Source organism: Bifidobacterium sp. B4081, assembly GCF_026537335.1.
In the GTDB taxonomy this organism is placed as follows: Bacteria; Actinomycetota; Actinomycetes; order Actinomycetales; family Bifidobacteriaceae; genus Bombiscardovia.
In genome coordinates this window covers 403,700-460,918 of sequence record NZ_JAFNMM010000001.1, presented here as the reverse complement: position 1 = coordinate 460,918, position 57,219 = coordinate 403,700, and the positions used below count along the sequence as shown (strand labels likewise).

53 protein-coding genes, 4 tRNA genes and 1 pseudogene (2 of these 58 only partly in view) are annotated in these 57,219 nt (G+C 59.1%); 26 read left to right on the top strand and 32 right to left on the bottom strand.

The window, feature by feature from the left end:
- Together J3T92_RS01990 and trmB are read right to left on the bottom strand one after the other, a co-directional pair.
- A protein-coding gene (locus J3T92_RS01990) for an elongation factor G (RefSeq protein ID WP_267399460.1) crosses the window boundary here: on the bottom strand, window positions 1-1,386 show its 5' portion. Its footprint begins 579 nt before the window's first position; 1,386 of the gene's 1,965 nt are visible here — the first part of the coding sequence; it begins with the start codon at window positions 1,384-1,386; its stop codon lies off the left edge, out of view.
- A 128-nt stretch (window positions 1,387-1,514) separates the two neighbouring features.
- Entirely contained in the window at window positions 1,515-2,336 is an 822-nt protein-coding gene (gene trmB, locus J3T92_RS01985) for a tRNA (guanine(46)-N(7))-methyltransferase TrmB (RefSeq protein WP_267399458.1), read from the bottom strand.
- Window positions 2,337-2,481: 145 nt separating this feature from the next.
- On the opposite strand from trmB, the gene galE reads away from it, so the two are divergent.
- The 4 genes from galE (at window position 2,482) to J3T92_RS01965 (ending at window position 5,112) form a co-directional block, all read left to right on the top strand.
- Window positions 2,482-3,492 (top strand): UDP-glucose 4-epimerase GalE, encoded by a 1,011-nt coding sequence (galE, locus tag J3T92_RS01980; RefSeq protein ID WP_267399457.1) that lies wholly within the window; start codon window positions 2,482-2,484, stop codon window positions 3,490-3,492.
- A gap of 72 nt (window positions 3,493-3,564) precedes the next feature.
- Window positions 3,565-3,638: transfer RNA gene (locus J3T92_RS01975), tRNA-Asp, on the top strand.
- 47 nt (window positions 3,639-3,685) lie between these two features.
- A tRNA-Phe gene (locus J3T92_RS01970) sits at window positions 3,686-3,761 on the top strand.
- Window positions 3,762-3,948: 187 nt separating this feature from the next.
- Window positions 3,949-5,112 (top strand): IS1249 family transposase, encoded by a 1,164-nt coding sequence (locus tag J3T92_RS01965; RefSeq protein WP_267399456.1) that lies wholly within the window; start codon window positions 3,949-3,951, stop codon window positions 5,110-5,112.
- 79 nt (window positions 5,113-5,191) lie between these two features.
- On the opposite strand, the gene J3T92_RS01960 is transcribed toward J3T92_RS01965, so the two are convergent.
- The 3 genes from J3T92_RS01960 to J3T92_RS01950 all read right to left on the bottom strand — a co-directional run bounded on the left by J3T92_RS01960 (window position 5,192) and on the right by J3T92_RS01950 (window position 7,364).
- The gene (locus J3T92_RS01960; RefSeq protein WP_045924760.1) at window positions 5,192-5,731 is read right to left on the bottom strand and encodes a low molecular weight protein-tyrosine-phosphatase; all 540 of its coding nucleotides are present in this window, start codon (window positions 5,729-5,731) and stop codon (window positions 5,192-5,194) included.
- Window positions 5,731-6,399, bottom strand: a complete 669-nt coding sequence (locus tag J3T92_RS01955) for a dihydrofolate reductase (protein ID WP_198182837.1) — start codon at window positions 6,397-6,399, stop codon at window positions 5,731-5,733. The genes J3T92_RS01960 and J3T92_RS01955 overlap by 1 nt, the downstream gene beginning before the upstream one ends.
- A gap of 89 nt (window positions 6,400-6,488) precedes the next feature.
- Window positions 6,489-7,364, bottom strand: a complete 876-nt coding sequence (locus J3T92_RS01950; RefSeq protein WP_045935665.1) for a thymidylate synthase — start codon at window positions 7,362-7,364, stop codon at window positions 6,489-6,491.
- A 143-nt stretch (window positions 7,365-7,507) separates the two neighbouring features.
- Between J3T92_RS01950 and J3T92_RS01945 the strand changes: the two genes are divergently transcribed.
- Complete coding sequence (locus J3T92_RS01945) at window positions 7,508-7,921, top strand: OsmC family protein (RefSeq protein WP_267399454.1); 414 nt, start codon at window positions 7,508-7,510, stop codon at window positions 7,919-7,921.
- A 92-nt stretch (window positions 7,922-8,013) separates the two neighbouring features.
- Here the strand turns inward: J3T92_RS01945 and J3T92_RS01940 are convergent, their stop codons facing one another.
- The 4 genes from J3T92_RS01940 to manA all read right to left on the bottom strand — a co-directional run bounded on the left by J3T92_RS01940 (window position 8,014) and on the right by manA (window position 12,604).
- Entirely contained in the window at window positions 8,014-9,060 is a 1,047-nt protein-coding gene (locus tag J3T92_RS01940; protein ID WP_267399453.1) for a universal stress protein, read from the bottom strand.
- A gap of 171 nt (window positions 9,061-9,231) precedes the next feature.
- Complete coding sequence (locus J3T92_RS01935; protein ID WP_267399452.1) at window positions 9,232-9,945, bottom strand: C40 family peptidase; 714 nt, start codon at window positions 9,943-9,945, stop codon at window positions 9,232-9,234.
- A gap of 69 nt (window positions 9,946-10,014) precedes the next feature.
- Complete coding sequence (locus tag J3T92_RS01930; RefSeq protein ID WP_267399451.1) at window positions 10,015-10,926, bottom strand: CHAP domain-containing protein; 912 nt, start codon at window positions 10,924-10,926, stop codon at window positions 10,015-10,017.
- 292 nt (window positions 10,927-11,218) lie between these two features.
- Window positions 11,219-12,604 carry a mannose-6-phosphate isomerase, class I gene (gene manA / locus J3T92_RS01925; RefSeq protein WP_267399450.1) on the bottom strand — a complete coding sequence of 462 codons (1,386 nt, stop codon included), beginning with the start codon at window positions 12,602-12,604 and terminating at the stop codon, window positions 11,219-11,221.
- A 139-nt stretch (window positions 12,605-12,743) separates the two neighbouring features.
- Between manA and J3T92_RS01920 the strand changes: the two genes are divergently transcribed.
- Window positions 12,744-13,031 (top strand): DUF2530 domain-containing protein, encoded by a 288-nt coding sequence (locus J3T92_RS01920; protein WP_267399449.1) that lies wholly within the window; start codon window positions 12,744-12,746, stop codon window positions 13,029-13,031.
- A 37-nt stretch (window positions 13,032-13,068) separates the two neighbouring features.
- On the opposite strand, the pseudogene J3T92_RS01915 reads toward J3T92_RS01920, so the two are convergent.
- Window positions 13,069-13,359: pseudogene (locus J3T92_RS01915) on the bottom strand (sensor histidine kinase); the annotation flags it as partial.
- A 1,056-nt stretch (window positions 13,360-14,415) separates the two neighbouring features.
- On the opposite strand from J3T92_RS01915, the gene phoU reads away from it, so the two are divergent.
- Window positions 14,416-15,093, top strand: a complete 678-nt coding sequence (gene phoU / locus J3T92_RS01910) for a phosphate signaling complex protein PhoU (protein WP_267399448.1) — start codon at window positions 14,416-14,418, stop codon at window positions 15,091-15,093.
- A gap of 97 nt (window positions 15,094-15,190) precedes the next feature.
- On the opposite strand, the gene J3T92_RS01905 is transcribed toward phoU, so the two are convergent.
- The 3 genes from J3T92_RS01905 to J3T92_RS01895 all read right to left on the bottom strand — a co-directional run bounded on the left by J3T92_RS01905 (window position 15,191) and on the right by J3T92_RS01895 (window position 18,284).
- Entirely contained in the window at window positions 15,191-16,045 is an 855-nt protein-coding gene (locus J3T92_RS01905) for a carbohydrate ABC transporter permease (RefSeq protein WP_416378895.1), read from the bottom strand.
- A gap of 53 nt (window positions 16,046-16,098) precedes the next feature.
- Entirely contained in the window at window positions 16,099-16,872 is a 774-nt protein-coding gene (locus J3T92_RS01900; protein WP_267399446.1) for a carbohydrate ABC transporter permease, read from the bottom strand.
- 137 nt (window positions 16,873-17,009) lie between these two features.
- A complete protein-coding gene (locus J3T92_RS01895) occupies window positions 17,010-18,284 on the bottom strand; it encodes an ABC transporter substrate-binding protein (protein ID WP_267399445.1) in 1,275 nt (424 codons plus the stop codon).
- A 334-nt stretch (window positions 18,285-18,618) separates the two neighbouring features.
- Here J3T92_RS01895 and J3T92_RS01890 point away from each other — a divergent pair, with 334 nt between their 5' ends.
- Window positions 18,619-19,632 (top strand): LacI family DNA-binding transcriptional regulator, encoded by a 1,014-nt coding sequence (locus J3T92_RS01890; RefSeq protein WP_267399444.1) that lies wholly within the window; start codon window positions 18,619-18,621, stop codon window positions 19,630-19,632.
- Between the two features lie 189 nt (window positions 19,633-19,821).
- Here the strand turns inward: J3T92_RS01890 and J3T92_RS01885 are convergent, their stop codons facing one another.
- Window positions 19,822-20,229, bottom strand: coding sequence for a hypothetical protein (locus J3T92_RS01885; protein ID WP_267399443.1), 408 nt, complete (start codon window positions 20,227-20,229; stop codon window positions 19,822-19,824).
- A gap of 519 nt (window positions 20,230-20,748) precedes the next feature.
- On the opposite strand from J3T92_RS01885, the gene J3T92_RS01880 reads away from it, so the two are divergent.
- Complete coding sequence (locus J3T92_RS01880; protein WP_267399441.1) at window positions 20,749-22,101, top strand: hypothetical protein; 1,353 nt, start codon at window positions 20,749-20,751, stop codon at window positions 22,099-22,101.
- Window positions 22,102-22,274: 173 nt separating this feature from the next.
- Here the strand turns inward: J3T92_RS01880 and J3T92_RS01875 are convergent, their stop codons facing one another.
- From J3T92_RS01875 to lysS, 4 genes are all read right to left on the bottom strand, one after another.
- On the bottom strand, window positions 22,275-23,015 hold the full coding sequence (locus J3T92_RS01875; protein WP_267399439.1) for a phosphoglyceromutase: 741 nt from the start codon (window positions 23,013-23,015) through the stop codon (window positions 22,275-22,277).
- 66 nt (window positions 23,016-23,081) lie between these two features.
- Window positions 23,082-24,029 (bottom strand): 1,4-dihydroxy-2-naphthoate octaprenyltransferase, encoded by a 948-nt coding sequence (gene menA / locus J3T92_RS01870; protein WP_267399438.1) that lies wholly within the window; start codon window positions 24,027-24,029, stop codon window positions 23,082-23,084.
- A 65-nt stretch (window positions 24,030-24,094) separates the two neighbouring features.
- Window positions 24,095-25,075 (bottom strand): 1,4-dihydroxy-2-naphthoate octaprenyltransferase, encoded by a 981-nt coding sequence (gene menA / locus J3T92_RS01865; protein ID WP_267399437.1) that lies wholly within the window; start codon window positions 25,073-25,075, stop codon window positions 24,095-24,097.
- 34 nt (window positions 25,076-25,109) lie between these two features.
- Window positions 25,110-26,738: a lysine--tRNA ligase gene (gene lysS, locus J3T92_RS01860; protein WP_267399436.1), complete on the bottom strand. Its 1,629-nt coding sequence runs from the start codon at window positions 26,736-26,738 to the stop codon at window positions 25,110-25,112.
- A 127-nt stretch (window positions 26,739-26,865) separates the two neighbouring features.
- Here lysS and J3T92_RS01855 point away from each other — a divergent pair.
- From J3T92_RS01855 to J3T92_RS01830, 6 genes are all read left to right on the top strand, one after another.
- Window positions 26,866-26,939 (top strand) — tRNA-Pro (locus J3T92_RS01855).
- A gap of 279 nt (window positions 26,940-27,218) precedes the next feature.
- Window positions 27,219-28,427: an AAA family ATPase gene (locus tag J3T92_RS01850; RefSeq protein WP_267399435.1), complete on the top strand. Its 1,209-nt coding sequence runs from the start codon at window positions 27,219-27,221 to the stop codon at window positions 28,425-28,427.
- Window positions 28,420-29,001, top strand: a complete 582-nt coding sequence (locus J3T92_RS01845) for a hypothetical protein (protein ID WP_267399434.1) — start codon at window positions 28,420-28,422, stop codon at window positions 28,999-29,001. Before J3T92_RS01850 ends, J3T92_RS01845 begins: the two co-directional genes overlap by 8 nt.
- 188 nt (window positions 29,002-29,189) lie before the next feature.
- The gene (locus J3T92_RS01840) at window positions 29,190-31,148 is read left to right on the top strand and encodes a DUF4037 domain-containing protein (protein ID WP_267400222.1); all 1,959 of its coding nucleotides are present in this window, start codon (window positions 29,190-29,192) and stop codon (window positions 31,146-31,148) included.
- Window positions 31,149-31,160: 12 nt separating this feature from the next.
- Window positions 31,161-31,817, top strand: coding sequence for a DUF4125 family protein (locus J3T92_RS01835; protein WP_267399433.1), 657 nt, complete (start codon window positions 31,161-31,163; stop codon window positions 31,815-31,817).
- 44 nt (window positions 31,818-31,861) lie between these two features.
- Window positions 31,862-33,418: an alpha/beta hydrolase family protein gene (locus J3T92_RS01830; protein WP_267399431.1), complete on the top strand. Its 1,557-nt coding sequence runs from the start codon at window positions 31,862-31,864 to the stop codon at window positions 33,416-33,418.
- On the opposite strand, the gene J3T92_RS01825 is transcribed toward J3T92_RS01830, so the two are convergent.
- Both J3T92_RS01825 and J3T92_RS01820 read right to left on the bottom strand, forming a co-directional pair.
- Complete coding sequence (locus J3T92_RS01825; RefSeq protein WP_267399430.1) at window positions 33,368-33,802, bottom strand: hypothetical protein; 435 nt, start codon at window positions 33,800-33,802, stop codon at window positions 33,368-33,370. The genes J3T92_RS01830 and J3T92_RS01825 overlap by 51 nt on opposite strands.
- Window positions 33,795-35,699: a PspC domain-containing protein gene (locus J3T92_RS01820; RefSeq protein ID WP_267399429.1), complete on the bottom strand. Its 1,905-nt coding sequence runs from the start codon at window positions 35,697-35,699 to the stop codon at window positions 33,795-33,797. The genes J3T92_RS01825 and J3T92_RS01820 overlap by 8 nt, the downstream gene beginning before the upstream one ends.
- Before the next feature lie 176 nt (window positions 35,700-35,875).
- Here J3T92_RS01820 and J3T92_RS01815 point away from each other — a divergent pair, with 176 nt between their 5' ends.
- Window positions 35,876-37,126 (top strand): ATP-binding protein, encoded by a 1,251-nt coding sequence (locus J3T92_RS01815; protein ID WP_258561470.1) that lies wholly within the window; start codon window positions 35,876-35,878, stop codon window positions 37,124-37,126.
- Between the two features lie 98 nt (window positions 37,127-37,224).
- Window positions 37,225-37,926: a LuxR C-terminal-related transcriptional regulator gene (locus J3T92_RS01810; protein ID WP_220236221.1), complete on the top strand. Its 702-nt coding sequence runs from the start codon at window positions 37,225-37,227 to the stop codon at window positions 37,924-37,926.
- Window positions 37,927-37,934: 8 nt separating this feature from the next.
- Here J3T92_RS01810 and J3T92_RS01805 read toward each other — a convergent pair whose 3' ends face one another.
- A complete protein-coding gene (locus J3T92_RS01805; protein ID WP_267399428.1) occupies window positions 37,935-38,654 on the bottom strand; it encodes a hypothetical protein in 720 nt (239 codons plus the stop codon).
- Window positions 38,655-38,826: 172 nt separating this feature from the next.
- Here J3T92_RS01805 and J3T92_RS01800 point away from each other — a divergent pair, with 172 nt between their 5' ends.
- A complete protein-coding gene (locus J3T92_RS01800) occupies window positions 38,827-39,438 on the top strand; it encodes a Type 1 glutamine amidotransferase-like domain-containing protein (RefSeq protein ID WP_267399427.1) in 612 nt (203 codons plus the stop codon).
- Window positions 39,439-39,450: 12 nt separating this feature from the next.
- Here J3T92_RS01800 and J3T92_RS01795 read toward each other — a convergent pair whose 3' ends face one another.
- From J3T92_RS01795 to J3T92_RS01765, 7 genes are all read right to left on the bottom strand, one after another.
- On the bottom strand, window positions 39,451-40,983 hold the full coding sequence (locus J3T92_RS01795; RefSeq protein WP_416378896.1) for a ClC family H(+)/Cl(-) exchange transporter: 1,533 nt from the start codon (window positions 40,981-40,983) through the stop codon (window positions 39,451-39,453).
- Window positions 40,984-41,124: 141 nt separating this feature from the next.
- On the bottom strand, window positions 41,125-41,568 hold the full coding sequence (locus tag J3T92_RS01790) for a YbaK/EbsC family protein (RefSeq protein ID WP_267399425.1): 444 nt from the start codon (window positions 41,566-41,568) through the stop codon (window positions 41,125-41,127).
- 148 nt (window positions 41,569-41,716) lie between these two features.
- On the bottom strand, window positions 41,717-42,139 hold the full coding sequence (locus tag J3T92_RS01785) for a hypothetical protein (protein ID WP_267399424.1): 423 nt from the start codon (window positions 42,137-42,139) through the stop codon (window positions 41,717-41,719).
- Window positions 42,140-42,406: 267 nt separating this feature from the next.
- Window positions 42,407-42,491, bottom strand: a tRNA-Ser gene (locus tag J3T92_RS01780).
- Between the two features lie 92 nt (window positions 42,492-42,583).
- Window positions 42,584-43,870, bottom strand: coding sequence for a serine--tRNA ligase (serS, locus tag J3T92_RS01775; protein ID WP_267399423.1), 1,287 nt, complete (start codon window positions 43,868-43,870; stop codon window positions 42,584-42,586).
- A 162-nt stretch (window positions 43,871-44,032) separates the two neighbouring features.
- Complete coding sequence (gene sdaAA / locus J3T92_RS01770; RefSeq protein ID WP_267399422.1) at window positions 44,033-44,908, bottom strand: L-serine ammonia-lyase, iron-sulfur-dependent, subunit alpha; 876 nt, start codon at window positions 44,906-44,908, stop codon at window positions 44,033-44,035.
- 12 nt (window positions 44,909-44,920) lie between these two features.
- Window positions 44,921-45,598, bottom strand: coding sequence for a serine dehydratase beta chain (locus J3T92_RS01765; protein WP_267399420.1), 678 nt, complete (start codon window positions 45,596-45,598; stop codon window positions 44,921-44,923).
- Window positions 45,599-45,818: 220 nt separating this feature from the next.
- Here J3T92_RS01765 and J3T92_RS01760 point away from each other — a divergent pair, with 220 nt between their 5' ends.
- From J3T92_RS01760 to rpiA, 4 genes are all read left to right on the top strand, one after another.
- Window positions 45,819-46,913, top strand: a complete 1,095-nt coding sequence (locus tag J3T92_RS01760; RefSeq protein WP_267399419.1) for a diacylglycerol/lipid kinase family protein — start codon at window positions 45,819-45,821, stop codon at window positions 46,911-46,913.
- Between the two features lie 62 nt (window positions 46,914-46,975).
- Window positions 46,976-48,649, top strand: a complete 1,674-nt coding sequence (pgm, locus tag J3T92_RS01755) for a phosphoglucomutase (alpha-D-glucose-1,6-bisphosphate-dependent) (protein ID WP_267399418.1) — start codon at window positions 46,976-46,978, stop codon at window positions 48,647-48,649.
- An 82-nt stretch (window positions 48,650-48,731) separates the two neighbouring features.
- Window positions 48,732-49,751, top strand: coding sequence for a ribonuclease H family protein (locus J3T92_RS01750; protein WP_267399417.1), 1,020 nt, complete (start codon window positions 48,732-48,734; stop codon window positions 49,749-49,751).
- Between the two features lie 106 nt (window positions 49,752-49,857).
- Window positions 49,858-50,556 (top strand): ribose-5-phosphate isomerase RpiA, encoded by a 699-nt coding sequence (rpiA, locus tag J3T92_RS01745; protein ID WP_267399416.1) that lies wholly within the window; start codon window positions 49,858-49,860, stop codon window positions 50,554-50,556.
- 133 nt (window positions 50,557-50,689) lie between these two features.
- On the opposite strand, the gene J3T92_RS01740 is transcribed toward rpiA, so the two are convergent.
- Both J3T92_RS01740 and J3T92_RS01735 read right to left on the bottom strand, forming a co-directional pair.
- Window positions 50,690-50,779 carry a 30S ribosomal protein bS22 gene (locus J3T92_RS01740; protein WP_004268639.1) on the bottom strand — a complete coding sequence of 30 codons (90 nt, stop codon included), beginning with the start codon at window positions 50,777-50,779 and terminating at the stop codon, window positions 50,690-50,692.
- 67 nt (window positions 50,780-50,846) lie between these two features.
- Window positions 50,847-51,500: a hypothetical protein gene (locus tag J3T92_RS01735; protein WP_267399415.1), complete on the bottom strand. Its 654-nt coding sequence runs from the start codon at window positions 51,498-51,500 to the stop codon at window positions 50,847-50,849.
- Window positions 51,501-51,590: 90 nt separating this feature from the next.
- Between J3T92_RS01735 and radA the strand changes: the two genes are divergently transcribed.
- From radA to J3T92_RS01715, 4 genes are all read left to right on the top strand, one after another.
- Window positions 51,591-53,000 (top strand): DNA repair protein RadA, encoded by a 1,410-nt coding sequence (gene radA / locus J3T92_RS01730; protein WP_267399414.1) that lies wholly within the window; start codon window positions 51,591-51,593, stop codon window positions 52,998-53,000.
- Between the two features lie 120 nt (window positions 53,001-53,120).
- Entirely contained in the window at window positions 53,121-53,984 is an 864-nt protein-coding gene (locus J3T92_RS01725) for an ABC transporter substrate-binding protein (RefSeq protein WP_416378893.1), read from the top strand.
- 25 nt (window positions 53,985-54,009) lie between these two features.
- On the top strand, window positions 54,010-54,867 hold the full coding sequence (locus J3T92_RS01720) for an amino acid ABC transporter permease (RefSeq protein WP_220236237.1): 858 nt from the start codon (window positions 54,010-54,012) through the stop codon (window positions 54,865-54,867).
- Window positions 54,864-55,631: an amino acid ABC transporter ATP-binding protein gene (locus J3T92_RS01715; protein ID WP_220236238.1), complete on the top strand. Its 768-nt coding sequence runs from the start codon at window positions 54,864-54,866 to the stop codon at window positions 55,629-55,631. The genes J3T92_RS01720 and J3T92_RS01715 overlap by 4 nt, the downstream gene beginning before the upstream one ends.
- A 21-nt stretch (window positions 55,632-55,652) precedes the next feature.
- On the opposite strand, the gene ribF is transcribed toward J3T92_RS01715, so the two are convergent.
- Together ribF and truB are read right to left on the bottom strand one after the other, a co-directional pair.
- Complete coding sequence (ribF, locus tag J3T92_RS01710) at window positions 55,653-56,786, bottom strand: bifunctional riboflavin kinase/FMN adenylyltransferase (RefSeq protein ID WP_220236239.1); 1,134 nt, start codon at window positions 56,784-56,786, stop codon at window positions 55,653-55,655.
- A 119-nt stretch (window positions 56,787-56,905) separates the two neighbouring features.
- Window positions 56,906-57,219 carry the end of a tRNA pseudouridine(55) synthase TruB gene (gene truB, locus J3T92_RS01705; RefSeq protein WP_267400220.1) on the bottom strand. Its footprint extends 715 nt past the window's final position, so only the last 314 of its 1,029 coding nucleotides appear in the window; the start codon falls outside the window, past its right edge; its stop codon occupies window positions 56,906-56,908.

Sequence of the window (57,219 nt, the reverse complement as noted above, 5' to 3'; positions counted from 1 at the left end):
CTGCCAGTTTCCGTCAAGCCGATCACGACTGCATGAGCTTGCGAAGCTCAGGCCGGAGCCCAATTCAGTAGGTTCCAGCAGCAGGTGGACCTCAGCATAGTGACGGAGGGGCTCAAAATGCCCTACCCCCTCCACAGGAGCCTGGATGGTCTCCCTGTAGAGGATCTCGCCCTGATTAAAGTCCACTTCCAGTCCAAAACGACGACGGAGCTCCTCACGGATCACCTCCAGCTCGACCGGACCCATGATCTGTAACTGGATCTGCTGCAACTGCGGCACCCAGGACACATGCAGCATAGGTTCCTCATCCTGCAAAAGCTTCAGGGCCTCCAGAATCCTGTGCAAGTTCTGATTCTGGGACCTTACAGCGTAAGTAAGCACAGGCTCCAAGGCCGGCCTGCCCAAGTCCGGCTCTACACCCAGACCCTCCCCAGGATAGGTCATCTCCAGCCCGGTTGCGGCTACAATATCTCCTGCATGCGCCATGTTCGTCAGCAGATAGCCCTCGCCCGAATAAAGACGCAGCTGATCAATACGTCCACCATTACCATCCGTCTTTCCCGCGGCTTTTTGATAATTGAGCAAGTCATCCATCGGGGTTTTGACTGGAAGATTGCCTCCTGTCACTTTCAGCCAGGTTAGCCGACTATGACTGCGGTCATGAGAAACACGATAGACACGAGCGCCAAATTGCTTGTTGTATTTCGGTGTTCTAGTCAAGGTTTCCAAACCATCAAGCAGGGCGTCAATTCCTTCAAGATGCAAGGCTGAGCCCCGGAATGCCGGAAAGAGCAGTCGCCGGGCCACGAGGCTCTTCAAGGTCTGCTTGCTCAGATAGCCTGCCTCCAGATACTCGTCCATGGCGCCCTCATCCAACAGTGCCAGGTCCTCCGGATCAGCTGCCTCTGGCCCATCTCCGAACTCTAGGCAACCAGGCGACCAGTGCTGTCGGCAGGCCTCTAAAAGAGCCCCCGGATCGGCGCCTGGTGCATCCGTCTTGTTAACAAAGAGAAAGGTCGGTATGCCATGGGCATCCAAGAGTCGCCAGAGAGTGTCGGTATAACCTTCCGGACCCATTCGTGCATCCATTACTAGAATCACATAGTCCAGCACTGACAGGGCCCGTTCCATACCAGCAGCGAAATCCACATGCCCAGGAGTGTCCAAGATGGTCAAATCCAGATCCCGATATCGAAGTCTTGCTGGCTTGACCATAATGGTGATCCCTCGGTGGCGTTCGGTCTCGTCAGTGTCCAGAAAGGCGTCCCCATGATCCACTCTGCCAAGCCGCCTGATATTTCCTGCGCGGTAAAGCATGGCTTCGGACAATGTGGTCTTGCCAGCGTCTACATGAGCCAGCAACCCAACCACAAGCCTCTTAGCCATACCCAACTCCTCTCCGATCAGTTGCTCGGTCCGGTTTTACCTTACTCGTCAGGATCCATGCGCCCGATTAGATCCTATTGCTGATTCGGCAACGGGTTGAAGGCCAGCGCCCGGTGATCTTCCAGTGGTCATCCCACTGCCACCGCCTGGTAGGTTAAGTCGTGGATGGTTCTGCCGGCCTGCATACCTTTGCGCTCGAAATTGGTGACGATACGACCCTCGAACCGCTTCGACTCGACAAAGTCCCCATGAGGCATATCTTCAGCCATGGCGGCCGTCCCTTTGCCCACATGGCCCAGAGGCAGCCTAACTGTTCTATTGCCCAAATTGCGCAGACCCGGATGGTTATCCAGCACCTCGTGTATATGCAGGGCATAGTCCTCAATGTCTGTGGCTATTCGCCAGAGCCCTCCCACTTGCAGGCATGACACCACCGCATCGGCCAGGGCAGGTTGGATCAACCGACGTTTGTGATGCTTGGTTTTAGGCCAGGGATCGGGAAAGAAAGTCCAGAGCTCGTCGACCAGGTTCACAGCCAAATGCTCTAACAGATCCGGGGCATTTACCTGGGCCAACCTCAGGTTGGTCAACCCCTCCTTGCCGGCCATAAGCATAGTGTGGGCCAGACCGGGACGGTAAACTTCCAAAGCCAAGTAGTTACGCTCAGGATGCCTACGGGCGGCGGCCACGACGTTCTCGCCCTGGCCGGATCCGATTTCCACGGTCAGCGGCGCTCGTCGTCCCCAAATTCGATCAGCCGCCTCCTGATCCAGTTGCAAATTCTGAGCCACCGACAAGGGGGATCCTTCCCCCCTCGGCAGGTCCAACATGTAAATGCCGGAATAGCGCCTCCAGGCAGCTTCCAGACGGGAACTGAGCCTGCCGGAACGCAAGACGTATGAGACAATGGTCCTTCGATTGGATTTCTGTGGTTGCTCAGTATTTTTCACCCTTCATGTATATCCTAAATTCGGCTGTCTTATGGACTGTGACGTGTTCGTCTCCGTGATATACTTAAATTGAAACAAAATAGAACATTTTTACTCAAAATTGAACATGACCGCATCTGCGGTTTTGGATAGGAAAGGCATGCAGATGTCAGTTTTGGTTACAGGCGGCTGCGGATACATCGGCGCCCATGTGGTTCACGCCCTGCAAGAGGCCGGCAAGGAGGTCGTCGTGGTCGACGACCTCAGCTATGGCAGGCCCGATCGGATCGGGAATGCCCGTCTTTACGGCGCTGACGTGGCCGCGCCGGGAGCCGACCAGCGTCTGGCCGATATCATCAATGAGAACGGGGTCGACTCGGTCATCCATTTCGCTGCCCGCAAGCAGGTGGGCGAGTCCGTGGAGAAGCCCATCTGGTACTACCGGCAGAACCTGAACGGCATGATCAACGTCCTGTCCGCCATGGCAAAGACCGAAGCCAAGAAGTTGGTCTTCTCCAGCTCGGCCGCAACCTATGGAGAGCCTCCGGTCGACGTGGTTCCCGAGGATGTGCAGCCCATGGTCCCCATCAACCCCTACGGCCAGACCAAGCTGGTCGGCGAGTGGATGGCCCGGGCCTGCGAGCAGCCTTACGGCATCCGCTTCTGCGCCCTGCGCTACTTCAACGTGGCCGGCTGCGGACCGGTCAGTCTGGAGGACCCGGCTGTCCTCAACCTGATTCCCATGCTCTTCGACAGGCTGCGGCAGGGCAAGGCACCCGCCATCTTCGGCGACGACTACCCCACCCCCGACGGCACCTGCGTGCGCGACTACATCCACGTCTCCGACCTGGCCGACGCCCACATCGCCGCCCTGGACTACCTGGACCGCGACCAGCGCCGCTATGACGCCTTCAACGTGGGCACCGGCCAGGGCACATCCGTTCGCCAAATCGTGGAAGAAGTCAAGAAAGTGACAGGTCTGCCCTTCACCGAGGCCATCAAGCCCCGCCGTGCCGGCGACCCGCCGCACCTGATCGGCGACCCCACCCGGATCAACACCGAGATGGGCTGGCATGCCAAGTACGGCGTCGAAGAGATTGTCGAATCGGCCTGGAAGGCCTGGCAGGCCAACCCTGCCCACCACATCGACACCGATGGCTGGCAGCAGCAGGACTAGGCAGCGACGCGCCGGGGCTTGCATTCCCCCGGCGCTCATGTAAACTTTCCTCTTGGCTGTTCAAGCAGCCTCGGCTCCGTAGCTCAGTTGGTTAGAGCGCCGCCCTGTCACGGCGGAGGTCACCGGTTCAAGTCCGGCCGGAGTCGCTGGGAACGGTCTGACCCGGTTTTTCCGGGTCTTTTCGACTGTTCATGGCTCTGTAGCTCAGTTGGTAGAGCGAGCGACTGAAAATCGCTAGGTCAACGGTTCGATCCCGCTCGGAGCCACCAGCCATTAAGCCCCTGAGATTCTTAAGGAATCTAGGGGCTTAATTGATATTTCATGGGCTATAGGAACTAAACGCGTTGTTTATGTTGGGGGTTTGGCCTTGTGGCTGTAAGCGTGTTGGGTGGTTGTTAATAGGTCGGGTTGTTAATAGGGGTCTTGCAGGGGTGCCCGTTCCTGTTCGATTGGGGAATGAGAACCAGATCGAAGAGGGCCAGGCATTGCCCCATATGCCATGGGCGGATGCGCAAGCATGGGCGCAACAGATCAGGCACGCAGCGCTGGATGTGTCCGTCCTGCTCGATCACGTCCACCGCGCGCAGGCAGGACCGGGCCCGCGCCGCGCAGTTGAGGGAGTTCCTGGACTGGCTGCTGACGGGCAGGACCCAGGAACAGATGGGGGCCATGGGCGCCAGGGCCTGGCGTAAACGGGTCGGCTGGTGCTGGAACATCAAGCCGGCAATCACACCGGACGGGGTGGTCCATCACACGCTCATGGCCGACGGCACGTGTATGGCACACGGCTGGTGCCTCCTGATAGCGATCGACGGGCAGACGGGCCAGGTCATCGACTGGCAGTGGTGCCATCAGGAGAACACGGCGGCCTACACGGCCCTGTTCTCCCGCATCCCCGGGCCCGACGTGCTCATCACCGACGGCCTTCGCGGCGTGCAGAAAGCCTGCCATGCCTGCTGGCCGGGCACGCGCATCCAACGCTGCCTGGTGCACGTGCAACGCAACACCAAAACCGACCCGACACTCAAACCACGACTTCAGGCCGGCAAGGAACTCAAGCGACTCTCCGACCAGCTCACCCGGGTCCATACCATCGAGGAAGCGGTGCGTTGGGGTGAGGCCTTGAACGCCTGGCACGAAAGATGGAAAACCCTCATCGACGAACGCACCATGGCCAAGGACGACCCAGCCAACCCCAAAGCCAGCCACCAATCCTGGTGGTGGACCCACCAGGAACTCCGCCGCTGCTACCGCAGGCTCGAACACCTCTTCCAAGACAGGCAGCTCTTCGCCTTCCTGGAACCCGAACTCACCGCCGGCGGGCCAGTGGAACGCACCACCAACCGGCTGGAAGGAGGAGTCAACTCACCCATCAAACGCACCCTCCTGCAACACCACGGCCTACCCGAGAGCCACATGAGACGCGCCTGCGAATGGCACTGCTACATGAAAACCGACAACCCCGACCCCGCCAGCCTGATCAGGGACGAACACCACCAGCCACAACCAGCACCCAAACGGGAAACCAGACAGGAACAGGACGAGCCCGAACACTACGGCACCGCCATCAACTGGAACGAGTTCCACACACCAGTCAGATACCCCAACACCACACTCTGACCAACACACAACCAAACCCACACACAGAACCTAAAACAACGCGTTTAGTTCCTATAGGCCTATTTCATGCATCTATCGTTCAGGACAACTGTCTGGCCACCCAGTCGACGATGTAGGGCGCCGTGTGCTCGATCTGATCGATGGCCACCTCGAACTCATGGGGGCCGCCATACCAAGGGTCCACCAGATCGATTTGACTCTCCCGTCCCGGTGCCGGCTTGGGCAGGTCCGGGTCGAAGCTGCGGTACAGGTGAACAGCGGATCGCTTGCCGGAGGGCAGCAGACGGAGAAGGGCTCGCATATGGTCGGCCGTCATGGGCAGCAGCAGGTCGGCATCTTCGGCCTCCTCCCGGGTGATCCGGTGGGCGAAGTGGTCAGCCGGCACCTCATAGCCCCGCTCGCGCAGAACTTTCTGAGCACGTCGATCTATGGGGTTGCCGAACTCCTCGTCACTGACTCCGCTGGATTCCACCCTGACCTGATCCTCATCCAGTCCGCGATCTTGGAAGAACTTGCGCAGGATGACCTCAGCCATGGGCGACCGGCAGATGTTGCCGGTGCAGACGGTCATGACGTTGTAGGGACCCCGTGAGGCCTTTCCTTCAGAATCCTGACCCATCAACGCACCTTCCCATAGGTGACGTACCGGAACCGCGGGATGGCAGCCGCCTGGTCTGGTTTGGCCGGGGTCATCCACCGGGTCTTATCACGCACATGCCAGAACCGCTTGTTGACCAGCTCCTCCATATCGGGCACAAAGACGTCGGCCGGGGTCTGCAGGTCCAGGTCGGTCACGTAGGCCGCATCCGCCAACGGAAAGAAGGTGCTGAAGACCCCTGCCCCGCCGATGACCCATATTTCACTGCGATCCATCCCATCGTCGGGAATGGCTTCCTGCCTGGCCAGCTCCAGAGCATCGTCGGCCGCAGATACCACGGTAGCGCCGGGTGCATGGAACCCTGGATCGCTGGACAGGATGATGTTGTCCCTCTTGGGCAGGGGCCGCTCCCCCATGGACACCCAGGTCCGCCGCCCCATGATGACAGGATGGGATACGGTCAGCTCCTTGAAGTGCCGCATGTCCTCGCTCAAATGCCAAGGCAGGGCATTGTGGTAACCGATGGCGCCGCGCCGGCCGTCAGTGGCCCGCGCCTGCGCCCAGATCATATTGACCGATGAGCGGCGGCCTATCTCTTCTTCCTGATGCCGCCATTCCTCATCGCCTAGAAGCCCGGCCTGACCGGGCTCGGGTTCGTGATAGCCGCTGCGACTATTGTCATGCTCCATCTGTTGTGTTCACTCCTCATGGTGAGTAGATATACGAGTACATTCTAATCTTCGGATTCGACGGTGCCCGTATTCGGCCCAGCGCACCATCAGACCGCCACCGGGGCCTTGATGGCGGGATGGCACTGATAGTCCACCACCTCGAAGTCTTCGTACTGGTAGGAGAAGATGGAGTCGGCCTTGCGGATGCGCATGGTCGGGTAAGGATAAGGTTTGCGCGACAGCTGCTCCAGAACCTGCTCCACATGGTTGTCGTAGATGTGGCAGTCGCCGCCGGTCCAGACGAACTCCCCAGGCTCAAGATCGGCCTGCTGGGCCATCATCAGGGTCAGCAGGGCGTAGGAGGCGATGTTGAAAGGCACCCCCAGGAACATGTCGCAGGAGCGCTGATAGAGCTGGCAACTCAGCCTGCCGTCGGCCACATAGAACTGGAAGAGCGCATGGCAGGGCGGCAGGGCCATGCTGTCAATCTGGGCCGGATTCCAAGCGGTGACGATCATTCGACGGGAGTCCGGGTGGGTGCGGATCAAATCCAGCACCTTGGCGATCTGGTCGATGGTGTGATGGGGGTCCTCAGGGGTCGGAGCGGGCCAGCTGCGCCACTGGACCCCATAGACCGGACCCAGATCCCCGGTTTCCGGGTCCGCCCACTCGTCCCAGATATGCACACGGTTCTCCTGCAGCCAGCGCACGTTCTGCGACCCCTTCAGGAACCAAAGCAGCTCATAGGCGATGCCACGGAAGTAGACCTTCTTGGTGGTGATCAGCGGGAAGGAACGCGACAGATCGAATCGCATCTGCCGCCCGAACAGGGATATGGTCCCGGTGCCCGTCCTGTCGGACTTCAGGGTGCCCTCGCGCAGGATGGTGCGCACCAGGTCCTCATAAGGAGTGGGAATGTCCGAGTCGGGACGCTCGGGGATACGTGTACGGATGCGCTGCAGTTCTTCGGAAGTCAAGGCCATGCGGCCATACTATCAAGTCCTCGGTCAGCTGAGCGCGCCCCGGTGACGAAACACACAGTCTGGGTTAGATTGGAGGAGCAGGTCCGGCCACAGGCTCGGATCAGGATGACGCACCCGGCCGGGTGCCGGACAAGGAGGAACAGATGGGCAAAAGACTTTGGGTCGAACGCGACAAGGACGGCACCTGGAACGCCTATGGCGACAATGGGGCCCACATCACCTTCGGCAAGGGCGAAGGCCAATTCAACCCGGGCGACCTGATGAAGATCGCTCTGGCCGCCTGCGGAGCCCTTTCCAGCCAATTTGCTGTGGAGAGCGCCCTGGGCAAGGACAAGGGGGCGAAAATCGTGGTGGACGGCACCTATGACGCCGACGATGACGCCTACCTGAGCTTCGACGAGCAGGTGGACGTCGATGCCACTTCGGCCAGGCTGGCCCAGGATGATGCGGACAAGCTGGAGGAGCGAGTCCGCCGCCATATTGCCAAGTCCTGCACGGTGGCGCACACCTATCAGCGGGAGACCCCGGTCAGGATCTCCGTCAAGGTTCGCCACTGACCTGATAGCGGCAAAGGGGCGGGGGCTCCCAGGTTCACGGAACTTTGGAGATTCCCGCCCTTTGTCATCGCTTTTTTCGGATTGACTTGCCTCTACTCCTCGTGTTCGGGATCGATGGTCGACTCCAGGTCAGCCAGCTGCTCAGGCTTGGCTGAATCCACAGAGACCCGCTCCACGCCGGTGATCTCAGCAACATCGGTGGTTTCGGCAGCGTCAGCTGCAGCCTTGAGCCCGGACTCCTCGGCCTCTACGTACTTGCGCGGTACTACGTAGACGGGGCTTACGGCATGCTGCAAGAGCCCCTGGCTGGTCGATCCCAACAGAAGTCCGGTGAAGCCGCCGCGGCCACGTGAGCCGACTACGACCACGTCATGGGTTTTGCTAGCCTGGGTCAGAGCCTCCACAGCCGACCCTGGCACCACAGTCTTGTTGATGCGCAAATCCGGATAAGTCTTCATGAGCGGGGCGATTCGGGTATTGAGGTCATCCAGGTAAGAATCCATGACGCTGCGCTCCTCAGCCGAACCTGTGCCAGTCAGTCCGGAAATATTGGGTACTGCCGACATGACATCCAGTTCAGCATTCCAGCTATCGGCGAAGGCGGCGGCGATCTGCAAGGCCTTAAGACCCCACTTGGACTCGTCGGAGCCCACAGCAACCCGCTTGATGTCGTTGCTCAAATGCATCAGATTGCCGTCGTCATCGGTATAGGGGACGACCACAATAGGACAGTAAGCATAGGCTGGCAGGCTGGAGCTGGTGGTTCCCAGTAGACGCTCAGCCAGGCCGCCCTTGCCCCGGTTGCCTATGACAATCAGCCGGTAATTGCGGCTCAGCTCCACGAAGACCGATGAGGGATCCCCCGTCACGATTAGCGTGGCTGCACTGACACCCTGCTCGTCAGCGATGGCCTTAGCCTTGGAGAGAATCTCCTGTGCATCGTTGTGAGCCGCCACGTCGTCTCCCATGGTGGTGTATGTCGCGTCGAAAGAGACAGCCGCATACGAGGGAAGGGAATAGGCGCAGACGATTTGCAGGGTCAACCCTGCATGCTTAGCGTAGTTGGCAGCCCACCACGCCGCTTTGTAGCTGGCGTCCGAGCCATCAACGCCTACCAGAACAGCCTTGTCGTTGCTCATCCGACGACCTCCTTTAAACTAGACGATGACAAACCGACATCGCTCCTTCTGTCAGAATATCGCATGCAGACCAGATCAATAAGTTCGCAAAGGCCAACACGCGAGGAATCTCGACTCTGAATATGCAAAACGCCCCACAAGGGGGCGTTATTACTGCATTAAAACTATGCCTCAGACCAGACGTCGATAGTTGAAAGTCTGGTAGACCTCCTGAACCATAACGCTCTGGCCGGGAGCCGGGGCATGAATCATGCGTCCACCACCGACATAGATCCCGACATGGCTACCGTCAGGAGCCACCATCAGATCGCCAGGCGCCGGATCTGTGACCGGCACGCCCATTGAACCCTGATCGGCAGCTATGCGAGGCAGACCGATGCCAAAGTGGGCAAACACATACTGGGTGAATCCTGAGCAATCGAAGCCTCTGACAGGATCGGTCCCCCCGTACACATAGGGAACCCCTTGGAATTGAAGAGCATAGTTGACCACATTCGCACCCGTACCGGTGGCCGGAACGTCAGAGATCCGATCAGCAGCACCGCCACGAGCAGCTGAACGACTGACTTGCGTAGCCTGACGCTGGCTGGCCGCCACCTGGGCCTGCTGGGCTTTGGCTTCAGCATCCTTCTCAGCCTGTGATTTGGTGGTGGGAACGTTTAATGACTCAACGCCACCCCAATGGCTATCCTTTTCGACAATAGTGGCAGTCGACTCGGTAAGCAGGTCGGCACGCACTTTGCTGCCGGGGGTGAATGAACGCGACGAAGTGACTGCGGCTTCACTGCCGTCGCTCGCCTGAGCTGCGGCGGGCATACCGATGAAGAGCGTGCCACAGATAGTAACCGCTGCCATCATGCTCACATACTTGCGTGTATTTTTCATCGTGCACTACTCTATCACGTGTTGGGAACAGGGATTAACTTTGGGGAGCACAATCCGCGCAACCAAGGATCAGTAATGGATATAGAGCAGAGCGTGCACGTTGGTCAGGGTGCGTGAGTAAGTCTTCCCATTCATCACGGCGCCGCACTCGGAGGTGACAATGGAGCCATCGGGATTGATCTTCTCAACAATAGCCACATGGCCGTAGGTGGAATCGGAACCCTCCTGGCTAGCCTGGAAGACCACGATATCGCCGACGTTGCGCGGCGTGTCGTCCACCCAGTAGCCTAGGACACGGGCAGAACCCGACCAATCCTTGGCATTGCCCATGTGAGAACCTACCGGCAGACCCAGCTGATGACGACGGACATAGGCCCACCAAGTGCATTGGCTGAACTCATAGGCATTGCCCACATCGCCAGTGGCGTGATTTGGATTAAACCCTGTCGGCAGGACCGATCGGTTGGCATCTATCAGCGCCGCCACGACCGGGTTGTTTGCCGAGGATTTGGACATCTGCTCAGTATCGAGCGCAGACTCACCCAGGTCCCAACTGCCCTCGTTGCGTTGTGAGGCCGTCGACAGGGGCTGACGGTAGTCGGAACGAGAGACCCTTGCACCACCATTTACGCTGGAGGAGCCATCGGAGGATGTGGGAGTGACCAAATTGATGGCGACGCTGTCTGCCAAAGACAGGGACCAGTCACTCCGAGCCTGGCTAACGGCCATTGAGGAAGCAGCTGCACCGACCAAAACTGTCAGGGCCGAACCAGTCATGATATGGGAGCGACGGGCTGAGGCCTTAGCCGCCAGACGAATGGAGCGACGGGTTCGAGGGGCTACTTCGTTGAGCTTAGCCGCCAAGGCATCATCAATGCCCTGAATGCCGGCCTCCTGGGTTACGTTCACCGATCGACTGGTCGGCGAACTGCCGACACCTGCGCCTCGCCTGGCCGAAGCCCTGTGCGCAGCATGCTTCATCTAGAATCACTCCCGTTTATGTTCCGACGCGACTTTCGTGCCGTATCACGAACCATCACAAGGCAACACCATAACGCAAAGAGGACCCCAGACCAAATTACCTGAATTGTCCACACCGTCTACTCAAGCACGGCTTCAGTGGTCACTCATCTCCGATAACCACAAAATACGTTAAGGTTATACGGTCACGCGGCGGACATGAGCAGACCCGCATGCGTGCCGTCCGCCACGGCGTGTCTATCGGTTCTGAACTCTGCCTGGTCCACCCTGAGCGAACCAGGCCCATAGGAGGTCAGACCGGGGTCGACGCCAGAAAGAAGGACCCGTCAGCATCGTTGGAATCCTCAGGCATGGTGATGTCGACACGGCCATCTTCGGAGGGAATGAAGAGGGCCTGTCCCTGGTCCAGCACGCGGGATTGGTCAGCGGCTACACAACGGATCTGCCCGTCAGTACAGACGATGATGCGGGGTCCCCTGCGGGGAATCATCAGGCGGCGCGGCCCCAGACGCTCTATCAGATCCCCGTAGCGCTGCTGAAGTCTATTGAGCAGGGGCCAAGTGGCTCCGCCTTCTTCCACGTGCCCGTAGACCAGCATGTACTCGTTGATCTTGGGCCGGTAGGTCACCATGTTGTGCATGATCAGGGTGGCAATCATGGAGCTCGATGGGTCGATGGGGGCTGAAGGCTGGCAGTCCAGGCTGTGCAGGAGGTTAGGAATGTCCCGATGCTTAGGGGTCATGCCAGCCCTTAGCACATTGTCGGAGTTGGTCATGATCTCTGCCGCAGTGCCATGGATGTATGCGTGAGGCGTCCCGGCGGGGATATAGACCGAATCACCCTCCTCCAGGTCCACAGGATTGAGCATGAGCAGACAGAGCACAGCCGGGTCCTTCGGAAAGGCCTGAGCAGCACACAGAGCATGGTTCAGCACAGCTCCCGCCCGTCTGGACCGTAGCCGCCCAGCAGCAGCCTCCAAGGCTTCCCCCAATCCTCGGGCTTCCTCTGGCTCAGCAGTCACAGCAGCGTGGAAGGCCCGGAAGATACGTCGTCGAGAGTCCGGCCAAATCATGGAGGAGACCGGCATCATTGCATCGGCCGCAGCAAAACGTGCCGGAGGAACCCCCAGATGGAAGGTACGGGCGGTCAGCGCCTGGGTCATCAGCTCGGCCAGAGGGTGATCCACGGCGCGCAAGAGGGTCAGTTGCATGGAGATAGTCGCAAAGCCTACACAGGCCTGGAAGGGCTCCAGGGCTACCACCATCTCGTTCTTGGCCAGACTGTCATGAAAGGAACGGCTGGGATCGTCGTCAGGCACCCCCAGAGCGTTCTCCCGGTTGAAACCGGCACGAGCCTCAAAATCCAAGGGATGCACCTGCAGGGACAGAGGAATGCGGGCAGAGATGATCTTGAACAGGTAGGGCAGTGTGGGGCCGAAGAGGCGGGAGTCGCGCTCCCCCAGCATGGCCATGGGATTGCGGCGAATGGCCTCGGTCAGCGGCATTAGCGAGCCATCGGGCAGGGTCAAGGGCGAGGGGGATTCGGTGTGCCCGCTGAACCACATCTCCGCCAAGGTATCCTGCTGGCGTTCGTCTGACTCGTGCAGATGAAACATGCGCTGCAGTCGGTCATGTGAGCCCCAGGCGTAGTGCTTCTTCACAGCTTGGATCGGATACACGCACTCCCCTTTCCACGGGAAATCCCTCCATGGGCCGGTGTATACGAACCCACCAATCCTCGTCATAATAAGACAATGCCCGAAGCTTGGGCAAGGCGTGGGGGTCGCCGCATGTCATTGCTAACGGTACAGTGGTGGTATGAAGCTGGCTCCCATTTTCGACCCGGCCGCCCGCAGACCATCGCCTCGGCCCGTGCAGGTGGACCTGCGACGCATCTTTCTGCTCGGAACTGGGGCATGGATTCTGGCCCTGGTTGTGGTGGGCATCCTGGCTCTGACCGGAATGACGGTTACCAAACCCCTTATTGTCTGCCTGTCCGGGGTCGGCGTGGGCATCCTGCTGATGATCTGGGAACATTCCAATCGCTGGGATTATCGCCGTCTGGCCCAGCCACCGGACCCTGAGCCAAAGGAAGCATCAGCGTAAAGGTGCTCCCCTCTCCCGGTGCACTCCAGACCATGACCGAGCCATGGTGGGTCAGAGCTACATGCTTGACGATGGCCAGCCCTAGACCGATACCTACGGCAGTCTCTTCACTCTGATTGTCGGCACGGTAGAAGCGCTCGAAGATCCTATCCTGGTCTGCCTTGGATATGCCTCGGCCGTGATCAACCACCCTGATTTTTGCGTAGTGTTCGTCATTCGAGGACTGAGCCACCAGGGAAACAGTAGAGCCTGAAGGTGAATAGGAGATAGCGTTCTCAACCAGCTTGGCCAGGGCCACTCTGATCTGTTGTCCGTCGCCGTGAATCATCAATGGTTGGTCACATCGCCATCGCAGGATCACATGTGACTGATCAGCTCCACCCTGCTCATCCTGCACCACTGCACCTATCTGCTCAGCTACGTCAAGCACGTTCCCCTTGCTGGGTTGGATCCGCTCCTGAGCCCGAATCAGCAGAAGTAGATCCTTGAGCACATGCCCCAGATAGGCGCTGTAACGCTGGACCAAGGAAGCATCCTTGGAAACTCTGTGCAAGTGGCTGCGAAGCAGGTCCGGATCATCCCCTTCCAGGCAGGAAGTGTTTTTCAGCTGTGCCGCTAGCTCCTCTAGGGCTTGGACCGGCTTGAGCATCTGCTCGGATACATTGGTCATGAAAGCATCCCTGGTCCGAACGAACCTGACCGAATCGCTCACATCATCGATAAGCACCACGACCAGGGACTTGTCGATACGCCCCACGGTAACCTTGAGCCAGTTCCTTCTGGATACTGCCTGAGCCTGAACATGGCTCGCATTCCCAGGATCCTCAACATCCTCAATATCCCAATCATCGGATTCGGGGCTCTCGGCTGCGGCATCCAGAGTAAATTCAATAGGCGTTCGCGTGGTCAGATTGAAGGTACGTCGACCGCCCGAGCGGCGTACCTGCGCAATGGCCTTGATGATCTTCGGATTCGCTATCTCATCGTTGCTGACGATTCCCAGCCTGTAGGCATCCGGGCTGGAGCGAACAACGTCGTCATCGCCATTGACCACAACCGTGGCGGCGGGAATGAGCGCCAGCAGTGCTTGTGTCGAACCCTCCAATGCCTCACCATCAGCCTGTTCACCATCCTTGCTCCAGTTGCCCATAAGACTGCGAAGGCGGTCCATGAACCGTCTCATAAGGACTTCCTTCCAGTCCGGTGCCGATCCCGGACGCTGCGACATCAACCAAGTCTCATCTGCAGTTCCGGATTTATTCTCGCATATCCGACATTGATTGTCGCTCCCATGGTCCGACATTCTTCGAAACTAGCTTTTTCTTGCCACCTTGCTCACATAGACTGGAGTTATATCGTTGACCGAGGCCGAAAGGGAAGAACAATGCGCGTGATTTTCAACGAAGAGCTAGGGCTGGTGGCCGACGATCTCGATCGGATGGCCGCCAAGGTCCGCGATGCCATCAAAAAAGCCGGGCGTTCCCTGATGGACAGCGACGTAGAGACGGCCCAGCAAGTCATCGACGGGGATGCCGATATAGACAACCTCCAGTCCAGCATCATCGATCAATGCATCAGGCTCCTGGCCAAGCAGAGCCCAGTGGCCACTGATCTGCGGGTGGTGGTCTCCACACTGAGCCTGTCTGCCACCTTTGAACGCATGGGAGACCTGGCCAGGCACATCGCCGAGACGGCAAGGCGCTCCTACCCTGAACCGACCCTGCCCGACGAGGTCATCCCCCTGTTCAAGCAGATGCAGGACTTTCTGGACGTCATGGCCGACCGTCTGGTCGAGATGCTCTCCGACAGAGACACGACCATAGCCGAGCAGATCATCGTCAGCGATGACCAGATGGACAAGCTCCACCAGCAGACATTCGGCTATGCCCTCTCAGACGACTGGAAGGGGACCAGGCAGCAGCTGATCGACCTGGTCCTGGTGGCACGGTTTATGGAGCGTCTGGGAGATCATGGCGTCTCGGCGGCCCGGCGCGTGGTCTACATCGTCTCAGGTTTCGACCCCTCCAAGGACCCCAAGGACCTCGACCTCGATCTGGACTGAATGAACGACAAAGGAACGACCTACTACTTGACAGTTAATCGATTGGGTGGCGGGCCGTTCCTCTTTTATGCTCGAGTGGTGTTGAACCCAGAGTCGCCTATTTTACAGAGCCGCGCACCACTCCGGAGATGACCCACCGCTGAGAGAATATATAAACGATCAGCAAGGGAGCCATAGCCATCAGGTAGGAAGCGAAGGCTACCGTGTAATTGGTGTTGTATTGCCCCTGAAATACATACTGAGCTAATGGCAGGGTCCTGGCACCAGGGTCCGTAAGTACCACCAACGGCATGATGAAGTCGTTCCATGCCCATACGCAGGTCAGAATTCCTACGGTTGCATTCATCGGCATGAGAAGCGGGAAAATAATCTGCCAGAACACCCTCCAAGTCGATGCCCCATCAACCCGAGCAGCCTCTTCCAACTCCATGGGAATGGAATGCAGGTAAGTCGTATACAGAAAGATGTTCATCGAGAACCCGTACAGCGTATACAGCACAATCAGCCCTGCTTGGTTATCAAGACCGAGCAATCCTGTTTCTTTGACAACCGGGAGCATCACGATAGGGAACGGGATGAACATGGCTGCCAAGAAGTAGTAGTAAGCGATCTTAAAAAAGGGCCTGTGCATATTCCGGGCTAGTGCGTAGGCCAAGACTGAGCTGGTCAGCAGAGTCAGCACAACTGAACACACCGTGATCATGGCCGTGTTCATAAGCGCCCTGGGGAAATTGGTTCGGACCCAGGCCTGCGCAAAATTGCCCCAATGCACTGGATTGGGCCATTCAAAGCCTGTCCCCTTAGCCAGCTGTTCAGGGCTCTTAAGCGCGACCGCCACTGCAAAATACAGCGGTACAAGAACAGTCAATGAGCATACCGCCACCAGGGCTGTCAACCACCAATTGACCCCATGGAAATGCCTTCCATGACCGTTTTGTGTATGTGAATTCATGCCTGAAGACTTTGCCGGAATGGCATTCATAACTTGACTGGAGGTCATGGCGCTTAATCCTCCTTTGGATTAAGGTAACGAAGCTGTATGAGTGAAAGAAAAGTGATGATCAGGAAGAGAATGGCTGCATCAGCGGACTGGTAGGCAAATTCGCCGCCCGTGAATCCACCCTGATAAATCTGCAGAGTCACCGATTCAGTAGCCATACCTGGCCCACCATCGGTCAAGGCCACTATCTGATCGAATGCCTGCATGAAGTTCTTGATATTGAGCACCACGTTTATGGTTACGTAGCCCATGATCAGCGGCAATGTAATGGACCTGAAGGCCTTAAACCCTGTGGCTCCATCAAGCGAAGCCGCCTCATAGATATCGACAGGAATAGTCTGCAGGCCAGCCAGGTAGATGATGATCGCAAAAGCGCAAGCCTGCCATACCGTCACGATAACGATAGGCACCCAGGCCCAGTGCTCATTGGTCAGGACGTTATCCCTGAGCAGAGGAACTGCTGAGAAAATCTTCGGTACTGACTTGGAGAAGAAGAATTGGAAGACATATCCGATGATTAGCATGGACAGTACGTAGGGAATGAAAAAGATGCCCCTGAACAGGTTCCTAGCCTTGATCCGGGCATTCAGGGCCAACGCGATCGCCAAGGAAATGACATTGGTCAGGATTGTAGCCACCAGTGAAAAGAAAATTGTGAACAAATATGAGTGGAGAACCCTGTCATCCCCAAATAGATTGACGTAGTTCGAAAAACCTACCATGTGCCATTTTCCGTAACCGGCATAGTTGGTGAAGCTGAAGAAGATGCCGGCCAGCATGGGGATGGTGTGGAAGATGGCGAAAAGGATGATAAAAGGCCATACCATCCAGTAATAAGTGGTCTCAGCAAATCGACGATTCCGGTGAGTGCCTGTGGCCACTCTCGTCTGTGTCATAGTCATGCGTTTGTCTCCGATCACTCGATGGTTCTGGCCGCAACCTTGCCCCACTCTTTGTCGAGTGTGGTGAGGGCCGAGTCCAGGTCGCCGTCCAGCATGGCTTTATTCAATATCGGGTTGTAGCTGATGCTGGAGGGGATCTGGTGATCCGCGTATCCCTGGATCCTGCCAGAATCAATCCAATATTTGGCCGGCTTCATGGCCGGATTCTCGTCCACGGGAATAGACGAGAGCGAAGGAATAAGCTGTTGTGATTTGACGAAACGACGCTGAACTTCGTCCGAGTACAGATAGTTGATAAAGGCCATGGATTCCTTCTCATGCTTGGGATGTGCACCCATGGTGATCGCTACATCTCCGCCAGAGACGAGAATGGCTTTATCGGCTTTGTCCGTGGGATAGGGGAAGAAGCCTACGTGCATCTTCGGATTGATCTGCAGGACCGGCGCCATCGACCAGTTCCCTGCCAGGAGCATGGCTCCCTTACCACGAGCGAAGGCGGAAGTTCCGTCCTCGTATGTCATGGTTCTCACGTCTTTGGTCGAATGTTGGTAAATCCAATAGAGCCGTTTCATCAAAGGTTTAAAGTTTTTCTGGAAGGAAACGGGCGAATCCGGCCCTACCTTTTTACCTTCGGCACGCATTTTGTCCCAGAACCCATCGTTGTCGTAGTAAGGAGCCAGACCGTCGAAAGGCGTTGAAACACGATTGGGGTCGCCCAATGTGCCAATGAAAGGGGCAACGCCGTCGGCTTCCAGAATGGCAACTGCCTGCTCAAGATCCTTCCAGGTCTTGGGCACCTTGATGCCATGCTGCTTGAACAAATCGATGTTATAAGTGATGCCGCATACGTTACCGGCATAAGGCACAATATTTATCTGCCTGCCATCTCGTCCCAACCCATTGATCACAGATTGCATGACCGGGCGGATCCTGTGCCTTATAGGCGTGTCGCTAAAATCATAAAATACCCCTGCCTTGGCCATCTTTCCCATGCTTCCGTTGGGATTCAACGCTATGACATCAGGCGTGCGATCCTTGACCAGAAGAGCTCTCAAGGCTGTGTCGGCTGAAGAGACCTGATTCTGTACCACTTTGATATCCGGATGCAGTCTCTCGAAGTCCGCAATAATCCTGGAGTAGTCTTCCACCGCCTCTGGTTTGGTCTGAAAGAAGCTGAGCGTCGTCACACTGACGCCTCCGGATCCACCGCATGCCGACAGAGGTGCCAGAGCCACGGCAGTAAGAACTGTCGCAAGCATGCGCACAAATGTGTTTCTCGTCATCTTCATTGACGTTTCTCCTCTGCCCCGTTCAAGCCGTCACGCTGCAATAAGACGGCTCGACCTGTGGTTAAACCAGTCGAAATGGGATAAACAGAAATCATCATTGACATTCCGGCCAGTTGATGTAAACGTTAGCACGCAAGTTATCCCCCTGCAAGTTCTTTAATAGCCCAGCCATTCAGCTAGTTTTCTTTCTATTAGGTTTAAACCTAGCTTTGTAGACCTGGTACAAAACAAGTCTCTCTTGAAAAAATGAATAGTTAATGTATACGTATCCATCATTTGAGCAGCTATGATAAGATCTTGCAGGCAAAAGCCCTAGCGAAAACAGGAGGGCACTGTGAGCGCATCCATTCAAGACGTAGCAGATCGTGCCGGGGTTTCAATAGCAACGGTATCCCGTACTTTCACCCTCCCCGACAAGGTTCTCCCACAAACAAGGGAAAAAGTCCTCAAAGTCGCACAGGACCTGGACTACACCATTTCACGATCTGCTTCAGCATTGAAATCAGGCAAGTCGGCACGAATCGCCTTCCTGACTGGCGGAGAATTGGACTCCTGGTATGATTCGCATGTTTTGGCTGGCCTCAATTCCGTCCTTCATGACGCAGGGTATGATATCGCTCTATACGCCGTTTCGGATGAGCAGGAACGCCATGCATTCTTTTCGGATATGTCTATCAAACGCAATGCTGATGCTGTGCTTGTGGTCTCTTTCCAAATACCATGCACAGAGGCCGACAAATTAGCCACGACAGGCATCCCGCTTATTGGGATCAACACTGAGCCAATTCCTGAATTTTCGGCAACCATAGGCTTAGATGAGACCAGCTGCATAAAACTGGTCATCAACCATCTGGTCAACCTTGGGCATCGCAAAATCGCCTATGTCTGTCTGGATCCAGAGACTGAACATTTCAAATGGAACGGTCAGGCACGTCTGCAGGCATTCCGCTCTATATGCTCCGAGCTAGGAGATCGGGTGAACCCCACAGTCGTGTATGCTCCCAAGGACGATACCAGAGCGGACTTCGCCTTATCCCAGCTGTCCAGATTGGACCAGTGCCCAACAGCCATAATCTGCATGAATGACGAATACGCCCTTCCTCTGCTTTTCTGCATGCAGCGTTCGGGATGCGCAATCCCCCGAGATGTTTCGATTGCAGGTTTCGACGATTCGGCTTACGCCCATGAGATCGGGTTGACCACTATCCATCAGGATCCCTATGAGATGGGAAAAACATCCGCTCACACGCTTCTCAAATTGCTAGAGGGCGAGAACCCTGACACGTGCGTACAAATTCAGCCATCCTTCCTGGCCGTTCGCAGCACAACCGCCCCTCCGGAGCGCTGACTCTCAGCCGCCATATCAAGAGCTGACTTTTCATAGGCCCAGTCCTCACATTCCAAGCCATTCGAAGCACATGTGCGGCAGCAGGCTCATAAGGTCTTTGGCCTTTGCTGATGTATACGTTATCATGTGCTTGGAAGCATGGATGTAACCATATGGACTCCATGACCATGGATGGGCCCTCGAGCATGCTTATGAAGCGATACCCGCGTCCCGCAAACTTGCTGAAAGGAGCAGTTGATGCCGTTGCCAACCTCGGATCAACAAGAAACCAAAACAGAGAAAACCTTGATGGGATTCAATGCAAAGGGCGCCGCTGGCAACCGTGCAAGCTTCTTTGCCGCCGCAGGCCTCGAATGGCCTGACGATACAGTCATGGAGTACGACCTGGGCAGATACACTGATTATCCTTTCAGCGTCGACATCTCCAACAATCGCCTTCTGGCTGCCCTGGACAGGACTGGACAGGTGCGACGCGCGGTTGTTGCAGTAGGGCGCCAGGATATGCGAGGCAAGACCATTCCCGGTGTCTATGTGTACAAAAAGCTGGCCTTCTGCGAAGGGCACATTGGAATGCAGATCAGATGCCTGAACCGTCAATGTCTATCACCGGCGCTTAGCTTCATAGACGACCTAGTACCAGTCTTCGATGCATCAATAAGCGATTTGCACAGCCAGACTATCGTCTTCGTGCCCCAGAAAGGCGCCAGCAGACCTTTGTGCCTGATTCAGCTTTGTCGACTCATCAATAGGGGAACGACGTCTTTAGACGTAAACGTATTTAATCTGTCGTCAACGCGGGGCAAGGATGGCACAGAACTTTTACCCTTGAAATCCAATCTTCTGGGCGAATCAGACAGTCCTATCGCGCGCGACACATGCAAGGCCACGCTCCGACTTGCTCCAGGAGAAAGTCGGAGCGTGGCCAGTGTCTTCGATTTTTCGGAGCGAGAGGATAACCTTCAGATATTTAACTCTATCCAGGAATGCCGGAAAGCTCTGAACGTTACCTTGAAAGCCCGTAAGGGCAGCTTAGGCAAGGTGCAGATTCTGGAAGACCCATGGTATGGTGAGCTCATCACCCGGTCGGCGGAACTAGCCCGACAAAGCCTCCTCCTCTTGGCAGACGGCAAGGCGGCTGGCTCATTCTGGGGATCCAACGCCAACCCACTCCCCGACGTATGGACCAGAGACTTCGGTTACTGCGCCATGGGTCTGGTCGACAGCGACCCTGACCTGGCCAATCCCATGATTGAATTCCTTGCGCAGTATGGCATACCCGACCATGCTTGGGAACGCGAGTCCAGAATGCACCCCGAGGCCAGCGGATTCGAACACTCCTTGGGCAATTCCTGCCTCGCTGCAGTTCTGGCTTCCATGTTGGTTCATCGTCATGGCCGCAAGACATTCACCGTGGACCAAAGTACATTCACCCAATACGTTCGTGGGCTGGCCGCTGATCTTATCGCCGAACGACCTGAGCAAGGACAGCTTTATGAGACTCTTTACATTTCGGACGGGCCGTCACGCGGCGACTACCATACTGGGTCCAACATACTGGCCTGGAAGGCAGCCACGGTCATGGCCGAGGACTTCCCGGATCTTCTGGATGCCGATCAGACAAGACAGCTGAAACAGATAGCCGAAGAACTTCGCCAGTCGCTTGACCAGAAATGCGTCTGCAGCATTGATGGCCGGCCCATGTATGTGGAAGGAGCCGATAGGGACGGGAGCATCATCGGCGTCCATGACGGAGAGGAAAGCGACTTGACTCTTGCCTCAGTTTATGGATTCACCAGCCGTGACGACGAGCGCATACGCAACCACGCCAGATGGGCCCACAGCATCAGAGACCCGTATTATGCCCCGATTACGGGCGGCATCGACTTCTGGGACTTTGACGACAGCAACGGAATTACCTATCCCGGCCAGATCCATGGCCTCTGCAGGGCGAATACTCGAGAAGAACTCAGAGATGCCTTGCTTGAGCTGCGCAGAACCACCGATCTGGAGGGGTCCTTCTGGTGGTGGCCCTTCGAGCATGCTGAGCAAGAACCTACCAAGGTGAAACGTGGCCTGGGCAAGTGCGGCTGGTGTGCGGGTGAATTCGTCAGTTTCTTCCTGCACGACATCATGGGAGTCGAACGCGACCAGAACGCCCGCAGCATCAGAATCGCTCCTTACACGCCCTGGCGCCGCTTTAGCTGGAAGGACCTGGCCTTCTGCGGCGGCCAGGTCGATTTCGAGCAAGAAGACGACACGCTTCGTTTCACGAACAGAACCGATGAACCCCTGCATGCCTATTTGCAAATTGCCATGCAACCGAACACCATGCTGGAAGATGTCACGCTCAACGGCCAGAGCAGACGATACCAAGCCAGCGTCATCCATCTTCACGATGGCTCCGCAGTCGGCGTGGAGGAGCAAGTCGAACCTGGGCAAAGTATCGCCTTGGCCATAAAGACCAGATAGGCACCCGCACGCAGGAACGAGAGCATTGTTCCCGCCCTTTCCCGTCTGAAAAAGTATTAGGAATACGAAAAGGTGGCGCCCTCCACAAAAGGAGACGACGCCACCTGAATAACTTTGGATGCTCTGCATTCAAAGTCCGACTCACATCATCGGATAAATCTATCTAAAAGATCTCACTTCTGGCCCTGGGCCGCCACAGCAGCAGCACCGGCGGCGGCGGCCTCCGGATCCAGGTACTCGCCGCGAGGCTTGATGGGCTTGAAGTTCTCGTCCAGCTCGTAGACCAGGGGGATGGCCGTGGGGATGTTGACCTTGGCGATCTCGTCCTCAGTCAGGTTGTCGAGCATCTTGACGATGGCCCTCAGGGAATTGCCGTGGGCAGCGATCAGGACGGTCTTGCCGGTCTTGAGTTCCGGGACAATGTCACTCTCCCAGTAGGGGGTGACGCGCTTGACCACGTTGGCCAGCGCCTCGGCGCGAGGCACAGGTGCTCCAGCATACCGCGGGTCATGGGCCTGCGAGTATTCGTCGTCAGGGTCGATCTCGGGCGGCGGGGTGGCATAGGAGCGACGCCAGAGCATGAACTTCTCGTCGCCGTACTTCTCGCGGATCTCGGTCTTGTTCTTGCCCTGCAATGCTCCGTAGTGACGCTCGTTCAGCCTCCAGTCGCGCTTGACGGGGATCCAAAGGCGGTCTGCCTCGTCCAAGGCGATGTTGGCGGTGTTGATGGCGCGGCGCAGCAGTGAGGTGAAGACGATGTCGGGCAGAACACCCTTATCCTTGAGCAGCTTACCGCCCTTACGAGCCTCCTGCTCGCCCTGCTCGGTCAGCGGGACGTCCACCCAGCCGGTGAATTGATTGGTGTTGTTCCATGCGCTCTGGCCATGCCTGAGCAATACTAGTTTGTAGGTCATACTAAGAATTCTAAGACCTGAGAGGGACTGTTTGGAGACCTACAGCTCCCCTTACAGAGCGGTCACTTAAAGCAGGCAGACACCCAGCCAGCAGAACCCTGTCAGCAGATCCGTATAGCCCGACAGCGCGAACGCCCTGCTGAAGCGGTTCCGGCAGCTGGCCACTGTGGTGGCAATGGCCAGGATCAGGATAGGCAGCAGGCAGAGCAGGCGGGGCCAGGCCTCCGCAAGGGGGCCGTCAGACAGGGACCATGACTCGAACACACCCAGGATCACAGCCAGGGCATAGCAGGACCCCATCAGAATCAGCGTGCCTTTGGCTCCGATGAATGAAGACAGCGTGTACTTGCCGGCCAGAGGGTCCGCGTCAATGTCCCGATAGTTGTTGATCTCCAGAACGGGGATGCAGACAAGACCGCCAACCAAGGCACCGATGAACCCGTGAAGGTCGATGCCGCCGGTCTCCAGGTATTGGGTGGCCAGCACGCCCACCAGGCCGAAGAAGATCATGATGCTCAGTTCGCCCATGGCCCTATAGCCGTAGGGGTGTTTGCCTCCCGTGTAAAACCAGGCTCCCAGCAGACAGAAGATGCCGACCAGGATCATCCACCAGTGGCCAGTCACCCAGCAGAGAATCAGACCGGACAGGCAGGCCATAAGGATGTTGAGGTAGGCAGACAGCAGGACCTTGCGAGGCTCCACGCCACCAGCCACCCCTCTTCTGGGCAGATCGGGCACCGAGCCGTCAGCGCCTGCGGCCGAAAGGCTGCTCCGGCCCTCGTCAGTACCTCTGATGCCGTCGAAATAGTCATTGGCCAGATTGCAGGTGCTATGAATGAATACAGCAGTAAGACAGCATAAGAGGACGATCAGCCAGAAGCGCGCATCCGGCACCAGCCCTTCGTTGAACAGCTGCCGCAGGGCCACCGCCGTACCGATCAGAACCGGCGTGGGTGAGCAGAGCAATGCCGAGGGCCGCAGTGCGTCCTTGTATTCATGAAGTGTGATAAACATGATTGCCTGATTATGCACGTAATCGCTCGAAAGCCGGGCTACTCTCCTACGAGAGGGCCAAGATTTCACAGCTGCAGGAGCAGTCCCGCCGACCAGCATAGGGCTGAGACCAGGGTACCCTTGCCTGCCATGCCGAAGGCCTTGGGCACCTGGCCACGGGCAAAGGCTCGGCAGATCAGCAGGAAGACAGCGGCCACTGGCAGGAGGACCAGCGCAAGAGGAAAGCCGGGCAGACCACGTCGCATGACAGCCGGAACGAACTGGATTAGGCCCAGAACCAAGCTCAGGATGTAGACCAAGTAAATGGAAACAGCCGCTGCGCGCGCTCCCACCAGAACCGCGTATGTGCGCTTGCCGGCACGACGGTCGTCATCCAGGTCCCGGTAATTGTTGAGCATGAGCAGGCTCACGGCATTGAGTCCGCAGGCGCAGGCGCCCAGGATGCCAGCGACATCAACCCTATTTATGAGAAAGTACTCAGTGCCCAGGGTGGCCACCAGACCGAAGAAGATGAAGACGCTGACCTCACCCAGCCCGTGGTAGCCGTATGGATGCGGGCCGCCCACGTAACACCAGCCGGCGACCAGGCAGCAGATCCCAACCAGGATCATCCACCAGTGACCGGTCAGCGCCATGACTGCCAGACCCATCAGACAGGTGAAGGCCGCCGAGATCATGGTGGCGTAAAGCACCTTCCTGGGCGGCACGCCGGCAGCCACCAGACGCCTCGGTCTGCCGGAGACGACCTCTTCGCCGCCACGACCGGAATCAGTGCCGCGAACACCATCGGCATAATCATTGGCAAAGTTGGCTGCAATCTGCATAGACAGGGCGAGCAGGACCAACAAGATAACGATCAAGGCCAACCGTCCCGGTGTGGCCGCATTCAGGGCGGGGTCGACAGGTGTGGGCGAGCATGAGCTGGTGCACTGTTCCAGAAGCTGTGACCGCTCCAAGAGTGCAGCCGAAGCGCCCACGCAGACAGGCGCCACCGAGGCAGGCAGCGTTCTGGGACGCATACCATCCACCCACAGCCTGATATTCATGACCGTCCCTCTCCTGCTATCATCTCAGGCTGGCTCAGATCAGCGGCTTGACCAGGGGGAAGGTGATGGTCTCGCGGATGGATGCGCCGGTAAGGGCGATCAGCAGACGATCGATGCCCATGCCCATGCCACCAGCGGGAGGCATACCTACACCCAGGGCCTCCAGGAAGTCCTCGTCAATGTCCATGGCCTCGACATCGCCGCGGCTGGCCATCTTGGCCTGCTCGACGAACCGCTGCCGCTGGACCACCGGATCGTTCAGCTCGGAGTAGCCCGTTGCTAGCTCGAACCCGCGAACATAAAGGTCCCACTTCTCAACGACACCCCGCTTGGTGCGGTGGGCCTTGACCAGGGGCGAGGTCTCGACAGGAAAATCACGCACGAAGGTCGGCTCGTACAGCTTGTCCTGCCAGAAGTGCTCCCAGAGGTGTTCGACAAGCTTGCCGTGGTTTTCAGCCGGCTCCTCCTCCAGGCCCAGTCTGTCAGCGATGGTCCGCAGATGGTCCACGCTGGTCTGCGGGGTGATCTCCTCGCCCAGGGACTCGGAAAGGGACTCATACATGCTGATCTGGCGCCAGTCCCCGCCGAAGTCGTACTGGCTGCCATCCTGCAGGGTCACCTTCAGCGATCCCGCCGTAGCCATGGCCGCCTTCTGGATCAGCTCCTTGGTCAGCTCTCCGATGGTGTCGTAGGTACCGTAGGCCTGATAAGCCTCCAACATGGTGAACTCCGGGGCATGGGTGGCATCCACGCCCTCATTGCGGAAGTCACGGTTGATCTCGAAGACCCGCTCAATGCCACCAACCAAGCAGCGCTTGAGGAAGAGTTCAGGGGCGATGCGCAGGTAGAGGTCGATGTCGAAGGCGTTCATATGGGTGGTGAATGGCCGGGCCGCAGCGCCGCCATGCACAGTCTGAAGCATGGGGGTCTCGACCTCCATGAAGTCGTGGTCCTCAAAGGTACGCCTCAGGGAGGAGACGGCCTTGGAACGGCGGCGGACCATGGCCCGCACATCCTCATCGGCGATCATGGCCAGGTAGGGCTTGCGGGTACGCTGCTCCTCGGTCAGTTCCTTGTGAAGGGCAGGCAGTGGCTGCAGTGCCTTGGCTGCAATGTTCCACTCGGTGGCAAAGACGGAGAGCTCGCCGGTCTTGGAGGCGACCACGCGGCCGCACAGGTATAGGTGATCGCCGAGGTCGACCAGCTGCTTGAACCGCTTCAGAGAATCAGCGCCAATCTCACGCTTGGAGATCATGCCCTGGATGCGGGTGCCGTCGCCCGCCGCCAGCTGAACGAAGCAGAGGCCGCCGCCGTTGCGCAGGAAGAGTACCCTGCCGGCGATGCCAACCACATCCTCGGTCTCCTGGCCTGGCTCCAGGCGGTCCTGATACTTGCGGCGCACATCCTCGATGCGGTCGGTTACATCCAGATGGACCGGGTAGGGTTCGACGCCCTCCTTGAGCATGAGCGCCCTCTTGGCCACGCGCATGCGCACCTGTTCGGGATGGCCTTCAGCACCGTCCGTCAAATTGTCGGGATCGATGGCGTCATCCAGCTGGGCGCCCTGATCGATCTTCTCCGTGATGGCCATATCCTGATCCAGCAGCACCTGAGCGCGTTCGACCGTCGTCAAACGAGGAGTTTCTTCCGATGAGTCATTCATAAGCCGCTATTTTACGCATGAGCCAGTACTTGGCCCAGGTACCGACGAAGGACAAGCGGTTGCACGGTCGCGCCGCGCAGGCAATGGCGTTTGGCCGACGGTACGTGTACTATATAGAACGTTGTCACGGGGTATAGCGCAGCTTGGTAGCGCGCTTCGTTCGGGACGAAGAGGCCGGGGGTTCAAATCCCCCTACCCCGACAATTTATTCCGGTCCTCATGGGTGGGGCCGGTATTTCTGCGTTCGTAACTTTTATATCCGGGTGTATGCACGAATATAAGCTTTGCCTATTTCTTCCTCTTTTTCAAGAAACAAAAGCGACTCTCTTTTTTGCACTTTTTATAAGTTCGTGATCACGACCCCAACAATCCTGAAAAAATCTACCGCATCAGTATTTAGCTTCATCGACGCATAAAAAAAAACCAATCATCAGCATCCAGATGTAGTATATAAACAAATATTCTGTTCAAAGGAGCATAATGCGGATCTTAGCCTTTGACCTCAAAGGACTTCGCCTATACGACAAGGGCACACTACGCATGATCCTGTTCGCTGAGGATAGGATTACCAACGGCAGCTTCACCTATCGCCTTCAAGGCACCACCTTACCGCTTGGCATCGTCACAGCCATTGGCATCTCCGGCATCAATGCCTCCGGCAAAACCACTGATCTACGCCTGCTTTCTCTAATCATCAACATTGCCAGAGGCACTTCTTTGGGAACTCAACGCTTTACCATCGATCCGCTGATGGACATTCTTGAGCCCACGATTACAGCACGCATTATCTTCGAGGAAAGCGGCGAGGCTTGGCTGCTCGATGCCACCCTCCGGCGCGCAGACCAAAACGAGACCACCGCCGACTCCCCCTTGGTTTTCGAAAGGGAACGGCTGTGCCACTATACGGGCAAGAGCCTGAGCAAGATTCGTTTGAAAAGAACAATTGATGGTAACGAGGAATCTTGGCTGACTGTAGCGACTCGAGGAGTGAATAAGTCCGGCGACGAAAAGGAGTTGGCTGATGATGTCAAGAGATTTTTACCCCCCGACCGCTCTCTGACGACCGGAATTCTGCGCACCAAGAAGACCATGGTCACCATCTGTCTGCAAAATCCGCCGCAAATGTCGATTCCTGTCACTCCCCCACCGCAAGTGGTACGTCTATTCGATCCGACCATCGAACACTTGGAAGTAAGCGATCACCAGTTCCATATCAAGTTCCGCAATGAAAAGGTTGAGCGTGACTGTGATCCCTCTCAAGCTATGGCCATGATATCGGCGGGAACATTCCGTGGAACCTCCTTAGCGCAACATGCTATCGAAACACTTGCGCAAGGAGGCTACCTACTATTCGACGAAATCGAAAACAGCATAAACAAGCAGTTGGTCTTCGCCATCATTGACTTGTTCTCCTCTCCTGCTACTAACCCAAATGGGGCGGTGCTCGTTTTTTCTACGCACTATCCTGAGTTGCTGGATCATTTCACCAGAAAGGACAACATTTGGTTTGCGGTCAGGCATGATAACACCGGATTCCAACTGGTCCGATACAACAAGTTGGTGACCCGAGGTGAACTCAAGAAGAGCGTTCAGTTCATGTCAGGGGCCCTGCAAGGAACAGCGCCTTCAGCTGCTTCCATCCGCGCCTTGCGAAGCTATGTCAGGGAAAAGGTAAGAGTTCATGGATAATCAAGCGATATTCAAGGAACCTACATTGGTTGTCTGCGAAGGAGCCGCCGAAAGTGTCATCTTTGAACTCCTACTGGCAAGAGGGAAACTGATCATACCTGCAGATTCCCTTATTGAAGATCCACAGACTGGTCGGCTTTACACTCGCTGCCGTAAAAATAGGGAGATTGAGGAACGGTTCCTTTCCGTTACCTATGATTCTCCATGTGTAAATATCATCCGTATTATTGACTCTGCAAATGAACGCTTTCAATTGTCGCCTCTGTACCAGTCTAAAGCCCGTGTATTCACGCTGACTACCCGTCCGGAGATTGAGATTTTGGCAATCATCAAAGAGGGCGCTTATAGGGATTGGGCACATGTCAATGACATGAAACCCAGTGAATTCTGCAAGGAGCGGCTGGGACTGCACAAGATCAAGCAGTACGCTTTCTTACGCCAATATTGGAATGATGCAGACGAACTCTGTCATGTCATTGACCAGTACCGAAGTTACCATCACTTCCAAAACCGTGAGCGATGTTTGGCAGAAATACTCATTGCTCATTCGAGCAGAGGCACCGATCAGGTGTGACCTAGACGACGTAACCGACCGAGGTTCACCAAAGACCATCAGTCTAGACTGGTAGGTAGAAGCAACCAGGGCGCTGGGGCTCCATGAGGAATCCGCACCTTCAGATATACTGACAGTAAGGGAGCCAAATGAGCCAGGACCAGACACCGATCACAGGCGGCAAGCAGAAAGAGCCCCAACCGTCCTACATGCAACCGGACGGCAGCTTCGACACTCAGGCCTTCCTGGACGGACTGGATGTCATCTTCAACGCCGGCAAGGCCCGCGATCAGGCCGGACCCTACCTGCAGCAGGCGCTGGTGGATGCGGAGAATGCGGGCGATGACACCGGACTGCTGACCGTGCTGAACGAAACCATGGGCTTCTACCGGTCCCAGGGTCGCCACCAGGAGAACATGTGGATAATCCAGCGCACCATCGAGCTGGCCACACGCATGCGCATCGAAGGGTCCGAGGCCTGGACGACCACCCTGATCAATGCAGCCACAGGTCTGCGGGCAGCCAAGAAGTACGACCAAGCTGAAGACCTCTACCGGCAGGCGCTTGCCTCCGCAGCCAAAACTCTTGGGCCCAGGGACCGACGGCTGGCCGCCCTGCACAACAACCTGTCCATGCTCTACAGCGAAACCAAGCGGCCCGACAAGGCCGAGCAGGAGCTGCGCCGGGCCATGGACATCCTGGAGAATTCCAGTACTGATCCTTCCCGGGATCTGGATCTGGCCTCCACCCACACCAATCTTGCCCTCCTGCTCATGCAGAGCAAGGACAATCCGCAGGCTCTGCAAGAGGCTTGGAACCAGGCCCGCACCGCCCTTAGCATCTATCGAACCGGCCACCTGGAGAACAACGCACACTATGCCTCGGCCCTGGCAGGCTTCGCCCAGGTCTGCTACATGACCGGTCGTTTCAGCCAGTCGGCAGACACCTACCGCAAGGCCCTGGCCATCATTGAGGACCGGTACGGCAAGGGCAGCGATTACTACCAGGTCACAAAGGCCAATCTGGACCAGGCCCAGTACGCAGCCGAAGAGGCCGGGGACAAAGATCTATCCGATCAGACTGGCGAAGCAGCATCCAGCCAGCCGAAGACCAGGTACCAGAACGATGACAACGATCGGCATGACTCCCGCCCGGATATTCAAGGGCTGGATCTGGCCAAGGCCTACTGGGAGCAGGTGGGTCGCCCCATGCTGGAGGAACGCTACCCTCAATATCGCGGCAGGATTGCCGTGGGCTTGATGGGCCATGGCTCGGACTGCTATGGGTTTGACGATGCCATCTCCCGAGACCATGATTTCGGCCCGGGCTTCTGTCTGTGGCTGACCAGCGAGGATTACCAAGCCATTGGCAGCCAGCTGCAGAAGGACTATGAGACCCTGCCCACTGAGTTCATGGGGTTCGGTGCGCGGACCGACAGCGTCAGAGCAAAAGGAAGCAACCGGCGCGTAGGCGTCTTCGAGATCGGCGCCTTCTTCGAATCCCTGACCGGCTACCGGCAGGCGCCCCCGGAGGATCACTCCCACGAGTGGCTGCTCCTGGACGAGGCGACGCTGGCGGCGGCCACCAACGGCAGGATTTTCGCAGATCCTCTGGGACAGATGCTGGCCACCCGGCAGGGGTTCAAGGCGATGCCCGACGATGTGCGATTCTGCCTAATCTCCCGTCGGCTGGGCATGATCGCCCAGGCAGGCCAGTACAACCTGCCGCGGAGTCTGCAACGGGGCGACGGGGCTGCAGCCATGCTGTCAATCAACGAATTCGTGCAGGCCTGTGCCTCCCTGATCTTCCTGATCAACAATCCGTTGACAGTCGGGTATCTGCCCTACTACAAGTGGACCTTCGCGGCCCTGCGGCGACTGAGCGGACGAATGGCCACCAGGCTGTCCGATCTGACCAAGCAACTGGAAGACATCCTGCGCCTGGCTTCGGCTGCCTGCTACGGGGGGCAAGGCTTTGGCGAAGGCGGCAAGGGATCCCGACCGGCCGCCGAACGCGTCGCCAAACTTGTGGAGTCCATCTGCGCAAGAATCGTAGAAGAGTTGCAAGCCGAAGGCTTGACCAACAGCCCGGAAACCTTCCTGGAATGGCAGCGCCCCTATGTCGAAGCCCACATCTCTAGCGAGGATCCGATTCTGCACAGCATCTGAAAGGAGCCGAGGATGGCAAACGACGAGCAATGCCAGGATGAGGGATCTCTGCGCGAGCGGATCGTCCACCACGAATGGGAACAGTTCCAGCAGGTCAACAATGAGGGAGGTCCGGCCAACTGTCAGGGCAACTGGCCCATGTTCCACCAGATGCGCCTGAGCCAGTTTCTGACCTGGCCGCATCCCCTGCTGTCCAGCTATGCGGACGACCTGGACCAGGCCGACAAAGAGGGGCGCAACCTGTTGACCGAGAAGTACGGTCGGATGATGGAATCCACAGCCCCGGACCAGTACCACGACACCATCGCCCCCTACCTGCCCAGGCTGGGCCTGGATCGCCAGGAGCAGCAGGAGCGCATCATCAACAAGCAGGTGGCCTGGGCCAAAAGCTTCAGCGAGCGTTACCCCCGCCTAGGTCAGGAGATGCGGGTCCTGCGCACCAGCGAAGACACGCCGGAGACCACCTCCTTCGAAACATACCTGCGTGGCGAACTCGGCACCTACTCGGCCCGAACACTGGACCTCTACCAGTCCATGGTGGCCCAGATCGAGGCCCGGGGCGGCAATCTCACCGAGGAAACCATTTTGGCCACGGTGCAGATGAACGGCTTTGAGACCCTGGACGAGGCCGAACAGGCCCAGGACCGACTACCTGAACCACGATCATAAGGTCCATCTCTGCAACCAGTCGAGCAGTCGGGTAGAGTTGACGGGTGCAAAAGCTGAAAAGGGCGGGCTTAACTGCCGCCTCCTTTGTGGTCATCCTGCTGGTCGTGCTTCTTTTGGGCCAAGCCATGACGCCGGACTGGCAGGTGGAACCCTACCGCGACCATCTGCATGTCTCGACCCGCTCCACTGCCGTCGCCTCGAGTTTGGGCCCCACTACCCCTGAGGGCACCCACCCAGTCAGGGAACGGAAGATCAGGATCACTCTGGATGGAGGAGTTCGTGTCCAAGCCATCGTCAGAGAGCCAAGCGACCGAAAGGGCACCGGACCAGCCTGTCTGTTCATCCATGGTGCCGGAACAGGCAAATCCTCCGAGGTGTATGGCGACCTGGCTTCAGCCATGGCCTCAGCCGGCATCACCACCCTGGTGCCCGACAAGCGCTTGGACACCTATACCGCTTTCCACCGTGATTATCAGGCCATGGCCGCAGACTACGGGCGTTCCCTTAGCCATCTGCGCTCTTGGCCAGGCGTAGATCCGACCAAAGTGGGCCTGTACGCCGAGTCCGAGGGCACTTGGATATCGACCATCATGACCGCCAAGGATCCCAGCATCGCCTTTTCCATCCTGACCTCGCCTCCCGTCTACCCGGGGCGGCGGCAGATGGCCATGGCGGCCACCAGCTACTTGGACCTGATTGACGCACCCAAGGGGATCCGCAACGTGATACCTAGGCTCATGGGCATGGACCTGTCCCTTCTGGGCCTGGAATACGCCGACTTCCCCTCCCTGCCCTATCTGGATAAGCTGCATATGCCGGTCATGATCAACTTCGGCACTATGGATGTCTCCATGCCGGTCGAGCAGGGGGCGCGCGAGATCATCCGCAGAACCCATGCAAGCGGCAACGACAACGTAACCCTGCGCTACTACCCCACCAACCATCAGATCCGCACCGGCAGCAGGCTGGCCAAGGCCGGGTTGCCCCTGGAACCTCGATATACCCATAATCTGGAAGACTGGATCAATGCTGTAGCACAGGGCACCCAGGCCGACCAGTGGTCCACTCCCATGATTGCCGGCAGCCAACCCCGCCAGCTCAATCGGGTACCTGATCGCACCGACGCCGGGCTCCTTTCCTCATTGACTGCCCTGTTGATGTTGATGGCCAGCGGCCCCTGTCTGCTGGCTGCCGCCCTGGTGTCTGCTCTAATCGGAGCTTTGAACTCACATCTGCGAGCGCGGCAGAATGACCGAGAACGGCCCGGTTTCAGCAAAGGCCTGACGGGACGGCTCTGGTCACTAGCCCTGCTCGCCACAGGACTGATGACGGCCCTGCTGGCCTATGCCCTTACTACGGTCCGTCAGGCACTCGGCCTGGTCCATCTGTCCTCAGTAATGACATCCTGCTGGCCCTTCTTGTCGGTCCTCTGCCTGGTGCTCACCATGCTCTTGGCGAGCACCATGACTTCTATCGTCAGCCGATCCGACAAAGAGCCAGCTGTGGCCGGGGCTGGCCACTGGCTGACACTGGCTCTGACCCTGCTGGGGTCACTGGCCATCCTTGGCAGCTTGATCTTCTGGAACGTCCTGGCGGTTTGAATCCTGGCGGGTACGCTTTGATGATGCCAACCAGCACAATATGGCCACGCCAATCAGAACCACGCCCAGTCCGATCAGAATGAAAGGCAGAATCCGCTGCCAGGGTATGGTCATAGTCAGGTACGGACCGTAACGCAGAAAGACTAATCCCAAGGCCAGCATAGCCAGAGCCAGAAGTCCGACCAGGACACCCAAAATGATAGTGGGAACGCTGGGGCCGCTCGGACGGACCGGTTCCGGCGGCTGCATCCGGACTTGGTATATCGGCGGGGGCGTCTGCGTGTCATGCGCCTGTCCCGACTGGGAAGCGGTCGGCATGGCCGCGGTGTTCCGACCCTGAGGATCCAGCGGATGGCTTTCTCCTAATTGTTGCTTGTCAGTCATCTTCCTGATCCTCCTCCTGCCACCAGGCGTGGTAGCCGTAATCCCAATATTCGCTGATTGGTCCGTTGTCGGCCTGCGCCCGCTCCGGCTGGGTGACGCTCCCGCGGGCTTGTACAGTTACCCGGCCACCCGTCAATAGACTGGCGTCGATGATCAACTCAGGCTGGTCAGGCATATGCTGCTGATCCTCCTGGGTGGCTCGCAGGTCTTCCTCCCAATCGCGTCGTTCAGCTGATGGCAACGAATCGCCCCACCACATCCAGCTTCCCCGATCAGTCTGGGTTATCCAGTCGCCCACGCCTGACCCAAAGACCCTGTAGAGGTCGGAATGCTCCCGGTAGAACAGGCTGCATCCTTTAGGAATGAGTAGACGGACATCAGCATAGACCACCGCCAGTCGGACTGTGCCGGTCGGGCAGCCTGAGACCGTACTCGCCGCATCAGCCATCACCTGGACCCGGTGGGTGCCGTGTTCGTGCTCGTAGCCAGTAAGGTCGATGACGGCGCTTCCCTGATCGTGCGGGTCGCCGACCAGCTTGATGCCACGGTGGTAACGCCTCATGTCGCTGCTACTTGCTCCCAGCGTGCGCCCATGATTGCCTCCGTTGACTCGAATAGCGGCATAGTCGGCCATGACCCTGCGGTTCTGTCTCTGCTCAATGCCTGCCACGGCCGAACCGATGCCCAGACTGATGACGACCAGGCATGCCACCAGAGCAATTGGTGTCAGCCCTCCCGCCCTGCGACCCATCAAGCCCAGGATCAGGATGACTACTCCCAGGATCAGCGTGACGCCTCCAGCCCATATCAGGGCATAGGTCAAGGCCGCATTCACCCCGCGATAGGGATTCGTGGCCATCAACCAGACTGCCGCTCCAGAGACCAGGATCAGCCCCGACAACAGACTGACCAGCACAGGTCCGGCAGGGCGGCGCCGCACCCTGGGCGGAACTAACGGACCATTACCGACCATTCCTGGCCCAGCCGAGAATGATCCAGCTGCGCCATAGCCCGGCCAGGCGCCGAATCCGTCCGGCCGAATCATGTCCCCGGCGCGTTCTGCAGAACCGTCTGTCTCCATACAGCCTCCGGAAGGTGCACCGGCAATGGGATTCTCCCCGCCCTGCGCATTATTCGAATCGCTGCCAGTGTTTGCCGAATCCTCTGTCCCGAAAAAAGGTCCAGAAGAGGTCACATCCCCTTGTTGTCCCCAAGTTCCATACGAATCGGAATGCTCTGGCTGGTCCATGTATCCTTCCGAACCCGGATTGCTCGCTGACTGTGTATTGCTTTGTGTGCCTGTGTAATCCTGGTATCCCTCATACCCCGAAAAGCTCGGATACTCAGGCTGACTCGAATGCCATCGCGGATCCGCACCGCGCGGGCGTTGCGAATACTGCGGTCCCATCATCCAAGGATCACCCGAAACCGGTCTGTCTGCATTCGGCCCACTCCCGTAATCTCTTTGATGCTGCAGGGCCTTATTGCGGCTCCACCGGATAAGAAGAAACAGGATCAGCGCGCCCAAAGCCAAGGAAAAAAGTCCGACTCCAGGAATCAGAATGGCCAGCAGCCAATAAATGATGATACCCACCATGGAAGCGTGCCAAATCCCGTGAATCAGCTCTTGGGCGATGATGACCCCACGCCGGTCCGGCAAGACGAACCAGGCAAAACCGTAAAAGGCGGCACCGGCTCCGAAGAGAAAGACCGCCAGAATCATCAGCGCTCTGACCAGGGTCACGCTCCAGCCCAGCCGACGGGCCAAGGCTACGCAGACACCGCCGATCCATCCTTGGTCGCGGATCAGATAGGACTCTCTACAGGCGCGGAAGAACCTGTCGGACTTCCACTGCCAACCATTATCGGGGCCATTGCCGTTCATCTCGCTACTCATATCTTCATTACAGCACCCAGCGAGCGCAAATCTTATGGGGGAACACCCTGATTGGACCCTGATTCCTTCCGCTTATTGCCCTATCGGTACCCTCGGGAAACAATAATGGAGGCATGAACGCACCCATGCAGGAAGAACAAACGTTGAGGGAACCACCTCCTCTGCACCCTGCACGCATGCCCCTGATGAGGCCGCATAAGGGCAGGATTCTATGCGGAGTCTGCAAGGGCATCAGCCTGCACCTGGGTATTCCCGTCTTCTGGATCCGCCTGCTCATGGTGCTCCTGGCTCCCAAAATGATCACCTGCGTGGTTTACTGCTTTCTTTGGCTGACGCTGCCCCAGGGCGATCCCACCCAAGCAATCCAGTCGAATGACCCGCGGTCGGCCCCGCTGGCGCCCAGCATCCTGACTGAACAGTCAGGTCAAAAGGAGAATCGCAGCATCACCCCTGGGCGGATAACCAGATTGTTGGCAGGCCTGGGCATCATCCTCCTCCTGTCTGCGGTCATTCTGCTCAAGAGCGGCATGCGTCCCGCCTTGGTCGTCCCCTGCTTGCTTTTCTGTGCCGGACTGGTCCTGGCCTGGCTGAGGCCGGAAAACCAAGGAGCCGGCTACCACTTGTCGGCCCTGATCGGCAGCCTGGCTCTGATCCTGTCGGCAGCAGTGATCTTCCTGCTATCCACACAGGAATTGTCTTGGGCTCTGACCCTGATAGTCCTGGCCGGCCTGCTTCTTGTGGGCGTGACCGCAGTGGTCGTGCCCTGGATCGGCTCAATCCTCAGTCAGCTGGGCGACGAACGCGCCATGAAGGAGCGCGAGGAGGAGCGGGCCGATATGGCAGCCCACCTGCACGATGGCGTTCTGCAGACCCTGGCCCTGATTCAGCTGCATGCCGACGACCCGCATACCGTCTTCACCCTGGCTCGATCCCAGGAGCGCGATCTGCGCAACTGGCTCTATCAGGAACGCACTCCCTCGGATCGGTCAGTCAGCACAGGGCTGAGCCAGATAGCCGCGCAGGTGGAGGACGAATCCGGCAAGCCGATCGAGGTGGTCACCGTGGGCGATGCCATGCCCTGCGCCCAGACCGATGCCCTGCTTAACGCGGCCCGGCAGGCCCTGGTCAATGCCGTGACCCACGGTGGTGAACCCATCTCCGTGTATTGCGAGGCGCGCAGGAATCAGGTCGAAGTCTACGTGCGCGACCACGGTTCGGGCTTTGATATGGATGCGATTCCAGCTGATCGCCTGGGAATCCGAGAGTCCATCATCGGCCGGATTCGTCGGCGGGGCGGCAGGGTCGAGATCGTCTCCCGTCCTGGTTGGGGCACCGAGGTCAGGATGCACATGCCGCTGTCCGAAGCCAGCCAGCACCAGGAGGGCAAGGTTGGTCGAGCTGAAAAAGGGACTGATGCCGAGCAATGATAGGATGCATGGTGAACCATTCATTCACAGACGCATGCCGGTCCGATCCCACCCGTACTTGAGGACCCGCGTCGGGAAAGGCGGGCTGAACCACGCCCATGACCACGACTGCAGCAGAGCCCCATCAAGCCGAGGATGGGTCCGCAAACATTCGCGTAGCCGTCGTCGACGACCATGAGATGTTCCGTACCGGCGTCATCACCACCCTGCAGCCGCATTTTCACATCGTGGGTCAGGCGGCAGACGTGGAATCCTCCATCCTCATGGTCAGGCAGACCCGCCCCGATGTGGTTCTGCTGGATGTGCATGTGCCCGGTGGCCAGGGCGGCGGAGGCGCCGAAATCTTAAGCCGCTCCCACCCCCTCTCCCCGCAGTCGGTCTTTCTGGCACTTTCCGTATCCGACTCACCCAGGGACGTCGGATCGGTCATCCGCGCCGGAGCCCGTGGTTACGTGACCAAGACAATCTCCGCCAAGGATCTGGTTTCTTCAATCCGCCAGGTGCACGAAGGATACGCCGTCTTCTCGCCCAAGCTGGCTGGATTCGTGCTCTCCGCCTTCCAGGAGGACGAGGCCGCAGATACCGGCCTGGCAGAAGACGACGAACTGGACCGGCTCTCCGCGCGCGAGCAGGAGGTCATGCGTCTTATCGCCCGGGGCTACACCTACCGCGAGGTGGCTTCAGAGCTTTTCATCTCCATCAAGACGGTTGAAACCCACGTCTCCAACGTCCTGCGCAAACTCCAGCTATCCAACCGAACCGAACTGACCCGCTGGGCTGCAGACCGCCGTATCGTCTGAAAGTCCGCTCAACAGGCCACGCCGTGCTGGCGAAGAAGCTGACGCAGACTGCTGATGTCACGGGCAACAATCCCTTCCATGCCCAGCCGTTCAGCCACAGCAACATGCACAGGGTCTGCATCAACGAAGATCGTATGCCCCGGGCTGATGGCGAAACGGCCCAGGGCTAGACGATAGAGGAGCGAATCGGAGAGGTCCAGATGCTCCTGGGATGAGATCAGGACACCTTTCAAGGCAGAGAGCGGTGAAAGCAGCTCGGATACCGACTCGATCAGCTGACCAGTGGATGCCGCCAGGCCCCAAAGGGCCAGGCCAGCTCGCCGCAGATCCTCCAGCAGCTCCGACGCTCCGGGAAGCAGGCCCTTCACTGCCAGGGCGTAGTTTTCCAGACAGGCGCGAACCACCCAGGCGACTGCAGGCCCGTGAGTGGTTTCATAGTCGGCCAGTGCTTGCTGCGGGTCCACGCCCAGATTGATCTGTCTGCTGACACAGGCGAAGCCCCAAGGGTCCTTCGGGTCCAGCACCATATCAATCACACTGTCAGGGTACTGCCCGACCAGGGCCCGACGCGGATCCCAATCCACTAAGGTCCCGGGCAATGCGAAGAGGATGCTCCCGCCTGGGGCCGCTGGATCGAAGCGGTCATCGCTGGATGTATCCTCACCTGGCAGGTCGCCCGATACGCCTTGACCAGATCCCTGCTGGAATTCCTGATGCTGCCTTGCCATGTCCCCAGAGTAGACATCTGGACCTACAGGGCCTAGGGCAGATTCCAGTCGACATGTTGTCAATCACTCAGCGGAGGCCATTGCATGGATATATTGGGTTCAGCAATAATCGGATTTCACGCTTTGCCACCTGTCCAGGGCGGAAGTCCCGCCTGCTACGAAAGGAGCCGTCATGCGTCGGCTGCTGCTCACATCCTCGTTCCCCGCTACCGCTGACAGGTTGCCCACATTCCTCGAGAGTTCCCCCAAGAACCATACGGTGGCCTTCATCCCAACGGCCAACCTTCCACAGCGTTCGGATGGTTATGTCCAGGAAGCTCGCAAGGCGTTCACCGACATGGGATGCCGGATCGACGATCTAGAAGTCTCGACCGCCGATCCTGAGGCCATACGCCGGAGCCTGGAGGAGGATGATCTCATCTACCTGTCGGGCGGCAACACCTTCTTCCTGCTGCAGGAGCTGCGTCGCTCGGGAGCTGCTGACCTGATCAGGCAACAGGTGGATCAGGGCAAGCCCTACATCGGCGAATCGGCCGGCGCGGTCGTGGCCGGTCCCGATATCGGCTATCTGGATGCCATGGATCCACGCTCGGCCGCCCCGGATCTGGACTCCACGGCCGGCTTGGGGCTGGTGGACTTCCGCCTCCTCCCCCACCTGGATTCCGAGCCTTTCGCCGACGTGACCGGTCGCATTCTGAATCGCTACTGCGACGATCAACCTATGGTGGCCATCATCAACACCCAGGCCGTGGCAATCCGCGGGCGATGCCTGACCATTCTTTAGGGAGAAGACCGCTCAGCGACAGAGGCCTTCCATGACCTGGCGGGCCTGATCCAGTCGATCGCCCGGACAGAGCAGGATGACGTCATCCCCAGCAAGCAGCCGCAGATCACCTGCAGGAATCAGCCTATGCTCGCCCCTGCGCAGACCGACGACGGCGCATCCGTTCGGCCAGGGGACCTGCCCCAGCAGACGACCAGCCGCCGGACTGCCATACTCTATGGGAAACTCCACGGTGATCCTGTCAGGGACCTGGGCATCGGGAGCATGCCCTCGGCGGTAACGCTCCAACAGAGCCTCGTAAATAGGCTGGACACCCAGCAGATCAGACACCATCAGGGCTGTGAAGGCGCACAGAGCCACGGGGAGCATATGGACCAGAGAGCCGGACATCTCCACTGTCAGCAGGATGGAGGTTATTGGGGCTTTGACCGAGGCCGTCAGAGTGCCTGCCATGGCGCAGACCGCACAGACCGGAATGATCCGGACAGGCATTCCCAAGGCTGCCGCGCCCATCCCGCATAGGGATCCAGCCAGCGTACCGACTGCCAGGATGGGCATGAAGATGCCGCCAGGGACGCCGCTGCCGAAGGAAGTGGCTGTAAAGAGCATCTTGACCAGAAGCAGAACCAGCAGGTTGATGGCCACCGACCAGGCCACCTCACGAACGCCTTCCGCCTTGCCGATCAAGTCCTCGCCACCACCCAGAACAGCAGGCAGCAGCAATCCGACCGGAAGGGCAAGGAAGAGGGAGATCACCGGTCCCAGCTTTGAGGGCAGATGGCTGTATAGGCTCTGCGCAACCAACAGCAGGCGGTTCATGGCAACCCCCACCAGGCCGGCCATCAGCCCCAGGGGAATCATCAGCAGATACTGGGCGATGGTCAGCTGGGGCAACGCAGTGAAGTCCAGGACAGGACGCAGGCCGAAGCGGTTCTTGGCGATAAAATCGGCGCTCAGGCAGGCCATGGCCGCCGACAGAAGGATCATGGGAGAGAAGGACCGGTGGATCTCCTCCAGAGCGAAGACCATCCCCGACAGCGGCGCGTTGAATGCTGCAGACAGACCGGCAGCCGCACCAGAGGTCACCAGGCAGGTCTCCTCCACACGATCTCGGCGCAATCCTCGGGAAACCAGCTGGGAACCAGCCGCCCCGATCTGCACCGAGGGGCCCTCGCGTCCCAGCGACAGGCCGAACATGCCGCAGGCCAGACCACCCAGGAATCGTACGCCCAGCACAGGCAGGGCGGGCATGCGCATGCCGTGGATGACCACCCCCTCCACCTGCGGAATGCCGGAGCCGGAGGCCATGGGAACCCGACCGACCATCCAGGCCAGGGCAAGACCTACCGCCAGGACGGCCAGCAGCCATGGAGGAATCATCAGAGGCTGGTCACGCATCTGCGCGTAGGCCCATCGAGCGAACCTGGTGCCATAGCCGATGCCCTGCCGGTAGAGCACCACCAGCACTCCCACCAACAGTCCGCAACAGGCCGCCCTGAACGCCACAAGCCACCGGCCTGCCCGACCTGGTCTGGTCACCCGCATCGGTCGGTGACGACAATCCTGATCCTCATTATCTGCCGACTTCCTTCTCCAAGGCAGATTCCGCCTCACCGGCTTGCTCCCTTCCTTCCCGCGTGCGCGACAGCTTCCAGCTTCCTCCGGGGCGGAGACCCGAGGATGATTTCAGTCGACGACATCATTCATGGGGAGTATGAACACCCGAGAGACCAGCTTGCGGGCAAGGTCCGGCAGGCAGGAGCCAGGCAGGCAGATAGACACATCATCAGAGCCCAGCGGCAACGCGGTCTGTTCATCAGTCGCCGTCAGATCACCGTCCAGGACGACGGTGTCCACCTGGCCTTGATGACCCACAAGATCCAGCAGCGAGACACGGCCCGGCATTGTATCCAGACATTTGCGCAAGGTGGCAGCCGAGGCCATGTGCAGCCTCCGGCATCCGACAAGTTCCCGCACCTGCCGCAGATCAGGACGCCTTATGCCCCTGGCCACCATGAGCATCAGCAGCCCTCCGGCATCCTCCAGCAACAGGAACTTGGACAGGTTATCGGCAGACAGTCCCAGTATGTCGGCAATGCCCAGAGCCAAGCCCTGGCCGATGGTGTCCAAAGGGGGATGCTGAGCAAGGCGCCAACTCGCCCCTGAATCATCCAGAAGGGTTCGCACGTCCGCTGGCACAAGCTTTTCATTCAGATGAGCAACGCCGGGTTCGGGGGCTGACCATGATCCGCGGCCTCCCGTTTTCGCAGACGCCGTGTCATTCATCGATCACCTCCGAATCAGGCTTCAGCTCCTTTTCCTTCCGTCCGATGCGCTTCCGGTTGATGCGGTAATAGGCGTTGAACAGACCGCCGGCGGTCAGCGCAACAACCAGGAGGATCAGTAACCAAATGTTCTTTTCTATGTCAACGGTTTCAAGCAGTTCATAAGCAGATGAGATCATCTTCAGCCAGCCTGCAACTGACACGTAGTACCAGGCGGTCGCCTGATCAAGGAAGCTCAGGGCGCGTCGACGCTCGGACCTGGTTCTGGTAGCCTGGCGAAGAATTTCATACCCGCGTTGACGCTCCTGCTTGATCTTGACACTGGGGACCAGCCACCACCAGGGCGAGATTTTGCTCCAATTCTTGCTGATCTGGTCGAAGCCATCCAAAAGCTCCTGATATTCCTGCAGCTCCATCAGTCCTTGGAAAAGTGGGAAGCTGAAAAGCAACCAATCTCCGAGCAGCGAAACGATGGCGATGAATAGATGCACAGCCTGGCCTTTCCTCGCAAAGACGACGCACAACAGTCGGTTCCCATGACTGATCACGGGCCCTTTTATCATTGTAGACGCCAAAGTCCAGTCCGGACCGTCACCATGCCCATGCTTCTGCCCTGATGCCATGACGAATCGCAGCCATGGATGCGAGAATGCCCCGAGATCACTCTCAGGGCACTTATCAGGCGGACAGGGCGGGATTCGAACCCGCGGTGACTTGCGCCACAACGGTTTTCAAGACCGTCTCTTTCGACCGCTCAGACACCTGTCCATTAGGCGTGCCGATTAGGCACGCCATTTATCATACGGCATCAGACTCCATCAGACCACCGCCGGAATGTCGGCGAATCCTGACACAACGACTCACCCCTCCCAGGCCCTGGGCTCAATGACCTCCTTGCCGCCCACATAGGAGCGCATGGCCTCAGGCACGACGATGGAGCCGTCGGCGTTCTGGTGGTTCTCCAGGATGGCGACCAGCCACCGGGTGGTGGCCAGGGTCCCATTGAGCGTGCTGACAGGACGGGTGGAACCGTCCTCCAGCCGCTCACGCTCATTGAGGCGACGGGCCTGGAACTCGGTGCAGTTGGAGGTTGATGTCAGCTCACGATACCTACCCTGGGTGGGGACCCAGGCCTCGCAATCGAACTTGCGGGCTGCCGAGGATCCAAGGTCTCCTGCGGCAGTGTCGATGATCCTGTAGGGCACGTCCACCTTGGCCAGCATCTCCTGCTCCATGGCCAGCAGCTGCTTGTGCTGGTCGCGGGAGTCCTCCTGCTTGCAGTAAACGAACATCTCCACCTTGTCGAACTGGTGGACGCGGATGATGCCCATGGTGTCCTTGCCGGCGGAACCAGCCTCGCGCCGGTAGCAGCTGGACCAGCCGCAGTAGCGCAGCGGGCCCTTGCTCAGATCCAGGATCTCATCCTCATGCATGCCTGCCAAGGAGACTTCAGAGGTGCCTACCAGATACTGGTCGTCAGGCTCGCGCAGACGGTAGATCTCGTCAGCATGGGCATTCAGGAAGCCGGTGCCTGCCATGACTTCAGGGCGGACCAAGGTGGGCGTAATGGTGGGAATGAACCCATGCTCCATGGCCTGGTCCACGGCCATGGTCAGCATGGCAATCTCCAGCCGGGCCACATCACCGCGCAAGAAGTAGAAGCGGGAACCGGAAATCTTGACGCCCCTGCGCATGTCGATGCCAGCCACGCCTACGCCCAGTTCCAGGTGGTTCCTGGGTTCGAAACCCTCCTTGGCGAAGTCGCGCGGGGTGCCGACCTTCTTGACCACCACGTAATCGTCCTCGCCACCCTCGGGCGCCTCAGGCTCCACTACGTTGCTGAACTTCCACATCAAATCGGCGTACCTGGCGTTGGCTTCGTCGGAGGCTGCCTTGCAGGTGTTCACCTTCTCGGACAGGCTCTTGGTCCCGGCCAGAAGGTCGGCTTTCTCATCAGGAGACGCCGAACCCATGCGCTTGCCGAGCGACTTCTGCTCAGCCCTGCATCTCTCGTAATCCTGGAGTGCAGCCCTGCGCTCGCTGTCCGCCTTCAGCACCTCGTCGACGAGTTCCACCGATTCGCCGCGTTTACGCTGTGATTCACGGACAACATCCGGATGCTCCTGAATGAACCTGATATCTAACATATCTGAATTGTATGACTTTCAGGGGACACGAAAACCGACCCCGCACAACTCTTTCCGAGCCACATGGCCCCTGCTGCAGCCGGTCCGGCCGCCGCCAACCAAGGCAGCCATGACGGAAATACAGACGGGAACCATCCCTCCCTTATATGCGTCTGCCACGCATCACTTGCCGAATACAGTCTTGCGGAAGCGTTTGCCGGTAGGGGTGCCCGCCAAGCCGCCGATGCCGGTCTCCTTCAATGATGAGGGCATGCTCTCGCCGATAGACTTCATAGCTGCGATGACCTCGTCAGGCGGGATCCTGCTGACACCACCCGATAAGGCGATATCAGCAGCGATCAAAGCATTGGCAGTGCCGATGGCGTTGCGGTTTACGCAAGGCACTTCCACCAGACCGGCCACAGGATCGCAGACAAGTCCCAGCAGATTGCTCATGGCTATGGCGAAGGCCTGGGCACTGGCATCAGGGTCGCCTCCTGCACCCTCAACCGCAGCAGCGGCAGCCATTCCGGATGCGCTGCCCACCTCAGCCTGGCAGCCGCCTGTAGCTCCAGAGATCATCGCCTTGTTGGCCGTGACCAATCCGAAAGCTCCTGCAGTGAACAGGCAGCGGATCAGCCCATCGTCATCCATCCCCAGTTGATTCTTGAGCACGGTGAGCACTCCGGGCAGAGTGCCCGAGGAACCGGCCGTAGGCGTCGCGCAGATGATGCCCATGGCCGCGTTGACCTCATTGGTAGCCATGGCGGCCTCGACAGCCTGCAGGATGGCATCGCCGCTCAGGCTGGTTCGTGTTTTCCGGTAATGCTCCAGCAGAGCCGCCTGGCCACCGCTCAGCCCAGTCTTGGAAAACACGCCATCACCCTGGGACCCTCTGGCCACGGCAGCCTGCATGACCTTCAGATTCCTGGCCATTCTTGCCCAGATCTGCTGACGGGCCTGGTGCGAACGCCGCACCTCCTCATCGATGGCCACTTCAGATATCGACGAGCCGTGCTCTTCGGCCATACTCACGAGTTCAGCAATCGAAGTGAACATGCGCCATGCCTCCTAGTCGATATAAATCATCCTGGACGAGTGACCCGCGATCTGCTTCTGCTGCTGCGCGGACAGCGGATTGTCCAAATCGAACTCGTAAACCGCCATGCCGGCCGGACCCTCGGGCTCATACCTGGTCTGCTTGGTCACGCCCTCTTCCCGAAGCAGATCACGTATGCGCTCCAATCGCCGACCGGCGCCCTTTTCGGATTCATCCAGTTCCACTAGCAGGATGGGCAGAAGCCCAGGAGTAGTGATCAGGCAGCCGTCCAAGTTGATACGCTGCACTTCAATGGTCCCACCCCCGATGGAACAAGCTGAGTAGATTATCCGACCGGCTGGGCCCCGCAAGTCCAGAACGGCGGTGTTCGGGTGGTCGATGGGACTGTGCTCGTCCTCCTCGTGGAAGGTCATATCCATACCCTGCCTGCGGGCGATGCCAATGGCATCAGGCACCCGAGGGTCATCCGGGGCAAAACCCAGCAGACCACTGATAATGGCATAGTCGGTACCGTGACCGCTGTGCGTGCGAGCGAAAGAATCATAATAATGAATATCGGCACGGCTTGGAACACCCCCAGCAAGGATGTGTCCAACCCGGCCAATTGCCACTGCCCCTGCTGTATGCGAGCTGGAAGGTCCAATCATGATGGGGCCTATAATGTCAAAAACGCTCTTGTACTTATCCATGCCTGCCTCCTCTCCCCATACCCCCTGGCTTTCCCGGACTTCCAGCGCACGAAGCCGTTGCAACTCCAGACCGAGGGGACCACATGGACCGTGTGCAATCATAACTTTGCGTTTTTCATAATTCAATCGGCTCATACCGTCAGCGTGATTGCTGTAGAGGGTTCGTTCACGTCGGACACACCCGAGGACATCGGGTCGACACCGCGCGCACAATGGAGTCATGCCAATTCCAGCGGTCGTCATTTTCGGCATCCTGGCGGTGGCGGCTATTGTAGTCACCGCAGTGGTGCTGATCGTCCGCGCCCAAAGACGGCATAAGTTCGCCATGCAGATACTGGCCCGGGACGACGACCAACTCAGCTATGCTTTCGTCATCAATCCCTCCAAACCCCAGGCCGTCGCCGCCCGCGAGCGCATCCAGCAATACTGCCGGGACAAGGGCATCCGCGAATTCAGCTTCATCGAAACCCAACTGGATCGAGATGGGAAAGCCTGTGCCCGCATAGCACTGGAGCGTGGAGCCAATGTAGTCGTTGCCGTGGGCGGGGACGGGACTGTACGTACCGTAGCCAGCGCCATGGCATCCAGCGATCATGTCATGGGCATCATCCCTATCGGGACAGGGAATCTCTTCGCAAGGAACATGGGCATTCCCGTAGGCGATCTGGACGCCGCCCTGGCCGTGGCCACCTCGCACGGGTCCACCCAGGTCGACGTGGGCCGCATGGCCTTGCTTGATGGAGACAATAAAGAGCAGGGCCGTGGTCATGCCTTCCTGATCATCGCCGGCATCGGCTTCGACGCTCTGATGATTGACGACACCGATCCTAATCTGAAGAAGACGGTCAGTTGGCTAGCTTATTTCATCAGCGGCGCCAAGCATCTGTTTGCGCCCAAGTACACGGCCGACATCGCCATCACCCGGCCTGACCAGGTCACACAGACCAACACCTCAGTGACCTTCCGCACTTTCATGGCCGGCAATTGCGGGGAGATTCCAGGATTCTCCCTCATGCCCGCCGCCTCCTACGAGGACGGTATCCTGGACTTCGAGATCATCGACACCTCAGCTGGCCTGATCGGCTGGGCCAACCTCTTTGGAGATGTCATGCATCAGACCATCACCCGCAAAGCCAGCCAGAGCCCCCTATCCACCAACTCCACCATCGTCCAGCTGCAAGGATCCAAGGCCGAGATTCGCCTGGAGAAGCCCGCTTTGGCCCAAGTGGACGGCGACATTCTGGGCGAGACACGCCATATTGCGCTCAGCGTGGAGCACCGGGCCCTGAACGTGCGGGTGCCCCGGTCCGACTGAGACCGGGAGAGCCTGTTGCCCCTCTGTCCGCTTTCTCATGCCGGGGTGGCATGATGGGAGCCATGACAGCACAGAACGCGGGCAGGCCTGCCAGCCCAGAAGATCTGATCAACGTCGACGATCTGATTGGCAGGTACTACGATCTCATCCCCGACCCTTCCATCCCCTCCCAGCGCGTGTCCTTCGGCACCTCCGGGCATCGTGGCTCCGCCCTGACAACCTCCTTCAACGAGGCCCACATCGTGGCCATCAGCCAGGCCATAGCCGAACAGCGAGCCAAGGACGGGACCACCGGACCGCTCTACCTGGGCCGCGACACCCACGCCCTCTCCCTGCCCGCCTGGAAGACGGCCATTGAGGTCCTGACAGCAAACAGGGTACGGGTGCGCATTGACGCCAATGATGACTACACGCCCACACCCACCGTCTCCCAGGCCATCCTGACGCACAACCGGGCGGCCGACGGCACCCAACGCTTCTCCGGCAAGGATTTGGCTGACGGCATCGTGGTCACCCCCTCTCATAACCCACCCACTGACGGCGGATTCAAGTATGACCCGCCCACAGGCGGTCCGGCTTCGGCCGAAACCACCAACGCCATAGCGCAACGGGCCAATGAGCTTCTGGGCGACTACAAGCGGGTCAAGCGGATTCCCTTTGAGGATGCTATTAAATCCGACCTCGTGGAGCGCTTCGACTACCGGGAACACTACGTGGCTGATCTGGGCAATGTCATCGACTTTGATCTGCTCAGATCTTCCGGGGTGCGTCTGGGCATCGATCCGCTGGGCGGCGCCTCGGTCAACTACTGGCCGCTGATCAATGAAAAGTACGGCCTGAACATCGGCATCGTCAACCCAGAGGTGGATCCGACCTGGCGGTTCATGACCATTGACCACGATGGGAAAATCCGCATGGATCCCAGCTCACCCTATGCCATGAAGGGTCTGGTTGATCGCCTCAACGCCGGGGCCTGGGACTCCTACGACCTGGTGGGCGGCACCGATCCGGATGCCGATCGGCATGGCATCGTCTGTCCAGGAACCGGCGTTATGAACCCCAACCACTACATCGCCGTCTGCGCGGAATACCTCTTCTCGGGCAACCGACCCGGATGGCCCCAAGGTGCCGGCATCGGCAAGACCCTGGTCTCCTCCTCCCTGATCGACCGCGTGGCTGCCTCCATCGGCGCCAGGCTGATCGAGGTGCCTGTAGGCTTCAAGTGGTTTGTCAACCCCCTCTTCAAGGGCGAGGTGGCCTTCGGCGGCGAGGAGAGCTCCGGGATGAGCTTCCTGCGCAGAGACGGCCGTGTCTGGACAACGGACAAGGACGGGCTGATCCCTGACCTCCTGGCTGCCGAAATCACAGCCAAGACCGGAAAGAATCCGGCTCAGCTCCACCAGGAGCAGGTGGAACGCTTCGGCCAAAGCTGGTACAAGCGAGTGGACACCCCTGCCACGTTGGAGCAGAAGCAGAAGTTCGCTCAGTTGAACGGCGACGATGTGACGGCTTCCACCCTGGCGGGCGAGCCCATCACTGCCAAGCTGACCGAGGCCCCGGGCAATGGGGCCAAAATCGGAGGCATCAAGGTAACCACCGAGAACAACTGGTTCGCCGCCCGCCCCTCCGGCACCGAGAACATCTACAAGGTCTACGCCGAATCCTTCGTTTCCCCTGAGACCCTGGATCAGGTTCTGGACGATGCCGACCAGGTGGTCACCAAGGCTCTGGGCTGAGCTTCAGACAAGACCCCTGCCCTCCTCCGCGACAGTCATCGCTGGGGCGGGGGTTCTCTATTTTCCTGTTTAAACTGAAACTATGACCAATGACAAGAATCTGGTCGTCTCCACCGACGGCAGTGCACTGAGCAATCCCAATGGCCCCATGGGTTGGGCTTGGGCCGATCACCAGGGCGGCGACGCAGATGCAGGCGGCGCCAGCAACGGCACCAATCAGATTGGCGAACTGTGCGCCGTGCTGCAGGCCCTGCGCGCCCACCCAGGCGAGCGCCCGCTGGTCATCGAAACCGACTCCCAATACGCCATCAACTGCTCCACCACCTGGGTGCCCGGGTGGAGAAAGAAAGGGTGGAAGAACTCCCAGGGCAAGCCGGTCAAGAACCGCCCGCTTATTGAAGCCATCGACCAGGCGATCCAGGCACGGGCGGGATCGGTCAGGTTTGTCTGGGTCAAGGGCCACGCCGGCAACACATTCAACGAGAAAGTGGACACCCTGGCCCGCGGCTACGCCACAGCTGCAGGCAAGGGCGACCGGGAAGGCTGTCTTCCTATCGAAGGCTGGCGTTCGCTGCTGGCCTCCCCCTATGCCAAAGGCACGCAGGTACCGCCCGCAGTCAAGGAGGAGCTGGACGCAGGACCCCGAGTTCTGGACGAGCTGGGCCGCAAGAAGGTTCGCCTGGACCAGGAAGAGCAGAAAGATCTAGCCGAAACCGCCGTCGAGTCCCAGGCTGTGGATCCCGAGCAGGCCGAATCTGTAGAAGCAACAGCTGATGCAGACGATGATGCGAAGCCCGAGGCCATCAATGGCATGCCCGACCCCGACTTAACCGATGGTCAGGAAGACGAACTCGGGCCGGCTTTCAAGGGCACCTCGGACGCCGATGCAGCTGACCAGGAGACCAAGGACTCCGGGGCCCGGGGACTGAGAGCCAGCGGTCGCATCCGCATCACGCCGCCTCCTTCCGGCAGCAGCATGTTCACGGGACAGGACCTGCATATCGTCGGCAGCATCGATATAGATGCGGACATTGACCCTGACGGCTTCGTGACCATCCAGGAGGCGCCTTTCCGCCTGCATGCCATCGAAGTGGAGGATTAAGCGGCTTCTGGACCGTCAGGGGCCATCGTCTAAACTGGAGTGAACCTGAACCAACAAGACCCGCAGACATCAGCTGTTAAGCGCATGCGGGCATGAAGGAGCGTGTATGGACAAGACCGAGCAGGACAGACTGAAGAAGGCCGCCGGCATCGAAGCAGCCAAGCTGGTCGAGAACGGCATGACCGCCGGGCTGGGCACCGGATCCACGGTTCGGTTCTTCGTGGATGAACTGGGACGGCGCGTGAAGGAAGAGGGTTTGGAGTTCACCGGCGTGACCACCTCCCGGCGGACCAAGGAACAGGCTGAAGGCTATGGAATCCGCATCGTCGACATCGACCAGGTGGATCACATCGATGTCACCATCGACGGGGCCGACGAGGTCGACAGGGACTTCAACGGCATCAAGGGCGGCGGCGCAGCCCTGCTCTGGGAGAAAATCGTGGCCGTCAACTCTCGAAGGATCGTCTGGATCGTGGACGAGTCCAAGGTGGTCGACACCATCGGCCGCTTCCCCCTGCCCGTGGAGGTCATCCCCTTCGGCGAGCGCCACGTCCTGGATCGCTTTAAGGAACGCGGCTATAACCCTGTCCTGCGGATGGACGGCCAAGGGCAGCCGGTTCTGACAGACGAGCACAACCACATCATTGATCTGCATCTGGAGCGGATTGATCACCCACAGGATCTGGCCCAAGACCTGATCACCACCGTGGGAGTCGTTGAACACGGCCTCTTCCTCAACATGGTCGACACGGTCATCGTGGGCGATCCCAACGGGCCCCGGGTCATGACCAACGCCAACAAGTGAGCATCAGTTATCATCCCGCATCCTGGCTGGAAGTATCCGGCTGGCCACGATGACCGGCGATGATATGCATGAAGCCCCCTGCGTCCATTCGATGCGGGGGGCTTCGTCGGCCCTGAGGGCCAAAGTCATAAAGCTACTTGCGCTGGTGACGAGTCTTGCGCAGCAGTTTGCGGTGCTTCTTCTTGCTCATCCGCTTGCGGCGCTTCTTGATGACAGAACCCATCCGAGCCTCCGATCCTTAGTTACCTGGAAGTGTCCAACTTGCTTATTCTACACCGCTTACGGGACGACTAGAGCGGAAAGGCCTTGTAGAAAGCCTCCAGTGCAGCCCGCTGGCCCTGAGCGCGGAAGACCACCGTATCATTCTGCCAGATGACCAATGCCTTGTGCTCGTCGCTGCCATCCGCCTTCTCCAGGTAGGATCCGGTGACCGTGCCGCCGCTGCGAACATTGCCCGAGGCCAGCTCCTTGCCGGACATGCCCGTGGACTGGCTGTCATAGAGCGCCTTGGCATCTTCGCTCCTGGACCACTGAGCCAGGTGGAGGCTCACATCCCCGCCCGACCTGCCGGTGGAGTAGACCAGGTTGTACTCCTCGATAGGCGTACGGGTGCTCCATTCGCTGTCAGAATCCGCTTTGACGCGGGCGAACTCGCCCACCGTATCAGGCATGGCCTTGAGCAACTCGGAAGCCGAATCAGGAAGGGGCGCCGCCGTGGCCTTGGGGCTGCTGGCTTGCGGGGGTTGAGAGGAAGCGGAAGCCGAGTCCTGGGTGACGGACTCTTGGCTGCGCACCGCCCAGTGAGGCCAGACGAAGGCCGATAGAAGCACTAGGACGACCACCGCTGCAAGGGCGATGACCAGACCGATCCGTCGACGGCGCTGCCTGGCATGCGCGGAGGAGTCAGAGGAAGAGGACACGGATGCAGAAGGATTGTCAGCCATGTCTCCATTCTCTCATGGGCAGGGTGTCGGCACTGCGAAGATGCCGTAAAAGCCCAGCTCATCGTCCCTGAATCCCGATAGCGTGCAGGTATGGCCAAGACGACGACGCAATATGTGTGCACGGAGTGCGGATGGACCGGCGGCAAATGGTTCGGACGCTGCCCGGAATGCGGCCAGTGGGGAACGATCGAGGAATTCCATGAAGCCCGTCTCGTAGGTGCAGGCGGGGGTCTGTCCACCTCCGGCGGCAGCCATACGGCACCTGCGCCCCCTAAGAAAGGCCTGGCCCGGCCCATCACCCGGGTAGGCACGGACCAGGTAAAGCGCATTCCCACAGGATTCGAGGAATTCGACCGGGTCCTGGGCGGAGGCATCGTGCCCGGGTCAGTCATCCTCTTGGCCGGCGAGCCGGGCATAGGCAAGTCCACCCTCCTGCTGGAGACCGCCGGCCGCGTGGCCGACCGGGGAGGCGGAAAAGGCAAGGTGCTCTATCTGTCAGGCGAGGAGTCCCAGGCCCAGGTGCGGATGCGGGCCAGTCGGGTGGGAGCGCTCAAGGACCCACTATTGCTGGCTTCGACGACCGACCTTGCCACGGTGCTTGGGCTGATCGAGCGCGAGAAGCCGACACTGGCCATTGTGGACTCCGCCCAGACCATAGTCTCCAGCCAGGTTGACGGCATCTCCGGGGGCTCCACCCAGGTACGCGAGGTGGCCATCAGCCTGATCGACATGGCCAAATCGCACGACATCCCCATCCTCCTGGTTGGCCACGTGACCAAGGACGGCTCCATCGCCGGGCCGCGGACCCTGGAGCATCTGGTCGATGTGGTCTGCCAGTTCGAGGGCGATTCCCAGACCGCGTTACGCCTGTTGAGAGCCGTCAAGAACCGTTTCGGCCCCACCGACGAGGTTGGCTGCTTCGACATGGGCGAGCAGGGCATTGAGGAGGTCAGCGATCCCACTGGGCTCTTCCTGTCCACGACCGGGCAAGAGGTTGAGGGCACCTGTGTGACCTTCACCTTGGACGGCCACCGCAGCCTGCCCATCGAGATCCAGGCCTTGGTTACTTCGTCTGTCCTGCCCACGCCCAGGCGCAACACCAACGGGATCGACGCCAACCGTCTGGCCATGCTAGCTGCGGTGCTCTACCGCCACGGTCGCGTCAACCTGCTGACACGGGACCTGTATGTGTCCACCATCGCCGGCGGGCTGGCCAAGGAACCCGGATGTGATCTGGCCATCGTGGCCGCCCTGGCCAGTGCAGCCAAGTCCCGACCCATCCAGCGCACGACCTGTGCCATGGGCGAGATATCGCTGACCGGACAGGTCAGACCAGTGCCTCAACTCAATCACCGGCTGCAGGAGGCCACTCGACTGGGATTCACCCGGGCACTGGTCCCGCCCGACCGGCATTCAGGAGCCCGAAAGCCCATCCAGGGACTGGAAGTGGTCGAGGTCAACTATCTGGCCGAGGCACTGGACGCCCTGGGGCTGGTCTGAGCCCGGTGGCCGCAGGGCCCTATCGCACCCTATGGCGCTCACCTGCAGACTCGTTAACCTGCCAGACTAGGATGGAGTCGCTGGAAGACCGACACCCATCGTCACGAGGAGCAGATCAGCATGACCATCTTCACCAGGAAAACCTTACGCAGGCTGACGGCGGCCGTACTCACGACAGTCACGCTCATGGTCGGCGCGGCCTGCGGCTCCTCGTCGAGCAGCAGTGGGCAGTCAGCGGCCAAGCAGGACATCACCCAGCAGACCATCAAACCTGGCACCCTGACCATTGCCACTGGAGACCCGGCCTACGCCCCCTACGTGCAGGACAACAAGCCCGAATCCGGCAAGGGCTACGAGGCAGCCGTTGCCTATGCAGTAGCGGAGAAAATGGGATTCGACAAGGCGCACGTCACCTGGATCAGGACCACCTTCGATGCCGCCATCGCCCCGGGAAGCAAGGACTACGACCTGAACATCCAGCAGTTCTCCATCACACCGGAACGTCGACAGGCTGTGGACTTCACTCCCAGCTACTACAACTCCACCCAGTCGCTGGTCGCCAGAAAAAACTCCCCATACGCTTCTGCCACCTCCCTTGCCCAGATCAAGGACGCCAAGATAGGGGCCATGGTCGGCTCCACCTCCTACGAGATGGCCCACAAGCTGGTCAAGCCTGACATCGACACCTTCAATGACGATGTGGCCTCGTCCCAGGCCTTGGACACCAACCAGATCGACGCGCTTGTCGTGGACACCCCCTCAGCTGTGACCATGGTCGATTCCGGGCAGGTCAAGAACGCCAAGATCCTCGGGCAGATCAAGGGTTCGCAGGACCCGGAGGGCATGGGCATAGTCCTGCCCAAAGGCTCCACACTGACCCCGGTTGCTTCCAAGGCTGTCACCACCCTGAAGAAGGATGGAACCTTGGACAAGCTGCAGAACCAGTGGCTGCATGTCTACACCTCCCTGCCTACCCTGGGCTGAGAGAAGAAAGGAAACCTAGTCGTTCATGGCCACCTCGGCACAAGACGCGGTCAGCGATATTCAACGGGAACGGGAACGCTACGGTCGTCGGCAGAATCTGCGCTCAGTGGCGGTCAGCATCGCCAGCACGCTTGTACTGGCCCTGCTGATTGCTCTGGGGCTGCACGCCTCACCTGGCTGGCCCCGGGTCAAGCAGTCGTTTTTCTCCGGCGCTTACTTCGCCCAAGCCTTCCCCAAGGTCCTTCGGGGACTCTGGCTCAATCTGGAGGTCCTCTTCTTCGCGGTCATCGGCGTGGCCTTGCTGGGCACCCTGCTGGCCATGATCCGCACCAGCCGGAACCCGCTGCTCTTCCCCCTACGGGTGCTGGCCCAGGTCTACACCACGATCATGAGGGGGATCCCCATGATCGTGGTCCTCTACCTGATCGGCTTCGGCATCCCTGGTCTGGCCATCTTCAACCGGATCCCGGCAGCCCTGCTGGGCACCGTGGCGATCATCCTCTCCTATTCGGCCTACATCGCCGAGGTCCTGAGGGCCGGCTTCCAGGACGTCGGCCCCTCCCAGAGGGCCTCGGCGCGTTCACTGGGCTTGACCTCGGGACAGACCATGCGTCTGGTAGTCATCCCCCAGGCCCTGCGCAAGGTGGCTCCGGCACTAATGAACGACTTCATCTCCATGCAGAAGGACGTGGGGCTGATTTCAGTTCTAGGAGCGGTCGACGCGGTCAGGGCGGCCCAGATCATCGTGGCCACCTCCTACAACTTCACCCCCTACGTGGTGGCCTCGGTGCTCTTCATCGCCACCTCGGTCCCCTTCATTCTTCTCAACGACTGGTATTCCAACCGGCTGCGCAAGCGCGAACAGAGCGGAGGCATGGTATGAGCGAACAGGCAGGCGCCGATCAGGACCAGCCAGTACTCCGTTTGGAGGATGTACGTAAGACCTACCCTGGGGGCAACAAGGTTCTGCGCGGCATCTCCATGACCATCATGCCTCATGAGACCGTGGCCCTGCTGGGCCCATCGGGGTCAGGCAAGTCCACTCTGATGAAGTGCATCAACCTGCTGGAGACCGTCAACGACGGCAGGATCTGGCTGGGCGGCACCGACATCACCGATCCCAGGATCGACCAAGATGCCTGCCGTGCCAGAATCGGCGTGGTCTTCCAACAATTCAACCTCTTCCCCCACATGAACGTCCTGAAAAATGTGACTCTGGGAGCCGTCAAGGTCCACGGCATGCCCAAGGACCAGGCCAGGGAGCGGGCCCTAGAACTGCTGGACCGGATCGGCATGAGGAAGAAGGCCGGAGCATACCCCGACCAGCTCTCCGGCGGCCAGCAGCAGCGGGTGGCCATCGTCCGGGCCCTGATGACCGACCCGGAACTACTCCTGCTGGATGAGATCACCTCAGCCTTGGACCCCATGCTGGTGGGCGAGGTCCTGGCCATGGTCTCGGAGCTGACTGCCGGTGGCACCACCATACTCATGGCCACCCACGAAATGAGTTTCGCCCATCACGCAGCCAACCGAGTGGTTCTGCTGCTGGACGGTGTCATCGCTGAGAACGGAACGCCGCAAGAGGTGATGGACGAGTCGGAGAATCCGCGCACCAGGGAGTTCTTCAGCCACTTCCGAGGGCTGTGAGTTCCCGAGTACCTTCAGCTTTCAATTGGCGGAAAACACCTTTCCTGAAGCCTTGGTCAGCTCCAGGGTGCGATCGGCGTCCAAGACCAGCTGTCGTTTGAGCGGCTCCTCGCCCGCATACCGTCTCTGACCGCGCAGACGGCTGAGGAACTCCACTCGTACCCGGTGACCGTACAGGTCCACCCAATCCGGCCGGACGGCATTGGCCTCCAGGATTCTCGGCATCTGCTCGCCTGGGGCCAGGAAGGTCTCCTTGGTGCCGATGGAGATGGCGGCGGGCATCCGCCAAGGCGAGCCCTGAGCCAGCCGACCCTCCCGGCACTCCGAGGTCGCCATGGGATCCGTAGGCAGACCCAGGTCGACCAACCAGCCTGCATAGACTCCATCTGCGGGCATCATCCCCTGGCTGTCGGGAGCAAGGTTGGCAGTCGGGAAGCCCAAGCGGCGACCACGCTGCTCCCCATGGACCACCGTGCCTTGGACCATGTGCGGCCGGCCCAGAATATCCAGGGCCGCATCCACATCGCCGTCAAGGATCAACTGCCGAAGGTGGGAGCTGCTCCAGGCTCTTGCCCGATGTCGCTCCAGGCTGTCAGCGTTAGGCAGGGTGCAATCGCCTGGACCCTGGTCGTCCACGACTTCCAAATCGAACAGTCCTGTGTCCGCCAGGTCGCCAATGGCCTTGATATCGCCGATTCGCCCTGCGCCCATCTGCGCATCGCGGCCCAGGACCAACGTGCGCATGGCCAGCTGTTCGGTAAGCTGCTTGAGGAAGAACCGATAGGATTTGGCAGCGAAGGCCAGCGTGTACCGCACCACCACAGCCTGTTCCAGCCCCAGCTGGGCCATCAGCCGCAAGCGCTCATCTAGCGGCATGATCTGGTCAGGGTCATGGTGAACCAGGCTTAAAGATGGTTCAGTCATGTCATGGCTGTCAGCATAGCTGTGGACCAGTTTGGGACTGGGGTCGAAGACCAGAGCCATAGGCCAATCCTGGCCCTTGGCAGCGAACTCTACCACCCGGCGCAGGAGGGCCTGATGACCCCGATGCATGCCATCGAAGACACCGATAGTGACCACGCTGGGCCGGGTCCCCAAGGTTCCCGGCCACCTGACGATTCCCGACTCATCCGGGCTGACCTGGCTGACCTTCATCCGCTTCCCATCACTTAGTCATGGCGGCCCCCGAACCCGGGCACCGATAATTCCTTAAGCACTGTATTCCCGCCGTCGCACCCTGACAAGACCCTTGGGCTAAATCCGAGCCTGCACACTCAGGCCTCGGGGTGGAAGACCGCATCCGGCTTGGCCCCGCCTCGTGAACTGGGCGCTAGGATGGCAGCCAAGCGTTGCCTGCCCTCAGGTCCGGCCAGGGCGGCCGTGGGCCCGGCGACAGGCAGATCCAAAAATCCTCCGTTAGCCACCCTGGCTGCCTGATTGGCATCCAGGTTCAGGACAGGCATGCTCATGCGTGCCGCCTGCGCCAGACTTAGAGAGCCATCCAACATCCCCTGCCGGTCGCGGTCCGGAACCATACGACTGTGAACAACCGTCTGACCTTGTCGGTTCCGGTAGGTGTGAGGGACCA

Coding starts and splice junctions, on each gene's coding strand:
- galE (WP_267399457.1), top strand. CDS start 2,482: ATGTCAGTTTTGGTTACAGGCGGCTGCGGATACATCGGCGCCCATGTG.
- J3T92_RS01965 (WP_267399456.1), top strand. CDS start 3,949: ATGAGAACCAGATCGAAGAGGGCCAGGCATTGCCCCATATGCCATGGG.
- J3T92_RS01960 (WP_045924760.1), bottom strand. CDS start 5,731: ATGGGTCAGGATTCTGAAGGAAAGGCCTCACGGGGTCCCTACAACGTC.
- J3T92_RS01955 (WP_198182837.1), bottom strand. CDS start 6,399: ATGGAGCATGACAATAGTCGCAGCGGCTATCACGAACCCGAGCCCGGT.
- J3T92_RS01950 (WP_045935665.1), bottom strand. CDS start 7,364: ATGGCCTTGACTTCCGAAGAACTGCAGCGCATCCGTACACGTATCCCC.
- J3T92_RS01945 (WP_267399454.1), top strand. CDS start 7,508: ATGGGCAAAAGACTTTGGGTCGAACGCGACAAGGACGGCACCTGGAAC.
- J3T92_RS01940 (WP_267399453.1), bottom strand. CDS start 9,060: ATGAGCAACGACAAGGCTGTTCTGGTAGGCGTTGATGGCTCGGACGCC.
- J3T92_RS01935 (WP_267399452.1), bottom strand. CDS start 9,945: ATGAAAAATACACGCAAGTATGTGAGCATGATGGCAGCGGTTACTATC.
- J3T92_RS01930 (WP_267399451.1), bottom strand. CDS start 10,926: ATGAAGCATGCTGCGCACAGGGCTTCGGCCAGGCGAGGCGCAGGTGTC.
- J3T92_RS01920 (WP_267399449.1), top strand. CDS start 12,744: ATGAAGCTGGCTCCCATTTTCGACCCGGCCGCCCGCAGACCATCGCCT.
- phoU (WP_267399448.1), top strand. CDS start 14,416: ATGCGCGTGATTTTCAACGAAGAGCTAGGGCTGGTGGCCGACGATCTC.
- J3T92_RS01905 (WP_416378895.1), bottom strand. CDS start 16,045: ATGAATTCACATACACAAAACGGTCATGGAAGGCATTTCCATGGGGTC.
- J3T92_RS01900 (WP_267399446.1), bottom strand. CDS start 16,872: ATGCTGGCCGGCATCTTCTTCAGCTTCACCAACTATGCCGGTTACGGA.
- J3T92_RS01895 (WP_267399445.1), bottom strand. CDS start 18,284: ATGAAGATGACGAGAAACACATTTGTGCGCATGCTTGCGACAGTTCTT.
- J3T92_RS01875 (WP_267399439.1), bottom strand. CDS start 23,015: ATGACCTACAAACTAGTATTGCTCAGGCATGGCCAGAGCGCATGGAAC.
- menA (WP_267399438.1), bottom strand. CDS start 24,029: ATGTTTATCACACTTCATGAATACAAGGACGCACTGCGGCCCTCGGCA.
- menA (WP_267399437.1), bottom strand. CDS start 25,075: ATGAATATCAGGCTGTGGGTGGATGGTATGCGTCCCAGAACGCTGCCT.
- lysS (WP_267399436.1), bottom strand. CDS start 26,738: ATGAATGACTCATCGGAAGAAACTCCTCGTTTGACGACGGTCGAACGC.
- J3T92_RS01850 (WP_267399435.1), top strand. CDS start 27,219: ATGCGGATCTTAGCCTTTGACCTCAAAGGACTTCGCCTATACGACAAG.
- J3T92_RS01845 (WP_267399434.1), top strand. CDS start 28,420: ATGGATAATCAAGCGATATTCAAGGAACCTACATTGGTTGTCTGCGAA.
- J3T92_RS01840 (WP_267400222.1), top strand. CDS start 29,190: ATGCAACCGGACGGCAGCTTCGACACTCAGGCCTTCCTGGACGGACTG.
- J3T92_RS01835 (WP_267399433.1), top strand. CDS start 31,161: ATGGCAAACGACGAGCAATGCCAGGATGAGGGATCTCTGCGCGAGCGG.
- J3T92_RS01825 (WP_267399430.1), bottom strand. CDS start 33,802: ATGACTGACAAGCAACAATTAGGAGAAAGCCATCCGCTGGATCCTCAG.
- J3T92_RS01820 (WP_267399429.1), bottom strand. CDS start 35,699: ATGAGTAGCGAGATGAACGGCAATGGCCCCGATAATGGTTGGCAGTGG.
- J3T92_RS01815 (WP_258561470.1), top strand. CDS start 35,876: ATGCCCCTGATGAGGCCGCATAAGGGCAGGATTCTATGCGGAGTCTGC.
- J3T92_RS01810 (WP_220236221.1), top strand. CDS start 37,225: ATGACCACGACTGCAGCAGAGCCCCATCAAGCCGAGGATGGGTCCGCA.
- J3T92_RS01805 (WP_267399428.1), bottom strand. CDS start 38,654: ATGGCAAGGCAGCATCAGGAATTCCAGCAGGGATCTGGTCAAGGCGTA.
- J3T92_RS01800 (WP_267399427.1), top strand. CDS start 38,827: ATGCGTCGGCTGCTGCTCACATCCTCGTTCCCCGCTACCGCTGACAGG.
- J3T92_RS01795 (WP_416378896.1), bottom strand. CDS start 40,983: ATGCGGGTGACCAGACCAGGTCGGGCAGGCCGGTGGCTTGTGGCGTTC.
- J3T92_RS01785 (WP_267399424.1), bottom strand. CDS start 42,139: ATGGAGCTGCAGGAATATCAGGAGCTTTTGGATGGCTTCGACCAGATC.
- serS (WP_267399423.1), bottom strand. CDS start 43,870: ATGTTAGATATCAGGTTCATTCAGGAGCATCCGGATGTTGTCCGTGAA.
- sdaAA (WP_267399422.1), bottom strand. CDS start 44,908: ATGTTCACTTCGATTGCTGAACTCGTGAGTATGGCCGAAGAGCACGGC.
- J3T92_RS01765 (WP_267399420.1), bottom strand. CDS start 45,598: ATGGATAAGTACAAGAGCGTTTTTGACATTATAGGCCCCATCATGATT.
- J3T92_RS01760 (WP_267399419.1), top strand. CDS start 45,819: ATGCCAATTCCAGCGGTCGTCATTTTCGGCATCCTGGCGGTGGCGGCT.
- pgm (WP_267399418.1), top strand. CDS start 46,976: ATGACAGCACAGAACGCGGGCAGGCCTGCCAGCCCAGAAGATCTGATC.
- J3T92_RS01750 (WP_267399417.1), top strand. CDS start 48,732: ATGACCAATGACAAGAATCTGGTCGTCTCCACCGACGGCAGTGCACTG.
- rpiA (WP_267399416.1), top strand. CDS start 49,858: ATGGACAAGACCGAGCAGGACAGACTGAAGAAGGCCGCCGGCATCGAA.
- J3T92_RS01740 (WP_004268639.1), bottom strand. CDS start 50,779: ATGGGTTCTGTCATCAAGAAGCGCCGCAAGCGGATGAGCAAGAAGAAG.
- J3T92_RS01735 (WP_267399415.1), bottom strand. CDS start 51,500: ATGGCTGACAATCCTTCTGCATCCGTGTCCTCTTCCTCTGACTCCTCC.
- radA (WP_267399414.1), top strand. CDS start 51,591: ATGGCCAAGACGACGACGCAATATGTGTGCACGGAGTGCGGATGGACC.
- J3T92_RS01725 (WP_416378893.1), top strand. CDS start 53,121: ATGACCATCTTCACCAGGAAAACCTTACGCAGGCTGACGGCGGCCGTA.
- J3T92_RS01720 (WP_220236237.1), top strand. CDS start 54,010: ATGGCCACCTCGGCACAAGACGCGGTCAGCGATATTCAACGGGAACGG.
- J3T92_RS01715 (WP_220236238.1), top strand. CDS start 54,864: ATGAGCGAACAGGCAGGCGCCGATCAGGACCAGCCAGTACTCCGTTTG.
- ribF (WP_220236239.1), bottom strand. CDS start 56,786: ATGAAGGTCAGCCAGGTCAGCCCGGATGAGTCGGGAATCGTCAGGTGG.